The sequence below is a fragment of the Candidatus Bathyarchaeota archaeon genome (genome assembly GCA_026014805.1).
GTDB lineage: Archaea > Thermoproteota > Bathyarchaeia > Bathyarchaeales > SOJC01 > JAGLZW01.
Genome location: JAOZHR010000008.1, coordinates 1 through 57,671 on the forward strand (window position 1 = coordinate 1; position 57,671 = coordinate 57,671).

The 57,671-nt window shown below is 40.5% G+C and carries 65 protein-coding genes and 2 tRNA genes (1 of these 67 running past the window's edge); 28 read left to right on the top strand and 39 right to left on the bottom strand.

The window, feature by feature from the left end:
- From NWE91_01870 to NWE91_01880, 3 genes are all read left to right on the top strand, one after another.
- Positions 1-1,274 (top strand): PAS domain S-box protein (locus NWE91_01870; protein MCW3985143.1); only part of this gene is annotated, 1,274 nt, incomplete at its 5' end.
- A 436-nt stretch (positions 1,275-1,710) separates the two neighbouring features.
- The gene (locus NWE91_01875) at positions 1,711-2,223 is read left to right on the top strand and encodes a restriction endonuclease (protein MCW3985144.1); all 513 of its coding nucleotides are present in this window, start codon (positions 1,711-1,713) and stop codon (positions 2,221-2,223) included.
- 40 nt (positions 2,224-2,263) lie between these two features.
- On the top strand, positions 2,264-2,746 hold the full coding sequence (locus NWE91_01880) for a hypothetical protein (protein ID MCW3985145.1): 483 nt from the start codon (positions 2,264-2,266) through the stop codon (positions 2,744-2,746).
- A gap of 84 nt (positions 2,747-2,830) precedes the next feature.
- On the opposite strand, the gene NWE91_01885 is transcribed toward NWE91_01880, so the two are convergent.
- Positions 2,831-3,241, bottom strand: coding sequence for an NUDIX hydrolase (locus NWE91_01885; GenBank protein MCW3985146.1), 411 nt, complete (start codon positions 3,239-3,241; stop codon positions 2,831-2,833).
- A 201-nt stretch (positions 3,242-3,442) separates the two neighbouring features.
- Here NWE91_01885 and NWE91_01890 point away from each other — a divergent pair, with 201 nt between their 5' ends.
- Genes NWE91_01890 through NWE91_01905 form a run of 4 tightly spaced genes read left to right on the top strand, consistent with a single transcriptional unit; the run spans position 3,443 to position 7,125 of the window.
- On the top strand, positions 3,443-4,621 hold the full coding sequence (locus NWE91_01890; protein MCW3985147.1) for a hypothetical protein: 1,179 nt from the start codon (positions 3,443-3,445) through the stop codon (positions 4,619-4,621).
- Positions 4,618-5,568: a radical SAM protein gene (locus tag NWE91_01895; protein MCW3985148.1), complete on the top strand. Its 951-nt coding sequence runs from the start codon at positions 4,618-4,620 to the stop codon at positions 5,566-5,568. Before NWE91_01890 ends, NWE91_01895 begins: the two co-directional genes overlap by 4 nt.
- Before the next feature lie 35 nt (positions 5,569-5,603).
- The gene (locus tag NWE91_01900; protein MCW3985149.1) at positions 5,604-6,593 is read left to right on the top strand and encodes a hypothetical protein; all 990 of its coding nucleotides are present in this window, start codon (positions 5,604-5,606) and stop codon (positions 6,591-6,593) included.
- A 4-nt stretch (positions 6,594-6,597) separates the two neighbouring features.
- Positions 6,598-7,125 (top strand): dCMP deaminase family protein, encoded by a 528-nt coding sequence (locus NWE91_01905; GenBank protein MCW3985150.1) that lies wholly within the window; start codon positions 6,598-6,600, stop codon positions 7,123-7,125.
- 188 nt (positions 7,126-7,313) lie between these two features.
- On the opposite strand, the gene NWE91_01910 is transcribed toward NWE91_01905, so the two are convergent.
- From NWE91_01910 to NWE91_01930, 5 genes are all read right to left on the bottom strand, one after another.
- Positions 7,314-7,523, bottom strand: a complete 210-nt coding sequence (locus NWE91_01910) for a hypothetical protein (protein MCW3985151.1) — start codon at positions 7,521-7,523, stop codon at positions 7,314-7,316.
- A gap of 46 nt (positions 7,524-7,569) precedes the next feature.
- Positions 7,570-8,016: a hypothetical protein gene (locus tag NWE91_01915; GenBank protein MCW3985152.1), complete on the bottom strand. Its 447-nt coding sequence runs from the start codon at positions 8,014-8,016 to the stop codon at positions 7,570-7,572.
- Positions 8,013-8,195: a hypothetical protein gene (locus NWE91_01920; protein ID MCW3985153.1), complete on the bottom strand. Its 183-nt coding sequence runs from the start codon at positions 8,193-8,195 to the stop codon at positions 8,013-8,015. Before NWE91_01920 ends, NWE91_01915 begins: the two co-directional genes overlap by 4 nt.
- Positions 8,196-8,543: 348 nt before the next feature.
- The gene (locus NWE91_01925) at positions 8,544-8,837 is read right to left on the bottom strand and encodes a hypothetical protein (protein MCW3985154.1); all 294 of its coding nucleotides are present in this window, start codon (positions 8,835-8,837) and stop codon (positions 8,544-8,546) included.
- Between the two features lie 94 nt (positions 8,838-8,931).
- Positions 8,932-10,077 carry a hypothetical protein gene (locus tag NWE91_01930; protein MCW3985155.1) on the bottom strand — a complete coding sequence of 382 codons (1,146 nt, stop codon included), beginning with the start codon at positions 10,075-10,077 and terminating at the stop codon, positions 8,932-8,934.
- A 103-nt stretch (positions 10,078-10,180) separates the two neighbouring features.
- Between NWE91_01930 and NWE91_01935 the strand changes: the two genes are divergently transcribed.
- Positions 10,181-11,038 (top strand): hypothetical protein, encoded by an 858-nt coding sequence (locus NWE91_01935; GenBank protein ID MCW3985156.1) that lies wholly within the window; start codon positions 10,181-10,183, stop codon positions 11,036-11,038.
- Positions 11,039-11,058: 20 nt separating this feature from the next.
- Here NWE91_01935 and NWE91_01940 read toward each other — a convergent pair whose 3' ends face one another.
- The 9 genes from NWE91_01940 to NWE91_01980 all read right to left on the bottom strand — a co-directional run bounded on the left by NWE91_01940 (position 11,059) and on the right by NWE91_01980 (position 20,457).
- Entirely contained in the window at positions 11,059-11,706 is a 648-nt protein-coding gene (locus NWE91_01940) for a type IV secretory system conjugative DNA transfer family protein (protein ID MCW3985157.1), read from the bottom strand.
- A 545-nt stretch (positions 11,707-12,251) separates the two neighbouring features.
- Positions 12,252-13,523, bottom strand: coding sequence for an McrC family protein (locus tag NWE91_01945; protein ID MCW3985158.1), 1,272 nt, complete (start codon positions 13,521-13,523; stop codon positions 12,252-12,254).
- 2 nt (positions 13,524-13,525) lie between these two features.
- Positions 13,526-15,208 carry an AAA family ATPase gene (locus tag NWE91_01950; GenBank protein ID MCW3985159.1) on the bottom strand — a complete coding sequence of 561 codons (1,683 nt, stop codon included), beginning with the start codon at positions 15,206-15,208 and terminating at the stop codon, positions 13,526-13,528.
- A 2-nt stretch (positions 15,209-15,210) separates the two neighbouring features.
- Positions 15,211-16,344 carry a hypothetical protein gene (locus tag NWE91_01955; GenBank protein ID MCW3985160.1) on the bottom strand — a complete coding sequence of 378 codons (1,134 nt, stop codon included), beginning with the start codon at positions 16,342-16,344 and terminating at the stop codon, positions 15,211-15,213.
- A 173-nt stretch (positions 16,345-16,517) separates the two neighbouring features.
- The gene (locus tag NWE91_01960) at positions 16,518-17,909 is read right to left on the bottom strand and encodes a site-specific DNA-methyltransferase (protein MCW3985161.1); all 1,392 of its coding nucleotides are present in this window, start codon (positions 17,907-17,909) and stop codon (positions 16,518-16,520) included.
- A 36-nt stretch (positions 17,910-17,945) separates the two neighbouring features.
- Positions 17,946-18,092 carry a hypothetical protein gene (locus tag NWE91_01965; GenBank protein MCW3985162.1) on the bottom strand — a complete coding sequence of 49 codons (147 nt, stop codon included), beginning with the start codon at positions 18,090-18,092 and terminating at the stop codon, positions 17,946-17,948.
- Between the two features lie 33 nt (positions 18,093-18,125).
- Complete coding sequence (locus NWE91_01970; protein ID MCW3985163.1) at positions 18,126-19,295, bottom strand: type I restriction endonuclease; 1,170 nt, start codon at positions 19,293-19,295, stop codon at positions 18,126-18,128.
- Positions 19,296-19,470: 175 nt separating this feature from the next.
- Positions 19,471-19,641: a hypothetical protein gene (locus NWE91_01975; protein MCW3985164.1), complete on the bottom strand. Its 171-nt coding sequence runs from the start codon at positions 19,639-19,641 to the stop codon at positions 19,471-19,473.
- Positions 19,642-19,815: 174 nt separating this feature from the next.
- Complete coding sequence (locus NWE91_01980) at positions 19,816-20,457, bottom strand: hypothetical protein (GenBank protein ID MCW3985165.1); 642 nt, start codon at positions 20,455-20,457, stop codon at positions 19,816-19,818.
- A 502-nt stretch (positions 20,458-20,959) separates the two neighbouring features.
- Here NWE91_01980 and NWE91_01985 point away from each other — a divergent pair.
- Together NWE91_01985 and NWE91_01990 are read left to right on the top strand one after the other, a co-directional pair.
- Positions 20,960-22,492 carry a hypothetical protein gene (locus NWE91_01985; GenBank protein MCW3985166.1) on the top strand — a complete coding sequence of 511 codons (1,533 nt, stop codon included), beginning with the start codon at positions 20,960-20,962 and terminating at the stop codon, positions 22,490-22,492.
- Position 22,493: 1 nt separating this feature from the next.
- Positions 22,494-22,988, top strand: a complete 495-nt coding sequence (locus NWE91_01990; GenBank protein ID MCW3985167.1) for a restriction endonuclease — start codon at positions 22,494-22,496, stop codon at positions 22,986-22,988.
- A 360-nt stretch (positions 22,989-23,348) separates the two neighbouring features.
- Here NWE91_01990 and NWE91_01995 read toward each other — a convergent pair whose 3' ends face one another.
- The 4 genes from NWE91_01995 to NWE91_02010 form a co-directional block, all read right to left on the bottom strand.
- A complete protein-coding gene (locus NWE91_01995; protein ID MCW3985168.1) occupies positions 23,349-24,083 on the bottom strand; it encodes a hypothetical protein in 735 nt (244 codons plus the stop codon).
- Between the two features lie 14 nt (positions 24,084-24,097).
- Positions 24,098-24,607, bottom strand: a complete 510-nt coding sequence (locus NWE91_02000; GenBank protein MCW3985169.1) for a hypothetical protein — start codon at positions 24,605-24,607, stop codon at positions 24,098-24,100.
- Positions 24,608-24,731: 124 nt separating this feature from the next.
- On the bottom strand, positions 24,732-24,971 hold the full coding sequence (locus NWE91_02005) for a M48 family metallopeptidase (protein MCW3985170.1): 240 nt from the start codon (positions 24,969-24,971) through the stop codon (positions 24,732-24,734).
- Positions 24,961-25,374: a hypothetical protein gene (locus tag NWE91_02010; protein MCW3985171.1), complete on the bottom strand. Its 414-nt coding sequence runs from the start codon at positions 25,372-25,374 to the stop codon at positions 24,961-24,963. Before NWE91_02010 ends, NWE91_02005 begins: the two co-directional genes overlap by 11 nt.
- A 230-nt stretch (positions 25,375-25,604) precedes the next feature.
- Between NWE91_02010 and NWE91_02015 the strand changes: the two genes are divergently transcribed.
- Positions 25,605-26,114 (top strand): complement resistance protein TraT, encoded by a 510-nt coding sequence (locus NWE91_02015; protein ID MCW3985172.1) that lies wholly within the window; start codon positions 25,605-25,607, stop codon positions 26,112-26,114.
- 914 nt (positions 26,115-27,028) lie between these two features.
- Here the strand turns inward: NWE91_02015 and NWE91_02020 are convergent.
- A complete protein-coding gene (locus NWE91_02020) occupies positions 27,029-28,441 on the bottom strand; it encodes a tyrosine-type recombinase/integrase (protein ID MCW3985173.1) in 1,413 nt (470 codons plus the stop codon).
- 100 nt (positions 28,442-28,541) lie between these two features.
- On the opposite strand from NWE91_02020, the gene NWE91_02025 reads away from it, so the two are divergent.
- A complete protein-coding gene (locus NWE91_02025; protein MCW3985174.1) occupies positions 28,542-29,072 on the top strand; it encodes a GNAT family N-acetyltransferase in 531 nt (176 codons plus the stop codon).
- Positions 29,073-29,197: 125 nt separating this feature from the next.
- Positions 29,198-29,845, top strand: a complete 648-nt coding sequence (locus tag NWE91_02030; GenBank protein MCW3985175.1) for an MBL fold metallo-hydrolase — start codon at positions 29,198-29,200, stop codon at positions 29,843-29,845.
- A gap of 127 nt (positions 29,846-29,972) precedes the next feature.
- On the opposite strand, the gene NWE91_02035 is transcribed toward NWE91_02030, so the two are convergent.
- Positions 29,973-31,400, bottom strand: a complete 1,428-nt coding sequence (locus NWE91_02035; GenBank protein ID MCW3985176.1) for a M20 family metallopeptidase — start codon at positions 31,398-31,400, stop codon at positions 29,973-29,975.
- 241 nt (positions 31,401-31,641) lie between these two features.
- On the opposite strand from NWE91_02035, the gene NWE91_02040 reads away from it, so the two are divergent.
- Both NWE91_02040 and NWE91_02045 read left to right on the top strand, forming a co-directional pair.
- On the top strand, positions 31,642-32,847 hold the full coding sequence (locus NWE91_02040) for a DUF362 domain-containing protein (protein MCW3985177.1): 1,206 nt from the start codon (positions 31,642-31,644) through the stop codon (positions 32,845-32,847).
- Positions 32,848-33,030: 183 nt separating this feature from the next.
- Positions 33,031-33,462 (top strand): zinc-ribbon domain-containing protein, encoded by a 432-nt coding sequence (locus NWE91_02045; protein MCW3985178.1) that lies wholly within the window; start codon positions 33,031-33,033, stop codon positions 33,460-33,462.
- Positions 33,463-33,695: 233 nt separating this feature from the next.
- Here NWE91_02045 and NWE91_02050 read toward each other — a convergent pair whose 3' ends face one another.
- The 4 genes from NWE91_02050 to NWE91_02065 form a co-directional block, all read right to left on the bottom strand.
- Positions 33,696-34,019, bottom strand: a complete 324-nt coding sequence (locus NWE91_02050; GenBank protein MCW3985179.1) for a hypothetical protein — start codon at positions 34,017-34,019, stop codon at positions 33,696-33,698.
- Between the two features lie 302 nt (positions 34,020-34,321).
- Complete coding sequence (locus NWE91_02055; protein ID MCW3985180.1) at positions 34,322-36,796, bottom strand: heavy metal translocating P-type ATPase; 2,475 nt, start codon at positions 36,794-36,796, stop codon at positions 34,322-34,324.
- Between the two features lies 1 nt (position 36,797).
- The gene (locus NWE91_02060; protein ID MCW3985181.1) at positions 36,798-37,130 is read right to left on the bottom strand and encodes a heavy metal translocating P-type ATPase; all 333 of its coding nucleotides are present in this window, start codon (positions 37,128-37,130) and stop codon (positions 36,798-36,800) included.
- Positions 37,131-37,135: 5 nt separating this feature from the next.
- A complete protein-coding gene (locus tag NWE91_02065) occupies positions 37,136-37,603 on the bottom strand; it encodes a PadR family transcriptional regulator (GenBank protein MCW3985182.1) in 468 nt (155 codons plus the stop codon).
- A 217-nt stretch (positions 37,604-37,820) separates the two neighbouring features.
- Between NWE91_02065 and NWE91_02070 the strand changes: the two genes are divergently transcribed.
- Positions 37,821-38,003, top strand: a complete 183-nt coding sequence (locus tag NWE91_02070; GenBank protein MCW3985183.1) for a hypothetical protein — start codon at positions 37,821-37,823, stop codon at positions 38,001-38,003.
- A 55-nt stretch (positions 38,004-38,058) separates the two neighbouring features.
- On the opposite strand, the gene NWE91_02075 is transcribed toward NWE91_02070, so the two are convergent.
- Both NWE91_02075 and NWE91_02080 read right to left on the bottom strand, forming a co-directional pair.
- Positions 38,059-38,961, bottom strand: a complete 903-nt coding sequence (locus NWE91_02075; protein ID MCW3985184.1) for a UbiA family prenyltransferase — start codon at positions 38,959-38,961, stop codon at positions 38,059-38,061.
- Positions 38,962-39,055: 94 nt separating this feature from the next.
- On the bottom strand, positions 39,056-39,208 hold the full coding sequence (locus tag NWE91_02080; GenBank protein MCW3985185.1) for a hypothetical protein: 153 nt from the start codon (positions 39,206-39,208) through the stop codon (positions 39,056-39,058).
- A gap of 283 nt (positions 39,209-39,491) precedes the next feature.
- Here NWE91_02080 and NWE91_02085 point away from each other — a divergent pair, with 283 nt between their 5' ends.
- The gene (locus NWE91_02085; GenBank protein ID MCW3985186.1) at positions 39,492-39,866 is read left to right on the top strand and encodes a YkgJ family cysteine cluster protein; all 375 of its coding nucleotides are present in this window, start codon (positions 39,492-39,494) and stop codon (positions 39,864-39,866) included.
- 39 nt (positions 39,867-39,905) lie between these two features.
- Here NWE91_02085 and NWE91_02090 read toward each other — a convergent pair.
- Positions 39,906-40,008: transfer RNA gene (locus NWE91_02090), tRNA-Phe, on the bottom strand.
- A gap of 237 nt (positions 40,009-40,245) precedes the next feature.
- Between NWE91_02090 and NWE91_02095 the strand changes: the two genes are divergently transcribed.
- From NWE91_02095 to NWE91_02105, 3 genes are all read left to right on the top strand, one after another.
- Entirely contained in the window at positions 40,246-40,626 is a 381-nt protein-coding gene (locus tag NWE91_02095) for a hypothetical protein (protein ID MCW3985187.1), read from the top strand.
- Between the two features lie 143 nt (positions 40,627-40,769).
- A complete protein-coding gene (locus NWE91_02100) occupies positions 40,770-41,003 on the top strand; it encodes an Lrp/AsnC ligand binding domain-containing protein (GenBank protein MCW3985188.1) in 234 nt (77 codons plus the stop codon).
- A gap of 80 nt (positions 41,004-41,083) precedes the next feature.
- On the top strand, positions 41,084-41,440 hold the full coding sequence (locus NWE91_02105) for a hypothetical protein (GenBank protein ID MCW3985189.1): 357 nt from the start codon (positions 41,084-41,086) through the stop codon (positions 41,438-41,440).
- A gap of 66 nt (positions 41,441-41,506) precedes the next feature.
- On the opposite strand, the gene NWE91_02110 is transcribed toward NWE91_02105, so the two are convergent.
- From NWE91_02110 to NWE91_02120, 3 genes are all read right to left on the bottom strand, one after another.
- On the bottom strand, positions 41,507-41,854 hold the full coding sequence (locus NWE91_02110; GenBank protein ID MCW3985190.1) for a DUF3795 domain-containing protein: 348 nt from the start codon (positions 41,852-41,854) through the stop codon (positions 41,507-41,509).
- Between the two features lie 106 nt (positions 41,855-41,960).
- Positions 41,961-42,035 (bottom strand) — tRNA-Val (locus tag NWE91_02115).
- Positions 42,036-42,693: 658 nt separating this feature from the next.
- Positions 42,694-43,122, bottom strand: coding sequence for a pyridoxamine 5'-phosphate oxidase family protein (locus NWE91_02120; GenBank protein ID MCW3985191.1), 429 nt, complete (start codon positions 43,120-43,122; stop codon positions 42,694-42,696).
- Positions 43,123-43,678: 556 nt separating this feature from the next.
- On the opposite strand from NWE91_02120, the gene NWE91_02125 reads away from it, so the two are divergent.
- A complete protein-coding gene (locus NWE91_02125; GenBank protein MCW3985192.1) occupies positions 43,679-44,761 on the top strand; it encodes a DUF11 domain-containing protein in 1,083 nt (360 codons plus the stop codon).
- 110 nt (positions 44,762-44,871) lie between these two features.
- Here the strand turns inward: NWE91_02125 and NWE91_02130 are convergent, their stop codons facing one another.
- Positions 44,872-45,066 carry a DUF3096 domain-containing protein gene (locus tag NWE91_02130; protein ID MCW3985193.1) on the bottom strand — a complete coding sequence of 65 codons (195 nt, stop codon included), beginning with the start codon at positions 45,064-45,066 and terminating at the stop codon, positions 44,872-44,874.
- Positions 45,067-45,406: 340 nt separating this feature from the next.
- Between NWE91_02130 and NWE91_02135 the strand changes: the two genes are divergently transcribed.
- Positions 45,407-45,586, top strand: a complete 180-nt coding sequence (locus NWE91_02135) for a hypothetical protein (protein MCW3985194.1) — start codon at positions 45,407-45,409, stop codon at positions 45,584-45,586.
- 123 nt (positions 45,587-45,709) lie between these two features.
- Complete coding sequence (locus tag NWE91_02140) at positions 45,710-47,188, top strand: B12-binding domain-containing radical SAM protein (protein MCW3985195.1); 1,479 nt, start codon at positions 45,710-45,712, stop codon at positions 47,186-47,188.
- Here NWE91_02140 and NWE91_02145 read toward each other — a convergent pair.
- From NWE91_02145 to NWE91_02165, 5 genes are all read right to left on the bottom strand, one after another.
- Positions 47,185-47,346, bottom strand: a complete 162-nt coding sequence (locus NWE91_02145) for a 50S ribosomal protein L40e (GenBank protein MCW3985196.1) — start codon at positions 47,344-47,346, stop codon at positions 47,185-47,187. The two genes, NWE91_02140 and NWE91_02145, sit on opposite strands and share 4 nt — an antisense overlap.
- Positions 47,347-48,021: 675 nt before the next feature.
- The gene (locus NWE91_02150; protein MCW3985197.1) at positions 48,022-49,278 is read right to left on the bottom strand and encodes a DUF438 domain-containing protein; all 1,257 of its coding nucleotides are present in this window, start codon (positions 49,276-49,278) and stop codon (positions 48,022-48,024) included.
- Between the two features lie 470 nt (positions 49,279-49,748).
- Positions 49,749-50,618, bottom strand: a complete 870-nt coding sequence (gene sucD / locus NWE91_02155) for a succinate--CoA ligase subunit alpha (GenBank protein ID MCW3985198.1) — start codon at positions 50,616-50,618, stop codon at positions 49,749-49,751.
- A 7-nt stretch (positions 50,619-50,625) separates the two neighbouring features.
- A complete protein-coding gene (gene sucC / locus NWE91_02160; protein ID MCW3985199.1) occupies positions 50,626-51,771 on the bottom strand; it encodes an ADP-forming succinate--CoA ligase subunit beta in 1,146 nt (381 codons plus the stop codon).
- Between the two features lie 25 nt (positions 51,772-51,796).
- Positions 51,797-52,264 (bottom strand): Lrp/AsnC family transcriptional regulator, encoded by a 468-nt coding sequence (locus NWE91_02165; protein MCW3985200.1) that lies wholly within the window; start codon positions 52,262-52,264, stop codon positions 51,797-51,799.
- A gap of 447 nt (positions 52,265-52,711) precedes the next feature.
- Between NWE91_02165 and NWE91_02170 the strand changes: the two genes are divergently transcribed.
- The 5 genes from NWE91_02170 to NWE91_02190 all read left to right on the top strand — a co-directional run bounded on the left by NWE91_02170 (position 52,712) and on the right by NWE91_02190 (position 56,088).
- Positions 52,712-53,221 (top strand): hypothetical protein, encoded by a 510-nt coding sequence (locus NWE91_02170; protein MCW3985201.1) that lies wholly within the window; start codon positions 52,712-52,714, stop codon positions 53,219-53,221.
- A gap of 13 nt (positions 53,222-53,234) precedes the next feature.
- Positions 53,235-54,554 carry an aspartate--tRNA(Asn) ligase gene (aspS, locus tag NWE91_02175; GenBank protein MCW3985202.1) on the top strand — a complete coding sequence of 440 codons (1,320 nt, stop codon included), beginning with the start codon at positions 53,235-53,237 and terminating at the stop codon, positions 54,552-54,554.
- Positions 54,555-54,649: 95 nt separating this feature from the next.
- Positions 54,650-55,090, top strand: a complete 441-nt coding sequence (locus NWE91_02180) for a hypothetical protein (protein MCW3985203.1) — start codon at positions 54,650-54,652, stop codon at positions 55,088-55,090.
- Positions 55,091-55,215: 125 nt separating this feature from the next.
- A complete protein-coding gene (locus NWE91_02185; GenBank protein ID MCW3985204.1) occupies positions 55,216-55,860 on the top strand; it encodes a ribbon-helix-helix domain-containing protein in 645 nt (214 codons plus the stop codon).
- A 6-nt stretch (positions 55,861-55,866) separates the two neighbouring features.
- On the top strand, positions 55,867-56,088 hold the full coding sequence (locus tag NWE91_02190; protein MCW3985205.1) for a hypothetical protein: 222 nt from the start codon (positions 55,867-55,869) through the stop codon (positions 56,086-56,088).
- A gap of 24 nt (positions 56,089-56,112) precedes the next feature.
- On the opposite strand, the gene truD is transcribed toward NWE91_02190, so the two are convergent.
- Together truD and pth2 are read right to left on the bottom strand one after the other, a co-directional pair.
- Positions 56,113-57,474 carry a tRNA pseudouridine(13) synthase TruD gene (gene truD / locus NWE91_02195; protein MCW3985206.1) on the bottom strand — a complete coding sequence of 454 codons (1,362 nt, stop codon included), beginning with the start codon at positions 57,472-57,474 and terminating at the stop codon, positions 56,113-56,115.
- 12 nt (positions 57,475-57,486) lie between these two features.
- On the bottom strand, positions 57,487-57,671 hold the 3' portion of the coding sequence (gene pth2 / locus NWE91_02200; GenBank protein MCW3985207.1) for a peptidyl-tRNA hydrolase Pth2. It continues 184 nt past the right edge of the window; 185 of the gene's 369 nt are visible here — the last part of the coding sequence; the start codon falls outside the window, past its right edge; it ends in the stop codon at positions 57,487-57,489.

A 57,671-nucleotide genomic window follows, 5' to 3' on the forward strand; every position in this document is an offset into this window, starting at 1 on the left:
ACGATTATGTGCCGAAAGAGCAGCACGATGTAATGAGGGAGTCTCTGAGAAAAGTTTTCAAAACGGGAAAACCAGATAGCTTCGAGGTTTCCTCAAACATCCCAAAAATTGGCACCATATGGTTCAGTGCAAAAGTGGTTCCCATCAAACATGATAAAGAGGTTCCCAGTGTTGTAATAATTACTACAGACATCACCGAACGCAAGAAAGCACAGGTGGCACTGCACAAATCAGAGGAAAGATATAGAAACATATTTGAACTGGCTCCAGACGCCGTAGCAATTATGAACATGAAGGGGGTGGTTACATCAGTTAACCCCACCTTCTTAAGATTGACAGGCTTCTCAATGGAGGAAATAATCGGCAAACATTTCACAAGGTTAGGAACCCTGCGAGCGAGGGACATTCCAAAATACATAAAAATGATAGGCTCCATTCTCAGAGGAAAAATATCATCACCAATTGAATTTAGCTATCAACGTAAGGACGGAACTCAGCGTTGGGGTGAAGCCCATCTCAGTATGCTGGAAGAGAAGGGCAAGAAGGTAGGTCTCCAAGCAATCCTGAGAGACATCACTGAACGCAAGAAGACGCGGGAGAAGTTGAAGGTGCTTAACGAGAAGTTAGGTGTTGTTGGCAAGTTGACCAGGCATGATGCACGAAATAAGCTTTCCGCGGTTACAATGAACGTCTTCTTAGCTAAGCAGAAGCTGGCTGAAAGCCATGAAGCCCTGAAACACTTGGACGAAATTGGATTAGCTGTTAAACAGGTGGAAGTAATCTTCAATTTCGCAAGTATTTACGAGAAGTTGGGTGCCGAAGAATTAGTTTACATTGACGTGGGGAAAGCTTTTGATGAGGCAGTTTCGCTGTTTTCAGACCTGAACGGCGTAGAAGTAACGAATGATTGTCGTGGCTTGACCGTTCTGGCAGACTCGCTGCTTAGGCAGCTTGTTTACAATCTGGTCGATAACTCGTTGAAGCATGGAGAAAAGGTCAGCCGAATCAGAGTGTACTATGAACAGGCGGGAAAGGATAAGCTGAAGCTGGTTTATGAGGATGACGGCATAGGCATATCTAAGGCTGAAAAAGAGAAGATTTTCAAGGAAGGCTACGGAAAAGGCTCAGGCTACGGGTTGTATTTGATAAGGAAAATGTGTGAAGTGTACGGCTGGACCATTCGAGAAACAGGCAAGCATGGCAAGGGAGCCCAATTCACCGTAACCATGCCAAAAACGGGTAATAGTGGGAAAGAGAAGTATAGAATTCATTAATGCCCATGCGTCTCGAGTGAATCTGCAAAAATGGGGAGTTGCGGGAGATGTCTCCACTATGGTGGTAGTCCAAACTAGACTATAGCCGCAATTCGAAGCCTACTACAAGTTTATTTACTTCTCTTAAACATTTGAAAATGTAAAATTTAATCATACAACACCCCAACTTTTTTCAAATTCACCATGCATATACCTGACATAATTTTAATATAAAAACATACACACACGTACACATATATGTTTATTCATATTTGTTTTACAATGTCATAGCCTGAGTCATCGCGACATAGAAGAGTCTACGTTCTTCCTCTTTTTGCACGCGCTACATTTTAGCCTAATCTATTTTGCAAACCTAAAAGCGTTTGAATGATCTGAGCTAGCACATCAATTGCTATGCAAGTTATAAATAAAGGGAATTATCTCAAACATAATTAGCGTGAGAAAATTGTTGCGACTACGAAGATTTTCCTATCGTTTTGCTGAGCAAGTTCTTAACAGTAAGTTAACGCTCAAACAGGAGATCGAGAGCATACTCACTGATCCAAGTATTGATATTAGTTCGTTGTCAAGACCTCGCTTCAATGAGGTTCTTAAGGAAAGATTTGTCAATAAAGGATGGGAAAGCCAACCATCCGTTTTTGATGAGCCAAAAGACCCTTCTGCTAAAATGGATTTCATGAAAGAGAGAATAGGCATCGAAGTTGGCTTTGGGCACGCTTCATTCATTGGAATAGATCTGCTCAAGTTTCAGGTCGCTTCGTACTCTGGCCTAAACAAAATTGACATTGGCGTATATATTGTAACAACTCGGAGCTTCCAGAAAAAAATGACTCAAGAATATGGAAAGAATTGGGCAGGGTCTCTAAGCTTCGAAAAAGTTGCCAGATACCTTCCTCACTTTAAAAGCGCAATTCAACTGCCGATTTACGTGATTGGGGTGGACTTGTAATCACGTGCATATAAATAAATGAAAGGGTAGATGGATTGAAATGTCTTCGGCATCAAAACGGGCACAGAAAGCTTGGGAAAATAATCCAAGAATCGGTAGTCAAGCAATGCTTTCGGGAGAATTTGGTGAAAGCTTCATTGCATATTTGTTGTCGAAGGAAGATGTAGATGTTGTTAGAGCGAGTACTGTCGGGATTGATCTATTTGCCATCGATTCTCTTGGGAAAATTTTCCCAAAGAGAGAAATCGTTGGAATTTCCGTAAAGGCGCGTATATCGAAACAACATAAAAATTTCAAGCCCACCATACCTATTGGTTCAAAGAAAGTCTTAGCGGCTGAAAAAACATGGGGCATTGCAGCTTGGATTGGCATAGTTGTTGGAAGCAAGGATAAAACTCTTGCTGCATTTGTCTTTCCTTTTAAAGATCTACCAGCGCTACGTGGGAAAGCTGTAAGAGAAGATGTAGTGGCAGTTTCTGAGTTGTACAAGGACACAACTAAAAAGGTTAAAAGATTGTTCTAAATTCGTGCAATGCAGATAAACGCCCACGGTTTGTAAACTTTCAAGGTACACGTAACAAACCTAATCGTGTGCAGACCATTGTCTCTAGATAGTTTCTGGGTGATATGCCTTAACCAATTCTCGCAAGAAATCGATCATATCAACATTAGCAATATCATCGTAATCCAACCATTGATACATATCATGCTCTAAAGGATTAAGCCTAATCTCACCGTCTTTGTATTTGCTAAGATAGATTGCTTGAAAGGTCTGACGAATAGGTAATTGGTCTCGGTTTGCGTAAATATAGATCACGCGTTCAACTTGAATTGTCAAGTTGGTCTCTTCACCCACCTCTCGATAAATAGCCTCTTCTAACGTTTCGCCTTGTTTCACAATTCCTCCAGGAATATCCCATTTGAGTGGCATGTAGGTGCTTAATTTTGAACGCTTAGTGACTAAATACTTATTATTCCGTTCAATTAGGGTGTGCCCAGCTACATAGAAGTCTGTCAATACATTTCTCTCCATACATTTTTGTGTATGGCGTTTTTGGAGCATTGTCATGCATCCAGAGAAATATTGCGATATCAAAGCAATAAAGACTTTGGCTGATTCAACATCCTTTATATGTTAAAATTTTGGCTTGAATTTTTATTCCCAAAAATATTTGTTTATGTTTAGAGATAGATTATAACTATCGAGGACTCACATGCGATGAACAATTATAAGATTCTGAGTTCTGAGTATGGCTCTTTCCGCAATAGTATAGTGAAGCTTTTTAAAAAGAGAGTCCTCAAAAAACCGTCAGTTTTATTGGATCCGATGGCGGGCACGGCACCATTAATTCCATTTATTGAGATGGAGGGACATACTGCTTATCTCAATGATATTCTACCCTTACATTATTTCATCAATAAAGCAAAAACATACCGAGTTTTCATGGATTACCAAAAAAAAGGCTATGATTGGTATTTTGAACAGTTACTCGAGTGTATGGCTCTTTTAGAAGGTAAAGTGCTGGTCATGTCCGATAATTGGATAGATGACAGTATTCTCAATGGACTGGTTGAAGCATGGCACGCAACGGAAGAATATGATGATGAATCGGCAATCCTTTTGAAGGCCATAATTATATTGTGTGTACGCCCTTTCTCTTCAGTTACGAAGTCAAACAATCCCACTTGGCTAAAATTCGGTGGTATATCATCAGATAAGGATTTAGGGGATATAATCAAAGATAGCTTGACTAAGTTCGATGGATACTATCGTTATTATTACCTATCACATCGCATAAAGAAAAAGGGTGAATGTATATTCACTCACCTAAACGCCACTGAATTGCAGCTGCCACAGAAAGTAGAAATTATTCTGACTTCACCACCGTATTGTAACAGACTAGACCCTATAGTTCAGTATGGACCTGAAAACTACTTTCTCTCTGCTCTTGGACATCGTTCTCCTGATGAGAGTCTGGTCACCACTACAAAGGTTAGAAATTATGACAGACTTGAAGCGGATTTCGAATACCTCACAGCTAATTCCGAATTTGCAAATCGCTTATTGAACAAAATAAAAAAATCTAAGGCTGATGACCGAAGTTACTATCTTAAATATTATACTCGCTATTTTGCCAAGCTTTTTGAGGTTGTAATCAAAGTGCTAGACAACTTGTCTCCAAGCGGTAAAATGTATATAGTTACTCAAGACAACATCCACAGAGGTAACCTTATAGAAATCGATACAATTCTTAGAGAATTGCTTAAACAAAGGGGGTGGCGCTCTAGATTGATCAAAACATGGAATAGACATCATCTAGGTTTGAGGAATGTTTCTCGGAAACATGCGTTTGTTAAACCAAGGCATTTTGAGAAACTTGTGGTGCTATACCAATGACTTACATTGAGCGAGAAGAACCATGGGGAAAACTCAGATATGACTTATTGAAGCATAAATTCTCTTGTATTCAAACAAATGGAAAAAACGTCGTTCCTTACTCACAGAAGCCGGTTGTTCTAAATGTTGATTTAACTATGAAGTGTAATATGAATTGTATGTATTGTGTTACCAAGGACTTTAAACAGGCAGAAGATTTGGTAATATCAAAAAAACTTGTTGACTGGATTAATGAATCGCCTTTCATGGCAGTGGTTATTACTGGAGGTGAACCGCTTCTTCCCGAGTATGAAAAACAGCTAATAACGCTTCTCCAAAAAATTGAAAACAAAGGTCTGATTATTGATACAAATGGAACTATTCTTCCTAGCGATTCAGTGATGGAAGCGATTCATGAATCTCATGTTTTAGTTCGTATTTCTTGTGATGCTGCTCGTTCAGGTGATGAAATACATTATCGTCATTTAAAGCCATATTCACAACGGAATATGAAAGAAAATCTGGAGTATTACAATAAAAAAATCGATATGATGGAACACATGCGTTCAGAAGGCGTTAATGTTGCGATACAAAGTGTGGCTATTAATCAGAATCGCATATCACTCGAGAATATGCCTTCCTTATTAAAAAAATATTCTATTAACCATTGGTATATACAGAGATTCATTCCTTCATATAAAGCAATTGGAAGGAAACTTGGATTTAGCAATGTTGGATATGACCAACTTATTGAAGATTTGACAGAAAGGTGTAATAAAATGAATATTGAATTCGTGACAAAAAAAGACCGGAGACATAATTGTGTTGTTCTATTGGTTGGAGACGGGATTCTTTATACACAAGGTGAAAAACCAGGTCAAAAGCTTACAATAGGTACAATACATTCTAAAACCAGATATTTTGATTATATAAGTTCCGCGGATCATGCGGAAAGGTATTATATTTAAGTTATCTATTCACAATTCATTGCAGGTTAGAAAAAATGAAATCGCATGAAAATTGGTCGATAAAGAAATGGAGCGAAATGTTCTCAGAGTTGTATTCCCAAGCAGATTCCAAAAGAACACCAGAGCAGATGTGGATTGCAGTAATGGCTCACACTAGCTTCATAGGAGAGAATATCCGGAAGATTGCTTTTGAAAGTTTGTTAAATTCTGCTGCACATACATTCTGCTGGTTATGCAGCTTTGTAAATAAATGTAATAAATTTCAGGATGACATTTTTTCGATTGATGAAAACCTTAGTGAGATTGTTTCCCTAAAATACCCGAGGGTGTGTGGTCACTGCGGAGCTAGCACCTGCTCATGCGATCCAGAAAAAATGGATAAGGAAGAAAATAAATCCGCTCTTTACAAAGACCTTTTTAACCGCCGAAAAGAAATTTTGGCATCAGTTAAAAATTATTCAATCAAAACTTGGAAGGGAATATTCCGGCGTATTTATAGTGGAAGGATTCATATTCAAACACTTGAAAGTATTGGCTTTCATTTCTTGGAGGAAGTGGGAGAAGCAGCTTTTTGTATTAGGAAACTTGGTCAATTAAGAAAGGTTACTGAATACCCCAAAACAGAGATCGATTTGGATTTCTTGAATGAGCTATCGACCGTTAAAGGAATCGTCGAAAAATACGATGATTTAGAGAAGTTGATAAGAAAACTTGATTATTCTTCCACTGAAGCAAACATGGTCAAAGCAAGAGTAGTGGAAGCTAAAATGGGTTTGATTGTTGAAATTGGCGATTCATTCTCCTGGTTCTGTGCAATTCTGAATAAATTAAATTCCATATCAAAAGCAATATTTGACAAACCCGAGGAGCACCAAGAATTTCCAAAATTGGATCAAGTTCTGACTAACGAATATTTTGACACTGATAATAATCCTAGATGCCCTCATTGCAAAAGTAAACCTTGTGAGTGTACTTTCTATATTGACACTGATAAAAGTCGATCAGCAAACGCAAAAAGGAAGTAGTCTAATGAACTCAATTTCAAGACCTTCTCTACATGAGCATTTCTTCAACAGAGCCAAAGTTGTCGCCCAACGAAGTACATGTTTGAGAAGAAAAGTAGGTGCAATTATTGTTAATGAAAATGGTGTGCAGCTTAGCTCTGGTTATTCTGGAGCCCCAAGAAACTTAAAACATTGTGCTGCTATTGGAAAGTGTCTTAGAATTGAACTAGGAATTCCATCTGGACAGAGATATGAATTATGTAGGAGTGTACATGCAGAACAGAACGCTATAATAAACGCAGCGAGAATCGGGACCGCAATTTTAGGTGGAGAATTATACATTTCAAGCCAAAAGATGAACGAATATACTAACGGAAATGAAAAGAATAAAATTTACGGCCCGTGTATCATATGTAAGAAAGAAATAATCAACGCTGGCTTAAAAAAAGTACATATGAGAGAGATCGGAGTTGGGGATAAAACATATAATCTTGAAGATATCAAAAAATTGTTGGCGAAAGAGGAAGAAGAATGGAGAAAAAATGTTGAGTAATATACCCGCGCTCACTCTAATGAAATTTTCAAATGACTTTTTCGAAAATTCCGGGCGCGGAATTTATTGTGAAATGATTTCTTGGACAAGACTAGAGTAATAGACAGAGTTAAGTCCCAATTTTCTGCCTCTAACCGAGTTTTCTGGGTCCAGTTGTTGTTTACATCCAAGTCTTCTAACACACAATTCTACTTTTTCAAGTTGATTACGATTTTTGGCTTTAGCATCAAAGTGTGTGCCTTAGGATTCCATTTAATCTCAAGTCTACCTGCAAAAAACAAATCCGTTAGTATCATGTTACATTCTTCTTCGTCAAACTCCTCATAACCATTCACTTTGCACCCAAGGTTTTCAATAAAATCAGAAAAGAATTGCCTTATTACAGCTTCTTTAGTCATACATTTCACCTCTCAATTCACATTTTTCAATTCAATTATCAAGAAATCAACCATATTGCTCAACGTAGTTTTCCCAGTATTCTGCTAGGTTTCTAAGCCTGCTGGCAAATGTTTTACTCATGGAAATTGGGCTGTATCTGTATGGCTTTGCGGTCAGGCCGCTTTTCCACATCATCTTGAACACTTTGGCAATAGTATCTTTGCTGACTATTTTCACTCTTTCATCTTTACCAGTGCCTTTAGGACCTTTAGGGTTAGTGATTTTGGTGTGTGTTAATCTTGTTTCAGTTTGTATGAATGGGATAACGTCCCGCAGCAAGTAAGCACTTTTGTGATGTGACAAGTATTCTAGTATGTTCAACGCGATTCTTTGATGTAGCTCATTGTTTGGAAAAACTACTCTCAGAAAAGAATTGAGGTCAACAAATATGCGATTCGTGTTTTTTCTATCAATTAATGGTCTGACGTAGTGATGAACCTTTCTGCTTTTCAACTTTCATACACCTCCCTATCTTTAACGTAAACAATGTCCACACCTGCACCAACGAAAACTATGTGAATATTTCTTGATACGTAACAAACGCAGTTTTCACTCGTTTCGTTAACATCAATATCGAATTCACCGCATTTTCCATTTTCAAAATATTTGCAATTCACACACTTTTTAGTCAATTGTAAAAATCCTCCTCATGAAGGCGCGAATAGTGTAATAGTTATGTATGATTGAATGATGATGTGTGGGTGTGTACTGTCAAAAAATGACAAAATAAACATATCCAATATGCATGTACAAAAATCAAAGCTAATTGTTGTCTAACATTACCATGAACAAACTCAACGCTGTCATCCATTTGAACATCATACAATCACTAACGCAATCTACTGTAATCCCAATACAGAAAGCCCTCAACTCATGATTTCATGCATTTAATTCCCTGATGTTCACAATTACAGGTGTCTCTGAGATCTAAATAGTGAGTGTCGTCTCATTGGACATATTTAGTGAATTCAGCTAGAAGGCTAAGTGAATTCGAGTTTGTCGTTGTCTTTTTTGAGAAAAACAACAGTTTCATCATCCATTATTAGCACAAACCCAGCATCTTGCAGCTCATTAATGTATTTTCTAGTAGTTTCTGGGTCCCAACTTACATATCTATTACCTATCTTCTGGTAGGAGAAATGTCCGCAGACTTCGCAGATTTCGCATTTTTCGCGTTGTTTTATAAACATGAGTACTTTGTGCATCCTAGCTCCTCTCCCTTCCTGCCAGGGCTCAAAACCTCTTCGAACTCTGTCATCTTCTTTTCTAGGCATTAAACAACCTCCTTTACACTTGTATAAATCTTAAATATCCAAAAAAGGGGGAAAATATGTGGAACAATTTGCGAGGCGAGCAATTTTAATCAGGCTAGAACTCCTCACAAATCGGTAGGACGTATTTTTTCAATGCTTCAAGAACTCGTCTGCATTTGTTGCTTTCCAGTATGGCTTTTTTTCCTAATTCAACCAATTTGTTCTCTACGTCGTCCACATTGACTATGGCAGAACGCTGATATTCTTCGTATCCTGCTTCTTCAATCTCTTCATAAACCGCGTCGAGTCCATAGGACTCAACGAAAGGGACGATTGCTTTGAGAGCCTCAAATTCGAGTGGGAGCGCACCTTTGACAGTTATCGACCTGCTCAATCTCCGCTTTGGGCATATGATCTCCATTCGCTCTTTCAAGTATTGCCAAAACTTTTCTATCTTGACAGACGCCAACACCGCTTCAATTTCGACGCCATACATCGCAAGACGTTTTATGAACTCGGCTGAATAGTTGTCTGTTTCCCAGAGATAGGCCAAATCCGATTCCCTTGGTGTTGCTTGTTGTTCAAGCTCCTGTTTTAATAGACCCAATTCTCGAATCATCTGACTGTCAACGCCTAAACATGGCAGTTTGCCAGTCTTCTCCCACCATACTAGCCCCGCCGCGTCAAAATCCGTCAGAACAAACACGTTGGCCTTATTTTCTTTACTTCGAAGATATTTTACCAAGGATTTGACATAATCTTGTGCAAATCCACAGTTGGTGATTATGGCGACACCTAACGGTTCTGCGTAGGGTTGCAGTAGTTCCACAATTCCTTCTTTTCTGCATAATATAACATCTGTTCCTTTCTTCGCCAAGTCAACAAAGTCCCAGTATTTTATTGGCTCATCAGAACCTCTGAAGAGAAATTGAGCTGGCCCATTGTTGATTATTCCTAGAGTTTCACGCCAGCCAATTCCGCGCCCAGGCCCGATGCAATGGAGTGCCTTTATTTCTTTGGGAAGAATTTCCTTGAAAGATTGGTACAAGCTCCTAATGTTCTTGCCGATTGGGCTAATGTCCATTGCTCTGCAGAATTCATGGAAAAGGATTCTGGAGGTCGTCATTTCCCCAGGTTGAAGAATGTCGAACTTTGTGTAAATTGTGAAACGTCTTTTGAGCTCTTTTCGTAAAAACTGTCGCATTTTGCCATTAAGCTCAGGTTGAATCTTTTCGATGGGATTAACAACTGAGTGTTGCATATTTCAAACTCCTTTTTAGTCCACATTTTCTTTTTATTGTATGATATGTGCCGCGTAACACATATATATATAATGTACTTATACTATCAACAGGATGTATACTATGCCATTAACATATGAGCCACTTATTGAGGATATGGAATTTCAAAAATCACACACAAAACATCTCGGAGTTCCTGAGTGGAGAGTTTTGCTGGCTTTAGCACACGGTGGTCCTAGAAATATGTATCAAATCGCCAAGACCTACAACTTCAAGTACCCAGTGGTTCATCGTGCTACCAAAAATCTCCACGAAATTAGATGGATAAAAATCGTGAGAAGAAGACTTTCCTCAAAGAACGTTTTTGCGACAATCTATAGTTTGAAAAGTGAAGGGTTGTTGTGGCTCCTGAGTAGAATACCTAGAACACTTCATCCATCACTTGTGGATTTTTCAGAGCCTGACTCGCTAGGTCTAAGAAAGAGAATTGATGAACAGAAGACCTGCGTACTAGCTAATTTGGCAACCCAGGATGATGTGTATTTGCATCTCCTTTTTAACTTTGACTTGGATAAAATTGCGAAGAGTAACAGTGGACTTTTTCCCCTTGTCTTCGGAAACTGGGATTTGTTCAAAGAGATTGGCGTGACACAATGTCTAGGTTGTGAATTTCCTAAAGCGGCCTTTTCCACATTGGTAGAGTACTATTACGATTACGGGGGCCTCAAGAGCAAGCTTGGCACAATCGAGATGCTTTTCACTTACAAGCTATTCTATGCCTTTCTTGAAATCTTTGCTGAAGGGTATGTAGATTCCCCAGCAGAGTTCAGAGAAGAAAGTGTCCAGAAAGTGGCAACAGCATTCAAAAGCACTCCACAGCTTAGGAAATTGTATGAGCAAATTTGCAGCGACATCGAGAACAAGCTTAGTCAAAGTCAGATCTTTATTAGACGTGTTAGAGCGAGCATGAATCATCATTAGCACGCACCGAAGCTCACATATCACTTAGGAACTTGTCTAAGAACTCTGCCTATGTTTTTGAATAAGTCAGCGTCTTGAGACACTACAAGGAACTTCCGCGTGTGCTTGCGAGCTTCTGCCATGAAACTCCTCACAAAAGGGCTTTCTTGGAACCGATGAGCTTCTTCAAGGATGATTATCCAATCTTTAAGCGATTTCTGAAACATTATCAGATGACGAAAGATACTATCCACCTCTGATTTGCTCACATCAACATTTACGGATGGTAATAGTCGGTATTTTCCATTGTTATTTTTGAAACTGAGCCCAAAGAAATCACCAAGATTGAGCGTTTTTAGGTGACAATTACAGTATTCAGCATGGACATCTACAACGAAAACAGCGAAGTCTTTTGATAGTTTTGGGATTAACATCTTTTGTAAGAAATAGGTTTTTCCTGAACCTGGCAAACCAGTGAGAATTATCGGAATGGAGTCAGCCATGACTGTTTCATAGGATACTGCAGGATACTCTTTTAGTTCTTTAGATAAGATAAGGCTGATTACACTATCATAGGTTGGAAGGTTGAAGACACTTTTCAACACGCGTAATTTTTCTCGATTTCGAACTGTAACGCGGACCATAGTAACCTTACGCTTGATTGATGTATACATATTGTCAACATTCATAAATGACAACCAGTTAATCCAACATCACAATATTGAAATTTATCACAGCTTAAAACATAAATACCCAATTTTTTGACAACGAGCACTTACCTTGCTTAAATAAAATAACCTTTAAATGAACTTGAATGAACATCATATGAGCTTTATCTGTCAAGAGCTCTTTACAATAATGTTATTCAATGCAACCAAATATATAAATGTTTGGATAATAGTTATTAATATAATCATCAAATTGAATCAATCCAACAAAACAATGATTTCATAATGTGACACCACATGTTTACTTGATTATATCAATCATCAATGTCATTATTTTGTATGTATCATATGTGAAATTTCCTTAGAAAACATGGTTACCATTAATATAATGCGCACGCATTTTCTGATGATAGATAATTGTGAAATCGCTTTAGAAGTCTTAGCTTCAATCGAAACTTTGAACAAAATGTTTGTAAGCGAGAATGTTTGACTTCTATCGTTATGGAAGGATTCGTTTGAAAAAATTTCACACGAAATTGGCTAAATTATCATGGATCATCTTCAACTCATCTTTCTGCGGTAGTTGAATCGGTTAGAAATTTATCCTCAATATAGCCTAGGAGTGTTTGTTCCTCTGCCCGAATGTCTTTATTGGCCAGATTAAAGTGATAGGTGAAAATTCTGACGCCTGATATCTGCCCAATATATTCCTCTCCAGATAAAACAGATGTCTTTGGACATATTAGAACCCCGACATTTGATCTATACGAAAGACAATAAGTGATAATCTGGTTTAGGTCTTCTCGTCTTGGTTGATCCTTATACTTGGCATCAATGATTAGTGGAAATATTTTCTCTTTCTTTATCACGATATCTGGGGTTGTGGTATACATCTGATTATCAGAAAAGAGTTTTTTCATTCCCTCTGCTTTGTTCCCATTAAGAACTTTTACATTTTTTCTTTGAATTCCCTCTTTCAAAACTCTGAAAAGATACTTTTCGAAGACATCAGACATCTTAATGATAAGAGAAGGGAGATAGATGTCTTGCTCAAAACGTTGTACATCTATTGACGATTGATTTATTATAAGAAGAGAAATTCTCAAAATTGCATTGTAATAGCTCCTTATAAAAGGAACCTGACTTGTCTCAAGTATATCTTTGACATCAACAAGGAATTTTTTATCTCTATCTAGTTTCACTTGCTCGAAAAATCGATAAAAGTAAATCGCTTTTCTAACAAGATTTCTTGGTTTATAGTTTAGATCACGAAAATGGTTTAAAATAGTCCATAATGCGTATTTTATAGCTCTGTTTTCAGGAATATCTTTGTCCAGTAAGAAGAACGAATGAGCTATTATGTGATCTTGATGTCTCATAACGTTTCTCATTGTTTCTTTGAACAGGATCTTCCCTTTCAGAAGACCATCATTATGAAACATTGTTTCATATTTCCGATATACCCCGAACTTGTCGATATTTTGAAGATCTTGGAGGAAGCTTCTTATGATGAAGTCGAAAATGCCGGCAGAAGAATATAGTAGCTCACCATACATCCTTTCATAATCAATATCTATGACTCTTTCACCTGATTTATGAATAAGATGCATTAGATTACTCAAAGGTACTTTTGGGTGAACGTTTATAGCAACTTCATCATTTAGAGGGATAAGCCCAATATATTCCCCTGCGGTTAACACCAAACTACTTCTTCTAAATAATATGTTGAAATATCCCTTTTGCTGAACATCTGTATAAATATTAAACTTACCATCTTTCATAACATGTTCAATCGGTATATCTGTTGGACTCCATTCAATGGCATCAAATATCTGCAATTCTATTCAGACCACGGATACAGATTTTTTATTTCGCTAAATTTGTCAGGTTCATACTGGAAATATTTCTTGAACAAATCTCGGAGTTGATATCTCCACAGTCTTCCTAGGTCTTCTTCATTTCTAACGTTCACAAAATAAGCATGCCCAAAACCAATTTCGTAGATCTCTTGAATCCTTTCAGAGAATTCAACAACTCTCTCAATCAACTCAGGAGCCATGTTCTGTAAAGACAAAATCTCTTTAAGAATTCTAGTGCTAGGGGGCATCTTAACTTGTTTAAATCTTCTTTCCATCATTATATCCAATTCGGAGATTGATCGATCAAAAGGATTCATAGTTCCAATTATTATGAGGTTCTCAGGCACATAGAAGGAATCTTCAGTATACAGTAGGTTTATTGGCTTATGAGGATATTCCATGTAAGTCAGTATCTCGCCAAAAATCCTGCTTGCATCGCCTCTAGTGAATTCATCTATCACCAAAACATAGTATCTCTGAGGATCCAAAAGTGCCTTATCACAAATTATCTTGAAAATCTTATCCTTAAGAACAAATCCTGAACCTTTTGGATTAGGGATATAGCCTTCGATGAAATCCTCATAACTGTAGGACTGATGAAACTGAGTTTTTTCAACACGTGCTGCATCACCGCCAACAATTTTCAATGCAATCTTTTCTGCATACCAAGTTTTGCTTGTTCCAGGTGGACCTACAAGAAGAATTCGCTTGATACCTTGATCAAGTAAGTTCTCCTTTACCTCTTTCCAAATAGGATCTTCATCACTGAGTAAATCTTCTTGTGAAACGTTGAGCAATACCGATGCTCCATAATGTGCAAACCAACGGTTTACATTTATTCCCTCGGGAAGATTCTCTGGTTGATTGCTGAGCATATAATCGATAAATGCTTCGTAATTGTCATTCAAGCGGTAAATAGTAGTGCCCAGAGGACATTGCCCTTTTCTTAAAATTATTCCTGAATTAGTTTGCGAGAAATTCTCGAACCCCACTCCTGCCCGATGCATAAAATATAACGGTCTAGCTGGTGTTCCTGAGATGGGGTCACCGAATTCTCTGTCAATCTCTTCCCTAGAAGGATTACCAGATAGTTTCTTTCGATATTTATGAATCTGAGTTATAGTTTCACGAATTTCTTTCATGTAAGCAATCTTGACTAGAAACCTACGAAATTCGTCGTCTGAGATGTAGTTTGAGCATTCTCTCATAATTCTGAAAAGAGCCCAATAAGGAAAAATATCTCCTTTGCTGAGATATGATTCTCCTCTTCTTGCTGGATTCCATTGTTGATATCGAGAAACAATTTCAGTCAAGAAATAAGGAAAGAATTTCAGATAGTCTGGCGCATTCTTTATCAACATATATGCCTGTTTTCCAGCATCTGTAAATCTGAAAACTGTCTTTCCATTCTCAACTACTCTGGATGTCCATCCTTGTTCCTCGAATGCAGTTATATAGGTCTCTACTTTGCTCAATTTCGCTGATTTTCTTTTTGCGCCTTGTAAGATTCTATGTCGCCCATCTGCCTCCTCTCGGAAATCATGATCATATTCTCTTCCATCCATGTCCCAAAGAACCATCAGTAGATTAATGGCTGAGGGTGTTAACGTACAGTATTGAGCATTTATCCAGATATCGTCAGGATTAGTATATTGATCAGACATTTTTACCCCTTCTTTAAGTCGACCACCCAGTCGTACTTAATTAATCCCCCTCTACCCTTTCGTGGAAATCGCATATATCTGTTCTTTATCTTGTAATAGAACAAATCATTAAGAGAATAATCAATAGATCTAGCTATGTCAATAATTAGATTTCGCACTGGAATCTGTTCTCCAGCGACATTACAGTCTCCTACAACAACAATGTAATGTCCGTTGTCTCTAAGGATCCTGAAAACACCTTCTAGGTTAGCATGCATATCTTCGAAGAATCTGTAGGTGATATATGCGAATTTCTCGCTTTTTTTGTAGATGTTTTGAATGAAGGAGTCAATAGATGGAAAGTTGGTTAACTTTAGATCTGAATATTCATTTACATATATCATCTTTGTTCCAATGTACCGTTTCTTGTATTCATTTTGGCTCTTTTGATCAGCTAGCCCGAAAAGGTCTCCTATCCAAAAATGTTCTACCATTTGAGTATAGATATAGTCAATAGCTTTTATGTAAGGAGGAGAAGTTATTGCTAAATCAATGCAATCCAGTGTCTTTTTCTTGAATGCTTCTTCTACATATCTTGCATCTGCATCTTCAAAAATAAAGGATCTTACCATTTTCGGTTTTACCTTGGAAAAATCAACTAATCGTTTCGAGTAATCCAAAAGGTTTTTCTTGAATTTCGGTTTGACAGGTGGCGGTGTTTTCGGGTTTGTGTGTGAAACATAAGTTTTTTGTGATTCGTTGTCCGCATTGGATACTTTTCTTATGATTGAAGAAAAGGTAACAATAAGAAAGTTGTAGATATCCTCATCATCTTTGTATTTTTCAATAATATCTCTAATTATTCCTAGATCGTTTATTGCTTTTTCATTAAACCAGTGGTGAAGAGTGGGTAATGAAGGTTGAAAATTACCTTCCTTCAATTCTTCCATTTCGTTTATCACAGCTTGGCAGGTTTCATTCAGCTTTTTTTTGTCCAGTGTTGTTGTTTTGACTTTTGAAATTAACCTAGCTAAAGGGTCTATATCCATACCATAAACATTATGAGATGCAAGAATTCCCTCCACAAGCGTTGTTCCAGATCCACACATAGGGTCCAAAATAGTCTTCTCTTTTTGGTTTCTGAGATGTCTCTTTATCGCCCAACGAGGAACCTGAGGGATGAATTTGGAAGGAAATTTATGAATTTTATGAGTTAAGTAAGCTACGTTATTGTCAGATATGACGTACCCTTGTTCGAATGGAATAAGGCCATCATGGGGCAGTTCTAAAATATTTAGAAGATTTATTGTCTCTCACCCCATTTTTGTCTTCATTTCTCAAGAACGATTATGCTCTCTCTAAGATATTTTTTTAACCGTTCTAATCTTTTCTTCTGTTGAGAACTAGTAGTGAGGTGGCGAGCAATAATGAGCTTTGTCTTCTTAAAGCCTATTTCTCTCCCGATCTTCGATAACAGCAAATCTGTTGGAATAAGAACATTTGAGTAAGCGGAATTCCCCACTACGATTGCACATTTTCGGTTGGGCATCAACATCTCATAAATCTGTTTCAACACAACCTCCATTTTCGTGAAGTATCCTTCAATCATCGAAACAATCTTTTTGTCCCAAAGTTTCCTTCCCTCAAACAAGTTGAGAATTTCACTCAACTCTTCAAAATCAAACTTTTCAGAAGGAGATACCTGCCATAATGATCCGATGGACTTCTTTTTGAGCTTTCGAATGTCCTCATAGCCCTTGATGAAACCTCCCATCCATAGTTCTACTTTGAAGATTTCGAAATAGTCAAAGCAGTTTGCATAGGGAGGAGAAAAGATGGCTAAAGAAAACTTCTCTTCATCTAACATCGAGCTGATTTGAGCCGAGTCGCCGTCAAAAATTTTCGTTGAAACCACAGGGTGACTGATACAATGATTTTCGATATCTGAAAGTATTGTTTGAAGTTTATTCTGAAATTTTTTCCTAACAAAGCCAATCCTGTCTTTTCCGTAGTATTCATGTTGCCAGACTGAATCAGGAATGTGAACATAACCATTCTTTGTCCTACGAGTTGATCTATATTTTATTCCGTTTCCTTCTTTTTTAGTATTAGAAACACTCTCAAGAATAGCGAGCCATCCTAGCAATAATGTGTCTTGTATTTTCCCTTCTGCAACTGATTTGATTCTTACTCTTAATCTGAGCAAGTAATCAAGGATATCGGCAGGAAAGACTTTACCTATGATTTTTAACTTTGGTGGATCATCTGGCTTCACATTAACATTAAAAATCTCCTTTGATAGTTTTTTTAGGATTGCAAGATCTTTTAAAGTAAATTGATATGTTTTGACACGTGATATAAACGCTGATAATGGATTTATGTCCATTCCAACAGAATTCAGTCCTTTTTGTTTAGCACAGACAAGTGTAGTTCCACTACCACAAAAAGGATCCAACACTGACTTTTCAGTAGCATCAAAAAATGCGTGTACTAGATTAGGCGAATACCCCTCACGGTATTTGAACCATCTATGGATAGGAACATTCTTGGATTGTGAAGAGTTCACAAAAGAGGCGAATTCTGGTCTTGAAATGTAGTCAACATCATTGAGTCTCCTTATGATTTCTTTCTGTTTATCAATGAATTGAGCAAAAGAAGACAATGGAGGCTTCCCTTGCTTTGGAAAAAAGTGATGCAATCCCTCTTGTTCTCTAACGGTCATTCTGCTCATTCCTCACTGAATCAGAAGCAATGTTGTCTAACAAATTATTGACAGCCTCGTCAAAGTGACCTTAGGTGTTCTTCTGCGTTTCACTAGCTCAACTAGATACTGCTCTAATCGTTTGTAAGTATTGATTTTTAAGACAATTGTTCGATTTCTGACGCTTCGGCCTCTTTTTCTCAAAGTCTTTACACCGAATGTATTCAATATATTAAATCACAAAATTTTTCTTAAGACTCGCCTTACGTAGTCTTCCTTAAGGCTTGGATCTAATTCCATGATGCTTTTTACTATGGTGTTTTCTTTTTGTCTTAGCCACTCTGATGTTATTCTTTTCGCATGTTCAAACTCTCCCTCCTCATCTAACTTTCCAGAAATCACGTTGCCTTTTGAAAGTAACAGTAGCGTGCTGATCTTCTCCTTAAGGTCATCTACTAGCAGTTTGAAAAGCATCTTTCGTTCTATTCCTTTAATCTTCCAAAAAGCGTTATAGACTCTTAATTCACGTCCATTCATAAGTACGCACCAGCTTACGCCTTCAGCGTTAGCATATCTCAATGGTTGTTCTGCCAAATGATTGCGTAAAGGCGTACCTACGGATTTGGCCTCAATAAACAGCACAGGCCTACTGTTAATTTTTAAAGCAATGTCCACATACTCAGTCTTTTCACCTATACGAATCGCATATTCCCTCTGGACCTCATCTGGATCTCGTATGTTCCATCCTAAAGCTTCAAGAAGCGGCTCTATCATTGTAGAAATCGTATTTGACTCATCCATAGTAGGGTGTCTTTCAATTATTCCCTTCGCGTGCTTAACAAAATCATCTATCGGCGTTGGCGGATGGGGAATAGGTGGTCGTCCCTTCTTTTCCTCTGCAGTCACTAAATCCTTGTCCGTCAGACGGTATTTTTTATACTCTTTATCGACAAACCCCAGGCTTATTAACCAATTTAATCTATACATTGTTTGAGTAGTTGTTGCCCAATCAAGATTGCATCTCTTCAAAAGCCCCTCATGAATTTCTGTCAAGCTAAGCGGTTGACTTTCAGCCAGCATCTGGAGAACTTCCGCAAAACCCAAAACTCGCTTCTTTAAAACTCCAAGGACTAGACGGTTTTCACTTGTCCTCAAAAACTCCTCTGCCGTAGGAGTGAGCTTAACTCGACCACCGACTTCTTGCATAAAACCTAAGCATTTACTAACAACTCTGAGCATGCCATAAGGAACGGTCTTGCTTGAGACTTTGTACTCGCTCCTTAGCCACGAAACAAGCTGGACCATTGTTGGATTTTCTTGGTTAATCCTCTCTAAGATTTTCCTAAGGGTTAGAACATAGTTTCTCATGCCACCGTATAAAGGCCAGATGCCCTTAAACTTCTTCATAGACAAACCAAATGCCTCGTCTTGGATTATTATGACCTTTCTATTGTCAATACTGTATATGTACTGTATAATAATTTTAAGGAACTTGGCTGAAGGTAGAACCTGCTCAGATGTAAGTATAACTTAGATTTAAACGAGTCATAAAAAAGAAGTCTATCTATAAACTAAATGTGTTCTAAGGATTGTATTCTTCTCCATAGCTCGTACAGATCATTACTATGTCGTAAATGTCTATGATTCCATAGGGTTCAGCTATGTCACAGTGAGGATTCCAGCTAGGATCTATTGGTGTTGAACCATACGCATTGCAGGCTAACACAACATCGTAAATGTCTACTTTCTTCAACTTTTCTCCCTAGATGAAATGCACATTGGAAACTATTAGCATTTCTGGAACAATCTTCTACTCGAATCTCACATTGTTTTTCATAGAATATAACGGCTAGATTCGAGAGCAATCTACAATATAGAAGAAGAGGACGAGTTCATTTGCTGAATATAACAACCATGGAAAATTCATTCAAAGCTTTATGAAAAGGCCCGCTTGCCTTAGTTTTTTTACTTCTTCATCACAGTCTTTATGCTGAATGTGTTTTGACACTTTTTCACTTTCTGATTTAAGTAAGTTGACCAGTTCAAAAAACTCGCAAAAAGATGTAAAACTATAGATTAAACAAGAATTTTCATAGTCTTTATGCCTTACAGCATTCTGTGAATGCATAATGGTAGCTCTTAAATTATCGTTAATAGCATCTGGTACTCTGTATATTTTTTTGAAGTTCAACAGACCTATAAGATCCTTTAAATAAAACGTTTGAAAGGGTTCCAATTCTTTCCTTTTAGCTTGATTTTCTGCCTTTTTGAAATTTTTCGCTTTGTCCAAATAATACCGATCATCTTTATGCTTCAAGAAGAAATCCAACATGTCATCATTGTTCAAGCCATTAGAAACGAGTAGTTTTCTCAATTTTCTTTCAAACTCCAATAACAAAGCGTATCCGTATACAGAAACTAGGTTCCTATTATAGTCGCAAAAGTGAACTACGCCTGCAATACCAGTTTTACGATGCACAAAAAGGACTTGGTGTTCGCGAAACTTTTCTACAACTGAAGATTGAAAAACATAGTCTTTTACGTCTACTTTCTGGCTTTCCGTGATCATCTCCTTCTTGAATGTATCGTCTAATAGCTTATAACAGAAGCTCGGATCTTTTTTACAAGGAAGATATGTTATGTTTCTTTTCTTGCAGAACTTCTTGCAGTCTTCATTGAAATCGTCATCATAAAACAAAACTTCAAATGTCATGATTTTCTCAAAACATAAGCTTGCTTCGATTTCTGATAAGTTCATTTCATCGCATTCCTATATCTGAAACAATTTTTAATTGAATTTTAACCTATAAAATAAGTTTTATGAATTGCTAGTAAGGCAAACTTTCTAAGTTTCTACTTCCTATTCTATTAAAAAGGTTATAAACTTCCTTTGAATCATCTCTAAATTGACACCAGTACGATAAGGAGATTCAGAAGGTATGTCTAACAATCCTTTTTCAGAACTTACAGAGAGGGAGTTGCATGGATTGTTAACACATATTCTCTCGGGATCTTCCAAGGATCACAAATTTAGAAGAATAAAGTGTCTGGAAGAACTGCTGAGGAGAATTATGTCTGATTCTATTCAAAACGTAAATGGTTTTGTGAATGTATTATTAGAAATGGCTAAGAATCAAGGTGATGCTAAGCCAGAATCTTCACTTATTGTTGATTCTCTTTCGCTCTTCATTAAGAAAAACGATGATGTACTTAAGAGAGTTCTAGATGGATTAAAAGGACAGGAAGGTCAACTTTTCATTGTTTTCTCGAAGTTAACATTAGAGCTAAACAATAAGAATAAAAGACGATCGATTCAACCACTTCTTCATTTTATAGTTACTAGAGAAGCAGTTAACAGCATTGGAGTGGAGGAGGTCTATGATTGCTTGCTAACCCTTAACAATCAAAGACTTAGCACGGAAATTATTAAAGAGACTTCACAATTCTTGAATGCACTTGAACCTTGTGCTATAGTATTCTCTGTAAAACTATGTTCAGAATTTGCTGATCAACGTCTTCTACCTCAAATGCTAAAAGTACTTGATAAATCTATGAAAGGTTATTATGATGCTCATCATATTGAAATTGAGAGAAGATTATGTAGATATTTTGGAAGGATAAGAGATCGAAATAGCTTTCCTCATTTAATGAAGCTACTCAAACTCAGATATCAAGAAAATCCCAATGATAAGAGCGATGCCTTGAGCGAGATTCTCAATTCTCATCCCTATTTAATGGATGATTTGTTGGACATGCTTTATGACGCTCGACAGAATAAGGAATTGGTCAATGTCATTTTACGGACATTTGAAAAGATGGAAAAACCTCCAAGCGCAATGACACTCTTGTCGAAGATTCATATCAAATATTGGTGGGAAAGTCCCGCTAGATTCTATGTAAAAAACATTCTAGTTAAAGGAGGAGAATCATCAAAACCTGCTTTATTTGACATGTTGCGAGATGATGAGAAGCATAATTATGCTTTGGAATGTTTGAAAGAGATTGGGGTTTCAACTGAAGAACTCTCTCAGGTTTTCCCAAAACCACCTATGGTACAAATCTATAATTTCTTATACTCGCAAGCACGAGGTAGGAAAATGCATGAAGATTTGAATACACTATGGATGGAAAAGGAGAAACTAAGAGAAAATATCCTAGGAACTACTGATAAATTGGAACACTTAGTGTTACATCTCCTTTGTAGCTTCAATTTTGTAACGTTGAATGTTGCGCCTTTGAAACTGGAAAGTGTTGATATCGTTGGCTTCTATCCCGAGACTCTTGATCTCCTTATCATAAGCTGTACAACAGGAGTTTTGAAGGACGACCTAGCAAAACTAGATGCGATGGTCAACGAAATGGAAAGTGAAATGCCAGATCTTTTTGACAGGTGTACATTGACCCCAGTTGCTGTATGTTCAAAAGACGTCGCCATAGCTCCATCAGATTTAAAATATTCTAGGGAACAAGGAATTGCTATTCTGCAAGGTTATGACATTGATAAGTTGTTAGAAATGTTGAACACTAACAGGAAACCGAGACAGGTACTAAGATACATTGAGGAATGTAAATGGAAATATGTAGATACTTCGGGAGATTATTAGTGTGAGGTTCCAAACATTCTCTTACAGGTTCGCTGAACAAGTACTGAACAGTAAATTAAGAACCAAGAAGGAAATTGAGAATATTATAGGGTCTATAAGATCTAGAGGTTATTCCAGACCAGGACTGAATGAGGTTTTTAGGACAAAGTTTCTAGAGAGAAATTGGAAGGAGCAACCTCAAGTATTCGAAAAAATCACCGACATCGCTGCCAAGATAGACTACTTGAAAGACCGAGTAGGTGTTGAAGTTGCATTCTCACATTCTTCCTTTATAGGCATAGACCTTTTGAAGTTTCAAGCGCTCTCCTACTCTAACCTTGACAAGATCGATGTTGGTGTCTATATTACTGTAACCAGAGACCAGAGAAGAAAATTTGAGCAAGAATACAACAAGAAATGGCAAGGTAGCTTAACCTTCGAGAAAGTGTGCAAGTATCTGCCTCATTTTAGAAGTGCAATACAAGTTCCAGTGTTTGTATTTGGAATAGAAGAATGATGCGCGCCATTTTTCCTCATGTATTTGAAGTCTGCCAAACATTTCTAGGTTGTATTGAAGTGTTGATACTCCAACTGCAATTAGGGCAAATTAAGTTTACATACCAATCTCCTACTTCAAAGGTTGCGTCATCTCTAGGCTTCCATCCTTTTGCAGGAACGTGTTCATAGTAAACCTTTTTATGACATCTCGGACACTTTTTATAACTTAAAGTCTCGTTTACTTTAGGCATTATTTCACCTCCTTAGAGAGACTCGCATTCACGCTTTTTCGCTTCAATGCTGACACTCTTCTTAAGTGTTTTTTCACAGATTATTAATATTTCACTTTTAAAGCATGCGCTCGCCACTTCTCCATAATTTACTTTATGATTTTTGAAATGTATCCAATGAAAGCGACTGCAGGAAATATCTCAAAGGAGTTCAGAGATTCAATTCCAATGGGTTCAATAAGCTCTCTATCAAGGACCCAAAGCCCGTGGAAATCCGGTTCATATTTGAAATGAGCATTCTCAATCAACTCTTTAAACAATCTTTTGAAGTCGTATTTATCGAGATCATCCTCCAAATTGGCTTCGTTTTTTTGTCTTCTATAGAACGTGATGACTTCTAAAGCAATTTTACGCAATCCATCTCCAAATTTTAGTTTACGGCATTGCTCCATCCTGACATTCTGAAGTTGTTTCCAAGCATCTGCTAACTTTTTTGCTATGCGCTTACTAGGACTATGGGCTCTACTGAATGCGAAATAAGCGTGCTTCAATTCCATGATAAAGGAATAGTTCCTGTAAGATATCCAGTAGTCAGCGCTTCCGCGATATTCAATTTCGCCAGCAGGCTTTCTGTCTATTGGATGCTCCATTAGAAAAACTGATTTGGGCATTTGTGCTATAGATGGGCAAATAATGGAATGTAGCTGCCTTTCCCTATAGTAGAAAGCATATTCCCCTGTTTCATTGTAATATTTGGCTGACCTTAAAACAAACTGTTTTAGTAAGTCTCTGAGGAAGGCCTTCGCAGTTCTTGATCCAAGTCCTCTAACATCAAAGAATTCAATGCCTAAGTCACCAAAATCTTCTATTGTTTCATAATGCATTGCTTAAACTCTCTCTAGCATTTCTCATAATCATGCTTCACATGCAACAAGTAACTAAGTTTCTTTGGTCCATCTAGCTTCACATAGATTGGTTTCCATGTCTTATGTGCGATTCTCCTTCTATGTCGCCCATCCTCATCTATCATTACAAAATGAGCGCACTTTCCTCTACCTGCATACTTAGCAACCTTTTTTAGGTCACTTTCAACGCTTCCAGCTCCTTCTGCTTCTCTATTTGTGCTGAATACTACAGGTTTGCTTACTCCAGGATAGTCAGGTTCAAGTTTGAGTTCAACAAGTATTTCATCGTTTCCTAGAACTAAATCTACTTTTTCTCTTTGAAAGACTGATTTCTCCGCATATAATTTTAAAGGAAGAGGAAAACCTCTTTCTTCCATCAGTTTTCGACATTCGTAGAACAAATGACCCTGTAAATCTCTCTCAGAGTAGAATTGAATCTTACTGTGCGAATAAGCCTCCAGAACATTGTTGAGAGCATCATCAAACAACTCATCATAATCCATAAGCAACACTCCTAAATCGTTTCTACTTTTCTATTTCTAATTTAATGCTAAACTTAGAGATTTCTATAAATCTTCCTTAACTTGCGCGCGCTTTTGATCAGCAAAAATTGAAAACAGTTCTTCGTCAGATACTCCATTTCGAATAACCCAATTTGCTATTATTTAGTTCATCTTTTATTTGATTCCACTGAGGCATGAAGGATGTCATTAACATCTTGAATTTCTCAGGGTGATTCTTTTCGATAAAATGAGTCATCTCATGAACTAACACATACTCTAGGGAGTGAAGCGTTTTTTTTGCTAGTTCAAGATTAAGCCACACTCTTTGATGTTCTGGGTTGCAGCTTCCCCACTTAGTTTTCATTTTTTTGATTCTGAACAACACTGGGACCCTCTGTTCTACATAGGTCAAATCCATATTCATAACCGTCTACAGTCACCACACCGATTGCATAGTGGTTGTTATATGTAAAACAACCCATTCCGCCAAGCTGGTCAAGTGGAACTACCGACCTTGAATAATCCTCTTGCTGTATGAAAATCAAGTTGATGTTGGTGAACACTAACAACCCTTTTTTAAGCGTTGTCGTTTTACTTGAATCAATGGAGCCGTTTATGAACCCCTGAAAAAGATATTTCAGTTGACTTCCATCACCACGTCCAATTACGACCTTCTCAATGAGGTATTCCAGTTCTTTCTTTTCTCCTTCAAGTAATCCAAGATTGTCCATGGAAGCTCTATATTCAGTATCTTTCAGTCCTTTCATTAATGTCACTAAGAAAAGTCACGTTTAGCAATTAAAAAAAGCTTATGAATTCTCCTTTTAGTTTCTAAGTATGGTTTGGGTTTTGGGGTTGGCTTGGGTTGGGGTTCAAATCCCACTACAAATGCGCATGTGTGTAAATGTATAGAAAGACTTAAAAAATAGAATAATTAGTATTATTTGTTAAAAGTAGTTCTTCCTTGAGGATTAATATCTAACTTAGGGGATTTAATATGACTATTAAGTTGAAGCTGACTTTTAGCGATAAAAAGAGGCCATACCTTTTAGATGTCTCTTCACTTCTATACGACTTCGAGCTACTTCATGATCTTGCCTTGATGCTTTATGCAGAGGGTTATTCGAACTATAAATTCTCACGATTCTTCTGGTACAGAAAAGGAAGACCCATCAGACCAAACCACAAAATTCGTGCAATTAAAATAATCAAAGAATCACCACTCATAATTGTAATTAGTGTTACTGAGATCTTAATTCTTACAGGTGCATTCTGGGCAATGGTTCAAACTATAGAGAAAATTAGCAATTGGAAAATCAACAGGCAAAAATTAGAAGCTGAAGCCAAAAAAGTGCAATTAGAAGTTATCGAGAAAAAAATGGAACTTGAAAGGAAACTTGCGGAAAGACAAGCGTCTTTCATCCATGATGCATTGATTAAAAGACTAGAAGATTGTGAAATAACTCTTGAAGACATTGAAATGCAAATCGAAAGGAGCGAAGATTAATCAGATATTTTCAGATAATTTGATGAGCAAAACACATGGAAAATCTCTCTATCGCTGACAGCCGACCCCAAATATAATGATCTTTTCTCGCTTTTTAACAGAAAAGCGCAATATGTCCAGAGGATATTTAACCATTTTTCTGGCTTATTTCAAAAAATAAGGATTCTCCAAAGAGATTTACGCATTTCATTCTAAGACTCTTTTTTCATCAGTTTCTTCCTCTTGTTGTGCCATCCATTATCTTATTCACCTAGTTTTTCTATGTGTTGTCTGTTACTTTTTAATTTACTTTGTTGCTTTTGACTGGTTGGGTGGTCATGTGAAGAAATGTGGTTGGTTGGGATTTGAACCCTCCCCCACAAGGGAGATATCACCCAATCTCCTCCCCCTTTTAATGGCTTGTGGAAGAAAATAAGGTAACTCTATGGTTGCCTAAATTTTAGAAAGGTAATAGATAGTATATTAGACATCCTATCAATATCAAGAATGTTATTGTCACCACAAATCCCATTTTCCTGTTTTTGTCGAAGGAAACACCTATCATACTGAACATAGCAGCATAGAAGACTACATTGTAGGGGCCATGAATTGCCAGTATTTCTCTGAATGGAATTTTAAGGATGTAATCTAATAATAATTCCAGAAAGAGATAGAAGAGAATAAACACATGAGATACTATCGTCCTTTTTTCCGCCTTCTCCTTCATATATCCTAACAATGTGATAGTGAAAGGAATTATTCTAAGAATCTATTAGACCTAAAAATTTAGTTGCACGCGCATATACCAAAAAACTTATTCAAACTCATTTAAACATCAAACACGTTCCTATTAAACCCGAAAAATCAGTGTATTATCAGTTAAAGCACTGATAAATTTTGATAAATTAATACTGGGTCGGGATTTTATATTTCATTTATTTGATGCCTTTCCTTCGTTCAGTAAGTTTCCTTAACTGTTCCTTTGCCATCTGTCGTATCCTCTTCAGCTCTGGGTCACTTACTCCCCTTTCAAACATTTTTGCACGACACTGTTGAGCTTCAGATGTAAAACCATAATTATCATATTCAGGCACATACACTAAATAACCATCAACATCAACAAGGCATGCCATATACTCATGTTCCAAAATATCTCCTTCAATATTCCTACTGTTCATAAACATATCCAAATTTTGAGTATTTGGAGAAGTCCCCAAAACATAATCCACAATGTCACGCATCTTCCTAATTTCCAGTTCCCTTTTCAACATCATTACAGTATCTTGAAGTTCATACACATCCTTTTCCAATTCCATTTCCTGTGATATCGCTTGTTCAGGAGTTAATGGCAATCCACATTGACCACAAAACTTCACTTCACCTGAGTTTTTGAAATCGCACCTTGGACAATTTTTAGATTTCAATGGACTTGCTACCTTTTCTTCAGATATTTCTACACCAGCAGCACGCAATAAATCATCATCTAAATCTGCACCACTGAGATGAACATATATACCTCCCATACTACTGCCTCCTACCCAACCTGCAAAAACCTTCAGTTTAGCATCTGACAAGAATTTTGCCAATTCAGTTAATCTACTATGCCTAAATGCATGAGGATTACATGGTTTGTCAATCCCAGCTCTTTTAAAAACCCTATGTAACAATCTGCTAAGATATACATAACCAACTTTTCCCCTATTTGTGCACCATATATATGCATCCTTGTCATGTTTGCTGGAATGTGTTTGTAACCATTGCTGAAGGTGCGAAACACTCTCTATTAGTCTAATCCTCCTTTCACCTGTTTTACCTTTAACACTTATAACAGCACCTTTCTTGTCAAAAATCATATCTCTAACTTTCCAATCTAAAAATTCTGAAACTCTACAACCACTTTCATATAAGCTTGAAATCATTGCTTTTTCTCTAAAATTGCCACAATTCCCCAGCAACACAACAATATCTTGTTTATTAATTATCTCAGATGGTTTAATAGGTTGAGTCTTTTTAGGTTTAAAATTTAGATGTGCAACTTGCTCAGGATAATGATGTTTTGGAAGTTTGTAAAACCATCTATAGAAAATTTTCAAGACAGAAATATACATAGCATATGTAGAATCACTTAATTTTTCATTGTTAGGATATTTCCCTTTTCTCACTTTATTATTTCTCTTCCATTTTAAAAACGCTTCAATTTCCTCTTTAGAAAGCTCTGTGAATGATTTTTTATTCACAAAATCCGATAACTCAAACATCACTGTCTTATACAAGCTTACAATTGAGTCACTTCTTCCATTTGTTTTAAGCTGATTCGCATATTTTTCTAAGATTTCTTCATTTTCCAACTGAACCACAAGATAAATTATACTTGATAGATGTATTTAAATATTACATTTGCCTTTATTTACTTCTCTTAAAATCTTTCTGAAAGGCTGGAATGCAGCAATGGCTTACAAGACATTCAAGCTGAAGGATGGACGAACAGCTACGCTTGACTGGTTAAGAGAAGAGGATCTGCCTGAAGTTGTAGAGGCGATTAACAGTGTAATCAGCGAAGGAAAATACCTCTTCATGAATAATGAAATAACGGACATGGAAGAGGAGCGAAGATGGTTTGAACGTGGCATAAAGGCGGGAATGCTTTACCTGGTTGCAAGAGTTGACAACAAGCTGGTTGGAGGCGCAAGCATCCACCCCCACACAGATAAACGGGCACACGTTGCAGAGTTCGGCATTTTCATTCGCGATGGCTATCGCAACTCAGGATTAGGAACAACTATGACAAAGACGTTTATCGAAATCGCCAAGAAACGCGGATTTGAGGTTCTTCAACTCTCTGTCTACGCCACAAATAAGAGAGCTTTCCACGTTTACAAGATATGCGGGTATAAAGAATGCGGCAAACTAACTCGAGACATAAAGTTTCTTGATGGAACATACATTGATAGAATATTATTGGAATTACTTTTGAAGTAGTAGAGTCGAAAGCAGAGCATAGAATAAGTCAGATAGCAACATCTACACTCGCACCCTTTCCTTTCTCTCTTTAGCACATTTAAGACTAATATACGTTAACAGACCACATTGAAAAGCGAAGTAAAATGGCTGTCTTCATAAAATGGTTGGCTCACGCCAGCTTTCAAATAAAAGCTGAAGGAATAGTCATCTATATTGACTTGGAGAAATATGGTGAAGTTGCTGAAAAGGCAGATTTGATTTTGGTGACGCATTCGCATAGTGACCATTGTGATCCATCTAAGGTCAAAAAGGCTCGTAGGGATGACACTGTGATAATTTCTCCCAGAGATTGTGTTTCAAGAATCGGTGGAACCGTTAAGACTCTTGAATCTGGGGAAGAGACAACGGTGAAGGGTGTGAAAGTTAGGGCTGTGGACGCCTACAATACTAAGCGTTTCAGATCTCCCGGAAAGCCTTATCATCCCAAGCAGTTTGGGGTCGGCTACTTGATAACTGTTGAGAACAAGACGATTTATCATGCTGGAGACACAGATTTTATCCCCGAAATGCGGCAGCTCGGACCTGTAGATGTGGCGTTGCTCCCTAGCGGAGACACATACACCATGGATAACGCTGAGGCTGCTGAAGCAGCGATAGCAATCAACCCTAAAACAGCATTACCGATGCACCGTTGGAGCACGAATCCCGAAGAGTTCAGAAAGGAAGTGGAGGCCAATTCAAACATCAAGGTTATGCTGTTGCGAGAAGGAGAAGAATATCAAGTAGCTTGAGAGCAATAGAAGCTTGAGAAAACAGAGTATTCCATAGGCGGGCGTGACCTGTTTTAGGCAGCATGCGCAAACGCTTGAAGGGCGACTTGTGATGCCTGAGTCATCCTACGTATGGACTTGTACGCGGTTATTTCTCCCAAACATCGAGAGGAGGCTTTTTATCAGTAGGGATTGGAGACACGTATTTTGCATTACTTATTCTTCGGTTATGCTCCTTCTTTGCCTTGTTCAATTCGTCCTCATTAGTCAAGAGATCTATTACTGTAGTAGCCATCACCTTCGCTGCGAAAATCAGCGACTTGTGTCCAAGGCCAACTCCGCTTTGCGCAACCGCTTGCCATGAATGAGCAGGGGTACCTAAAATCCAAGTGGCAGTGCTGAATTCTACAGTAGGTGTCTGCCAACTCACGTCAGCTACGTCGGTGCTGCCGTGGCTAGTTTCTCCTTCGCCCCAAGGATCAGGAAGTTCAGGGTCTATCAATTCGTCAACAAGTCGTTCCCATCCAGGTCGTTTGGATTTTCGTAGTTGAGCATTCTTCATCTCTGGAGTAATCGTCTCGGCAATTTGATTTGCAAACTTCAAATCATCATCGGCGTATTTTGGCAGTCCAATTTCACGCATATTCTTAACAATCAACTCTGAGATGGTTTTATTAGGAATGTAGTTATGATCGCCTTCGATGAACTCTACCTTCAGCTCAGTTCTGGTCATAAGCGCTGCCCCCCGCGCTATGTCAAGTACCCAATCATATATGAACATCATTTGATCTCTCTCTGGAGCTCTCACATAGTACCAACTTCGGGAGTATGGAGGCACAATATTCGGCTGGTCTCCTCCTTTTTCAATTATGTAATGAATTCTCGCGTCTTGGACTACATGTTCCCTAAGATAGTTCACGCCAGTATTCATCAATTCAACTGCGTCCAACGCACTTCTACCTTGCTCCGGGGAACCACCAGCATGAGAAGCTTTACCATAAAAATGAAACTTGACCGAGTTGACAGCTAAACTGCTTAGCAACGAAGCTTCGTTCATAGTGCTCGGATGATGGCTAATTACAGCGTCGACATCCCCGAAGTATCCATCTCTAATCATGTACACCTTGCCTGAGAAGTTCTCCTCGGCTGGGCATCCAAAGAATTTGATCGTACCCATTATTTGATGCTTCTTCATTGCGTTCTTCACAGAGATCGCCGCTGCCATCCCGCTTATCCCATGAATGTTGTGTCCACATCCATGTCCAGGTCTCCCCGGTTCTAATGATTCTTTCCACGGAACCTTTTTCTGTGATATTCCTGGCAGTGCATCATATTCACCCATTATTCCTATAACGGGTTTTCCTTCACCAAAAGTAGCTACGAAAGCTGTTGGCATACATGCAACTCCACGTTCAATCCTAAACCCGTGTTTCTCCAACTCATCTGTAAGGAGCGCTGAAGACTTGAACTCAATTAAGCCTAACTCAGCAAACTCCCACACTGTATCACTTATTTGAACGAGTCGGGCCTTGTTTTCATCAATCCAGCAAGTAGCAGTTTCCTTCGCAACAGACATAAACAACACCAAGAATATAGTGATAAAGGCGACGAATTTTTATGGTTTTCCAAACATACTCGCCGCGTAAATAAGAGAGTACACATGCACCATCTATCTACGATGTGAGAGCTAAATTTAGACCAAACCTGAATGGACATGCCTTATTTTTCTATGTTTGTGTTGCCACGCGCATAAAATGAGGGCAAACCGACAAGGTTTTATTAGACCAGAGTCTTCACCAGATTGAAAGGGGATCAACATGAGTGAAAAAGCAAAGGTCTATTTTGGCTCCATACAGCAGGGCCAAGATGCAATTTTCGCGGCCTTAGCGGCGAAAGTTGACAAGATAATCGAGTTGCTAGACTTCTCAACAATCAAGAAGCGTGACAAAGTCGCCATCAAAATGCACCTAGGCTTCCAAGACGGATACCAAACGGTGCCAGTATTCTTCGTCCGGCGGATCGTCAAAGCCGTTAAACGGGTTGGCGGGTGGCCCTTCATCACCGACAATCCCACAGCGGTTTACAATGCGGTTGATCGCGGCTACACGCAAGAAACGTGCGGCTGCCCAATCATTCCAGCTGCCGGAGTCAAGGACGGGTATACCCACTCAGTTAACGTGGGCTACAAGAATGTAGACACGCTAGAGATGAGCGGCGTAATTCACGACGCCGACGCGCTCATAGATTTAACCCATGCAAAGGGACATGCTTGCAGTGGGTACGGCGGCGCCATCAAGAACCTCGCTCTGGGCGGCTACTCGCTTCCATCAAGGTGGAATAAGATCCATGGTGTTGAGCATTCCATTCCTTACTGGGATGCAAAGAAGTGCACGCCAGAGCATGCCCAAGCGCTTGTTAAAGCCTGCCCCTACGGTGCCCTCAAGTATGATGCCAAAAAACACAAACTGTCGCTGCTTCTTTATGCATGTAGAAACCAGCTCTGCTTAGAATGCCTCGAAGCAGACAAAGAGATCGGGTGTCTGCAAATCAAGCCTGAGTTCTTCGCAGCTTTTCAAGAGTTGATGGCAATTACCGCCAAAAAGGTTCTTGACACCTTTGATGAAAACAAGCGGTTCTTCCTAAACTTCATCCTTCAAGTAACGCCTCACTGCGACTGCATGGGAATGATTCAACCAAGCGTCGTAGCAGACATTGGGGTTCTGGGCAGCCGCGATATCGTAGCGATTGAGATTGCTACATTGGATCTTATCGCAAAGGCTGGGCTGATCGAACAGACCATCCCGCCCTACTTCAAACATGTCAACCTCGACCCCAACATAGACCTACATCCCTTTGAACGTCTCTGGGGGGCAATGAAGAATCCCTACCTCGTCGCCAAATTCGCGGAGCAATATGGTTTAGGCACTAGAAAGTACGAATTAGTTGAATTGTTGTCGCCTAAAGAGACCAGCAAGATGGAACCACCCAAACAAGTGTACGAACGCCAACCCTCCTTCTACTAACAAACCATCAGTACAAAGGCACGCACATAGTTATGATAAGAGCCGGGTTCAAACCCAAGTCAAATGGAAATATCACCCGCAAACTCCTCATTCTTGTTTACTCTATAACTGCGCCCATAGACAAGATTCGGAATTCATAACGCTTTTTTCTTATAGCCTTGCATATAACAACTGGTGAACCCTTTGAGAACAGCTGCGATGCCTTATGTTCTAATCACATTTGGCATCTTCGGCTCGGTGTTTCTAGGCCTTGTTGCTGGTTTAGGAAATATCATGACTAATGAATACATAGATTACAATCTTCCAGGGAATCCCATCATACGAGAATACGATTTCAGAATAGGAGGAAAATATGGCCTAGTAACCTTATCCCTTCTTTTCGGGGGCGCAGCTTCAGCTATTGGCGGATATGGCACAGGATTCCACATTCTTTGCAAGCAGTCTCCTACGATCCATCACTCCAACAGTGAGAAGTGCATGGTGCTTCAGAAAACTAATGTTGCATTACCGGTGACATGCCCACAATGCAAGAAAAAGCTTCCAACATATTCCAAGTTCTGTCCCAAATGCGGGACTGATCTCATACCTAATGCTGCAACATTACGAACCTCTTGAAATTCAAACCCGCTCGTGCACTAATGCATCTCTGGCTTAATATTTTTAAGAAATCTTGAATATGAAGGTACCAAGCAAGACCTTGGATTTGATACCATAATACATGAGAATGCACGCGCACTCCAAAAAATGCTTTGGCTAAACACTATACTCCCCATGGAATTAAGATGTTAAAGGTTGTCTACGATAAGGCAAATTTGAGAGTATTTGGAGGCTGGTCCTTCTTACCTTCTTCAGGTATATAGGCTTGCAACACTAATATTGTGCAACCCCGCTAGCAAATTCATAGCTCCAAATCCCAACGCCATTATTGTTATTAGAACTGCAGCCCAACCAGAATACCTGTTTTGAATTCTGAACAAAAGTAAGTAGGTGAACAAAAGAGTAGGGATATAGAATATCAAAGCCCCCCAAGCTCCTAAAGGCCAGCCTAGAGGGTTCATTTCTCCCGCCACGCCTAGATAATCTATAACATATAGAGTCGTAATTAAATCGAACGCCCAACAACAAAGAGGAATAATATGTAAATACAAAAGCTTTCTTTTTGTACCATCCATCAAGCTTTTTTCCCTCAGGAAATATCTTTAAAGACTGATATGGTGACTGATTGAGGTAAGGATTATGAAATATAGATAAAGATGGAACATTCAGCTTAAAGGGGAAGTCGACTCCTATATTTTAAAAAGGGAAGCTATTGAGCTTGTTAGGAATACTAGTAAGTCTTTGCCTTCCAAAAAACGTTGTCAAAAGGGTGAGAACCCATAGATTAAATCTTTCAAGAATCACAGAACAAGACCCAAACAGCATTTTGGATTATCTGGAGACTCAAAATCTACAGGCAAGCTCAAAGTTTCTTGGTTTAGCTTCCTATTTTGGCTTTAAACCTCTTCAGGAGCGAGGCGTTCGAAACCACAGACACTGAACTAGTTGCCATTGCCGCAGCCGCGAAGATGGGATCCAACAAAATGGCGAAGAATGGGTATAAGATGCCAGCGGCTACAGGTATAAGAGCGGTATTGTAAGCGAATGCCCAAAACAGGCCTTGCTTGATCTTTCTCATCGTGGCTCTGCTCAGCTGGATGCTGATGACTACATCTCTCAAATCATCTTTGACTAACACGATGTCCCCCGTCTCCATCGCTACGTCTGTTCCACTCCCAAGGGCTATTCCGATGTCTGCCTGCGCTAGGGCTGGAGCGTCGTTTATTCCATCGCCGACCATGGCCACTATTTTGCCTTCCTCTTGCAGGCTCTTTATTTCGTTAGCTTTTTCTCCGGGGAGCACATCCGCCAGCACTCTGTTCATGCCTACTTGTCTTGCAATAGCCTTCGCTGTCCTCTCATTGTCTCCTGTTATCATGATAACCTCTAGACCCATGTTCTGGAGTGTCTTCACTGCCTCGGTGGAATACTCCATTAAGGTGTCAGCCACAGCAATAATGCCAGCCGCCTTCTTGTCTACAGCCATGAGCATCGCAGTCTTTCCATCTTCCTCCAACTCCTTCATCTTCTCCTCGAGGAACTCTATGTCTATGCCTTTTTTCTTCATCAACTTTCGGTTGCCGAGCAAGATCTCCATGCCGTTATGCTTCACTTCTATACCGTGTCCAGGTATTGCGTTGAAGAATTCTGGATCTACGACTTTGATTTCTCTTTCCATTGCTCTTCTTACTATAGCTTCTCCAAGAGGGTGCTCAGAGTTCTTCTCAGCGACCGCGGCGAGCTGCAACAGTTGCTCCTCACTTAAGGTCTTAACCTTTTGCTTAGTTGGTGAAGGATTGCCAATAGGAGTCGTAACGGTCACAATGTCTGTGACTTCTGGTTCCCCTTTTGTCAGTGTTCCAGTTTTGTCGAATACGATGGCCTGAAGTTTGTGAGCTGTTTCTAGGGCTTCTCCGCTCTTGATTAAGATTCCATTCTCTGCCCCTTTTCCGACACCAACCATGATGGCGGTTGGTGTGGCGAGGCCCATAGCACATGGACATGCAATTATTAACACGGCAATGAATACAGTGAGGGCGAATATGAAGCCCATTCCTACGAAATACCACACAAGAAACGAAAGCGTTGCGGTTACTATGACGGCTGGGACGAAATATCTACTAACCACATCCACTAACGCTTGAATGGGCGCTTTGGAACCCAACGCGTCCTCAACCAACTTTATGATCTGTGACAGAACCGTGTCAGCCCCTACTTTGGTTGCTCTGAACTTTAGCATGCCTGTTTTGTTCATAGTGGCGCCGACAACCTCGTCGCCCACCTTCTTCTCGACTGGTATACTTTCACCGGTGATCACCTTTTCATCCACTCCTGAATAACCTTGGATCACCACTCCATCTACTGGTATCTTCTCTCCAGGCCTAACTACCACGACGTCTCCAACTTGGACATCTTCCACTGGAACCTCCATCTCCTCGCCGTCTCTAACAACCCTCGCCGTCTTGGCCCGTAGCCCCATAAGTTTCCTGATAGCCGCTGATGTCCTACCCTTGGCTATGGCTTCCAACAGTTTGCCCAAAATGAGGAACGTCATAAGCGACACAGCTGTTGTATAATACAGAAGCCCCACACCAGTAAAGGTGACAGCAACGCTGTAAAAGTACGCCGCTGAGGTACCTATTGCGACTAGTACATCCATGTTTGGGTTTTTGTTTCTCAGCGCTTTATATGCACCTACAAAGAACCCATGTCCAACTATGAAGTGAACCGGGGTGGCTAAAAAGAATAAAAGGAGGGGTACGAAATTCTCTATAGGAAGAGTGGGGAGAGTAAAGGGAAGAAGGGGCATGTAATTGTAAAACACTACCGGTATGGTGAGCGTTGCAGAAAACGCAAATTTATACTTCAGTATGCGAACATTTCTTTCTCTTTCACTTTTCTCTCTGTCTTCCAAGCCTTCCTCAGGTACAATGACATCGTATCCCACATCTTGTATGACTTTTCTGATTCCCGCTACGCTTATTTGTTCCGGATTGTACTCAACCGTCGCCTTTTCTATTGCGAAGTTGACGCTGGCCTTGTATATGCCCTCTTTTTCGTTTAGGGCCTTCTCAATGGTCTGTGCGCACGTGACACAACTCATGCCAGTTATCTTGAGAAAAATGCTTTCATGCACTACTTTGTAGCCTACTTCAACAATAGCATCCTCGATAGTTTTCTGATCCACAGTGTCGGGATCGTATTCTACGATGGCTTTTTCTGCTGCAAAATTTACTGTTGCTTGATTTACACCCTTAAGTTTGGACAATTTTTTCTCTATTGTCTGTGAACAAGTAACGCAGCTCATTCCACCAATGTCAAGAACAGCTTTTTTGCTCTTTTCTTTAGCCATTCTAACTTCCCCTCCACGTCTTTGCATGCATGCCTTCCGTTTTCCTTAGAGCGTTCTCGATGGTTTGGGCGCAAGAAGCACATGTCATACCTCCAATCCTTAGCGTAATCCTCTGAGTTCCCCCATCTACATCATAGCCTGTGTCCTTGATGATCTCTGTCAGTCTCTTTTCATTTGTTATCTTGTCATCATATTCTATGTGTGCAGTCTCTGTTGCGAAGTTAACTAGGGCTTTATCTACTCCTTCAGTTTTCAGCAATGCCTTCTCTATTGTTTGAGCACAGGCAGCACAGGCCATTCCAGAGATTTTAAGACGACTTTTTTGTTTGGTCATTCAAATCATCTCCTTCTTGGTTTTTCAGCTGATTGAGTTACTGAGTGTAATTCGTTTTTGTAGGCTTGGGCGCAGTGAACGCAACAGAAGATTCTTTCTTTGTCTCCTTCAGCCTCTCGGTATCCCCCTTCGTAAATTTTGCAGCCACAGTGAAAACATACGCTTAGGTTCGGCTCGATAGCCATAGAGACCATTGACGCTATTCGCTTGTAGATACGGGCAGCTAATACCTTTCCTGCAGCCGTCAACTCATACACTTTCTTTGGCTTCTGGCCCACTGGTTTTCTAGTCGACGTCACCAAACCGTTCTTTTCAAGCTTTTTCAGGAACGGATAAAGCAGACTTGGGTTGACTGGTTTGCCTATTCGGTCCTCAACCTCTTTCATGATTCTATATCCATGAAGAGGTTTCTCGCTGAGAAGTAGAACTATAGATGATCTTATCATGTCTAAAGCGATGTCTTCGCTCAACATTATATATTACCCAAAAATATATTATTATCAAATATATTTAAATATTACTCATTTCACAATCATTAAGAATTGGAATTAGGCTCTCGCCGTTAGTGTGTCCCTAAAAAACGTTTAATAGCTATAGTGGTTATTAAAAAGGAGAAAAGTATACGCCACGAATGGATGTGATTGGTGTTTTCAAGACAATAATCACATGTTTAGGGAGGATGTGCTGAAAATGGAGATTAAAATTGGGGATAAGATAAAAATTCCAGCAGATGAGAAGTTTCATCCAGAGAGGGGACACTTTGGCAAATGTGTGTGGATAAGTGAAGACGGAAAAACTGCAGCGCTAATGTGTGAAAGGCGCCACGAAGGCAAAAAAACTGCTTTCATGGTGAAAATCAATTCTGAGAAGTGAGCTGCTAGAAAGAGCGCGAGCCTTCAACTATCTATAGACGGCTTCGTCAAATCCTTCAAAAGATGGCTATTTCCACTAGGATTATATAACCCAACATTAGTGTTGCCCCGATAATTCCATACTTTGTTGCAGTTTTTTGCATATTAATGACGTTTTCTACTGATGGCTTCTTTAACAAGGCAGCATAGCGCTTGAGGATCGGTATGGAAGGGGGGAGGATTATGAAAAACATGAATAAATGTTTGTAAGCGAGTAAGCCAAAAACCGAATAGACAAATGGCAAGAAACATGCCGATAGAAACAGGAATCCAGCGACAATGGCACCATTCTTCCTGCCATACTTGACAACAAAAGTGTGAATCCCCATTTTGCGATCTACCTCATAGTCTCCAACCGCTTGAATGATATGGCCACCACAGTGAATTAGCATTAACGGAACGACACCTAAAATAATTAATGAAATATTGGAGCCTAGCTTGCCAGTTAACTCCAACCCCATCAAGAATGGCATGAAGCCAGCACCTATACCTGAAACAATGAAGTCCACAACTGGCACAGTTTTCAGTCTGAAAGGGGGAGCAGAATACGCGATTCCGAATGCAAGATAGATGAGAAACAGCCATACAAGATTTGGCTCAACAAAAACTACTGAGACTAAACACGAGATTGCTAAAAGAAAGGAAAAGATTAGTGCTGTCCACGGCGTTATCTTCCCAGAGGCCACAGGCAAACTAGACTTGAACTCGTTCACCTGATCTTCTTTTCGGTCGAAGTATTGGTTCAAGATGAAGATGCTGGCTGTGGCAAGTGAGAATGCAAACAAGACAACAACGAAACGATCAAGAGGAGGCAAACTTAGGAAGATGCTTCCGAAGCCAAAACTAAAAATCCACCCAAGCCAACTTCCAACTCTCGTAACCCTAAGGTATTCCATACTCGTTGAGAACAATTGGACCACCTGAAAAGTTTTCACCAGCCTTCACAATTTCAATCTTATACTCTAGTTATCGAATACACTTAAACTATTTTTGCTGAAAGCTTCACGTGCGTGGCTAAGCAGTCTTTCTCAGCCTTCCCGACAAGTGGCTCTTTCGATAGCGCAACTTCTCTTTTTCTTCCTTAGGGAGCAGGAAAACTGGAAGTCCCTTCACCTTCTTTGGGCATCCCCATCTGCTAGGTTGAAAAACCTCAATATCCTTCGTCAAAGAAAAACCTCACAGCACGCAAGTTTGCATGTTGACAATATTTAAACTTTAGCACCCACGACCTCCACAAACGGGATTTCCAAGTTTCCGTCATTGGCTGCCCTACCACTTTTCATAGTGGCAACACTACTAGCAGTCATAATTTAAGGAGAAAATGCTTTATGCGCACAATGAAAAATGTTAAAGGCTGTGAGAAGACTTTCACAATCAATTCCTGTGGCGCACGTGCGCAGAGTGGACCGGCCTTAAAAGAGGGGAATGCGATGAAAGGAGGTTTGAAGAGGTGAGACACTCGTTGGCAAGCGGTATCCCCTGTGTAAAACGTAAATGTGTAAAGTGCTGCTTGGAAACGAGAATGCCTCTTTCCAATCTTGATTTAAGGAGAATTCTAAAGCTCAATTATGAACTCGAGTACTTCGCAGTGAAAACAAATGGGGGATGGCGTTTAAAGAACAACCGTGGAAGGTGTGTTTTTCTCCAAGAAAAGGGTTGTCGAATATATCCCCATCGACCTGACGGATGCAAGCTATACCCGCTAGTCTACGATGAAACCCTAAAAAAAGCAGTTATTGATCCGCTCTGTCCCTACGGTTACTTATTTGAGGTCCAAAAGAACGATGTCGAAAGACTGAAAACGCTCCTCGAAAACTCGCATTAAAAGACCTAAAAGCATCAATTCGCAAAACCACGCGCACGATGCCGAGGGCCGGGTTTGAACCGGCGACAACCCGGTCTTCAGCTTCACCCTCACATGAAAACCATAATGAGTCGGGTGCTCTCCCAGGCTGAGCTACCTCGGCAACATGCCCAAATCATGCATATGACATCTTTAAGTTTTTCTAGACCACCCTAATAAAAACTCGTTTCTACTAAAGCTTAACTACAACGTCAACTCATCTCAAATTCGGAAAGCCACGAAACTGTTGAGGAGAACAGATCCCCTCACAATAGGGCATCCAGCAACCCCTCCAATCTTCCTACTGACTGAGTAGCCTCAACAGCGGGACAGACATCACACTAATGGAATCCTCATCAATATGAAAAAGAAACACATTTTCTTTAACGTTGCAGGGATTGCGGGCGTCTCCTCGTTAATTATGGTTATAGTCTATTTCGTTAACGTTTTATTGTTATCTTCAAATGAGGTAATTTCTCCAACAGACACATTATTCATTGAAGGAGTTGGATTTTTGCTGATTGGTTCGCTGCTTTTGCTGGGTAGAGGGGGGATAAATCTTTGGAGCAAGAAAGCGGCAATTTTGTCTGCAACTGCCGAGGCCGTGTATGGTGCTGATACTGTTGGTCCCGCTGAGACCATGAGAAAAGACGCTTGGAAGTCGAAAGGGTTTGTTCGTGCAGGGCTTATCTTGGTGCTAACTGGAGTATTCATGTTTGCTGTATACTTTCTAACTCTCTAGCCGATCACGTGAAAAGTGGCCTCCTGCACGTTTGAGGGTTAGCTGAGAGCCGCAAGGCTAAAGCACACATGCGAGTCTAGCATCGCAGCAGAATGTAATAGGTGTTATATGTCTCTTCCGCAAACTTAAGATAGGTGACATTCGTGGAAGCGTATGTCTTAGTTAACTGCGAAGCCGGTGAATCCTGGGAAATTGCCAAAGCTGCGCTCAAGATGGAGAACGTGAAGATGGCGCATGCTGTTACTGGTCAGTATGATGTAGTTGCCTTTGTTGAGTTTGCTGACATGGACGTGTTGACGAACATTCTTGGCAGGTTTCAAACTATGAATGGAATTGAGCGAACTCATACAGCGGTCGTAATACCTCCAACAAAATAACCACGCACCTTTTTTTTGCGTACATTGCTGAAGCACAAGACGTAATAGCTGGTTTGTGTAACGATCAAGTGGGAGAAACAATGAGGAGAAAAGTCAAATTTTGGCTTCTCTTTTTGCTAGGAGTCTGCATATTCATTCCGTTTTTCCTTTTCTCTATAATAATTCAAGTGTTTATGGCTGGATTTTCGATTTTCGGAGTTCTATACGCTGCACCGTTCCTCGGAGGTTTCATCATATATTGCTATCTTCTTTACCATTCAGTTTACAAAGGAGCAAAAACGAAGTATCCCATAGTGCCTCCCGAAGGGCGAACGGATATTTATTTCCCTCGAACCGACATTCCAAGACCGATCCATGAAGACGTGCGACGACATCCTAAATTCTTTAAGCGGAAGAAGAAGGTCCAAAGATGGGAGAAAAGGAAAAGGAAGAAATAAGCTGCAAATGAAAAAAGACTTTATGAACTACCTCAAATGCAATAAGGCACGTGTTCTGTTGCGGGTCTACTTCTTTAACTGTTGTCTTGTCTTCTCAAGCGTCTTTCCTGCCTCAGGCGCATTTTCAAAGAATTTGGTGAGCGTCTCACATTTATAGTCAGCACAGTAAGCACAGTTTTCAACTTCTTTTTCCATTCCACATTTTCTAATCTCACAGAGATGCAGTTGTTGATGAATACCTAGTCCTGGCAAGCAACCGTTGCAGTTTATTTGTTCGGGTCTTATTTCGTTGTTGTAGGCTCTCGACCATTCTTCAGCTACTTGTCTTCTTTTAGCATCATCATCTTCCTGTGTGGCTATAAAGGCTTTACAAGCTGTACAAGTTATTCCACAAAAAGCAACCATCTTCTCCATACAATAACATCCTACAAACCAGCAACTAGTCGCTCCATAATAAAAAGTTAATTGTCCAAGCGCGCTATAAGGACACAACCGTCTTGTTACTCGAAGAAAAGCGAGGTGGGCCGGGCCGGATTTGAACCGGCGATCTTCGCCGCGTGAGGGCGACGTCTTAGCCGAGCTGGACTACCGGCCCCAACACAAGTCTAAACGGTTAACTAGTTCCCTTATATCTTTTGCAGCCCCACCGCCAACATTCATATTTGGAGCCCTTCTGGAAGGGTTTAAACCAATCCCCTTTTTTCAAAAGAGTCGTCGTCTAGCTTGGACACCTACCCCAGTGGAGCTATCACCCGATTCACTCCCCACAAATCCCTTTTTTGAAATCAGCCATGATTGGTTTGAAGTGCAAGCTTTATCTATAGTCTGGAATTCACATGTTTCTCTATCTCTCAGCTGGCAGGATATCTTTATGACGAGGTTTCCGTCCTTAATGTTGACAGGAGAGCTTAGGCAAATGTGCACAATGGTTACCATGGCCAAAGATGGTGCCGTACTAGCTGGAAATAATGAAGATTATACCGAACCAAGAACCAAGATTTGGTTTATTCCTGCTTCGAAAGAGGCATATGGGCGGGTCTATGTTGGGTTTGATCATGCGTCTATACATGATCGCGTGCGCATATAGCTTATGGAGAAAACTTCTATTATTATATGTTATTTGTGTAGTGAATGTTTCTTTCTATGAAGTCCAGAGAATGTTTGTGAAGCTTGCTCTGTAAGGTACTTAGTTCGTTTTCTATTTGTATCTTGATACTTTCTTTTTTTTTTGGATGTGGATGAATTGATAATGTCTAGACTTCTATCTTTACTGCTTCAATAGTTTCAGGTTTCATGTATTCAAAACTGATGGGCTTTAGTTTTATGACAATATAGTTAGGATCGTCTGGGCTTTTCCAGAATTCTTTTGCAAAGGAAATGTTGTTGAAGACATCTGCTTTGACATCCTTGTCTTCAACTATTTGTGCAATGCATTCAGCTCTCACTGTCCCTTTTCTCTCATCTTTTTCAAGCAATAGGCAAAACTCCGTTTTAAAATTTCGTTTTATCTGCTTCACTTTAGCATCGTTGGAACCAGTAGTGACATAAAGTTTTTCCTTCAAATGTATAAGTGTCACAGGTCTCACTCTCGGTTGATCAACATCAACAGTAGCAAGGAAAACATGTGGCTCTCCATCAAAGTATTTCCAAATTTCCTGTAATTCAACACTCTTATGGTTCAAGGGCTATTCCTCATAAAGTCTCTTCAACACACAATCTCTATTTATAGATTTCCAGACTTGCATGCATGCATTTGAACCAGCGACAAATGGAGATATCATCCGAATTAGTCCCGCACACTCCCTTTTTTATAGTGAGTCTCAGCATTTGAAAAGCTGCGGGGTCAGGTAAAAACAGGACGGGGTTGCCCTAGCCTCGTAATAAATGGAGATATCTCCCGAATTATCCGCAGACTCCCATTTTTATAGGCGATTTGACAGCGATGCGTTTTGTCATCTTATTCTATGCACAAAAAGCTTTGGAAAAGGATTTGTTGATACACTTGAGAAGGCGGAAGGACAGAAAGAGTCTAAGCCTCTCACGTGTCCATATTGCTGTGCCTCAGTGCCGCCCCATTCCAATTTTTGTGCCAGTTGTGGAAAGAAACTCTAGATTTCTAATATTTTTATTGCACGTGCCTTTCGCCTATCCTTCCGTGGATATGATATAGAGAATTCTTCTATAACAAAAGTAAGTAAATGTTGAAATAATCCATCTTAGAACTAAGAGACGGTAAACATGATTAGTTTAAGAAAATCTACAGTATTGATAGTCACATGTGTGCTACTCGGGGCTTCGCTTGCTTATGTATTTGCGACCCAACTACAACCATCTTCGCATGGTATTGGATTGCTCAAGAGTGCTGACAGCTTTGCCTACATAGGCGACTTTGTCGAGTATCAGATAAAAGTCTATAATCCCTCCGACTATGACTTGTACAACATCAACGTAACTGATCCTATGCTTGGACTTAACGACACCATTCCCTTCCTAGAGGCAAGAAACATGACAGGCAAAACCTATACATTCCACAGGGAAGTCCTTGAAACCGATCTTAATCCCTTAGTCAATGAGGTTTTCGTTGAAGCTGTTGATTCTTCAGGGGCATACTCCTCTAGTTCCACTCAAGCAATTACAATAATAGCTGAGCGCTACCTCACAATTGTAAAGGTTGGACCCGAAAGCGCCCACAAAGGTGAAGCAATAGAATATACGATTACAGTGAACAACACTGGAGAACATGACCTCCTTGATGTCGTTGTGGAAGATGAAACGCTCGGGTTCGCTTGGAAAGGAGATCTGAACACAGGAGAAACCAACATCTTCAACCTAACTTACACGATCCCCTGCAGCATTGAAGGCAACCTAACAAACACAGCTGCTGTCTGGGCACAGCTAAACGAAACAACATTTTATGCCGAAGCATCCTGGACCACCAAGATTGTCCACCCTTGTCTTTACCCGCACAGTATGGGGTATTGGAAGAATCATCCTGATGAATGGCTTGTGGACTGGATAGAGATGGGAGACACGAATTACACGAAAGAAGAGGCCATCGATATACTGGAAGGAGCTAATGCCAAGGATGCAACCCGAATGCTCGCTGCCCAGCTTATCGCGGCAAAATTAAACAGACTGTCTGGAGCTTGCTCAGATTTCTGTTACTGTGATGAATCAGTGGATATTGACGAAGTAATCGAAGACGCTGATGAATTCCTAGCAGAATACCCACTCGGCTCTGACCCCAAAGATGAGAACAGGCAAAATGCTCTTCAGCTAAAGGATTTGCTAGATGCGTACAACAACTCCAAATGTGACTAACTAGTTACGCGCGCGCTGATGTAAGAAAAAACAGTTGCTGCAAAGAAGAATAGTGCTTGTGCAAGGGCTAGAAAAAGAGAAAGGGTTGTGAAGGCTTACAGTTTTTTTCGCTATCCTTTTCTCAGCTCGAGGTAGTCGACGAAGAATAGCAAACCTTGTATTATGAAGTACAATCCGACGATCCATTGAAGGAGATCTGGAAAGACTATTACTAGAATGCCGAAGATTATGGCAATCAGAGCGAGGATAGGCTTTGAGACGGTGACGCCGAATTTCTTAAGTCCTCTTTCAATCGTTTCACCCATTAGGATTCCTCAAAACTGTAGTTACAGTTGGAGGGTATATAAAGTATGACGAGTCTCCAATTCTTAGAACCATAAGTCGCCAAGTAAAACCAATGACAGATGTCAACATTGGACGCAAAATAGCTACAGCACTTCTGAAGTCTGGCTTTCACGAAAGGACCAAAGAGATGAGAACTAACACCTTACAGTCTCCGTAAATACTTTCATACAAACCTTGCAAGCGCTGGCGTTCACCGCGATTACATCGACTATTTCATGGGACATGTTACACCTACTTATAATAGCATCAAGTCAAAGTATGGAATTCCTACGGCGGATATACATTGCAAGTGGGCTATCAATGAAGCCAAAGACCCATGTCACAAGGATGGAGATACTCAAGGAAATGGTTAGAAGCCTTGGCTACGACCCAGACAAAGTCTTAGTGAAAGAAGCCTTCACTCACCCGCATAGAACTGTTGTAAATAATGAAAATGTGCTTAGAACGCTGCTTAGGGAAGTCTTAACTAAAAGTGTTTAAACCCTTCTGGAGTGAATACAATCATATTTGGAACCTATAGAATAGTCTTTCAACTGCACCACACACCAACAAAAATTTCTTATGCTGAACCCAAACAGTAAAACAGTTGGAAACACGCAAAAAATGAAGTTCGCCTTCATAAGCCCAGGAGCAAACGAGGAACTCTCCCTAACCGAAAAAAGCAAAGTTATAGGCTCCTGGCCACCCTTAGGTATACTCTACGTCGCAACCATACTGAGAAACGAAGGAGTAGAAGTTGCTGTCCTAGACCAAGCGGCAGTAGGCTATTCCATAGAACAAACAGCAAGATGGGTAGAAAAACAAGACCCGGATATACTAGGTTTCTCAGCCCTCGCAAGTTCAGGCAAAACAGCCGCGAGAATCGCCCAAAAAGCAAAACAATACAACCCTGACATCAAAACAGTTTTCGGAAACTACTATGCCACCTTCAACCACAAAAGAATACTCACCACATACCCTCAAGCAGACATAATCGTCCGCGGCGAAGGAGAAGAAACAACCAAGGAACTCGTAAAAACCATAGAGAAAAAACGCAGCCTAAAAAAAGTCAGAGGAATAACCTTCAGACAAAAAAACAAAATCATCACCACACCAGACAGACCCCTAATCAAAAACATCGACGAGCTACCAATCCCCGACCGCACACTACTAAACGTGGAATACCACTCAACTCTCGTAGGCGCCATTGGGGCACCAAAAAAATTCACAACACTACTCTCCTCACGAGGCTGCCCCTACCACTGCAGATTCTGCGGCTGCCAGAAAATTGCCCACGGCACATGGCGCCCAAGGTCAGCTGAAAAAACCTTTGAAGAACTCCAACTGCTAGCAAGCGAAGGATACCGACAATTTCTCTTCGTAGACGACAGCTTCACCATAAACCAGAAAAGAACCACTAAACTCTGCAAAAGAATCATCAAAGAAAAGCTAGATGTTGAGTGGATTTGTGAAGGGAGAGTAAACCACGCATCTTACGAGTCAATGCGGTCGATGGTGAAAGCAGGCTGCAAGATTATTTACTTTGGCGTAGAGAGCGCAACTCAGAGAATCTTAGACTACTACCAGAAACAAATAACCCCACAACAATCTAGAAAAGCCGTGAAAACGGCTAGAAAAGCTGGAATGGACATAATTGTCGGCTCCTTCATTGTAGGTGCCCCAACAGAAACAAGACAAGAGATAGAAAGCACCCTTAAATTCGCACAAGAAGTCCCCCTCGACATCCCCCAATACAACGTTTTAGGCGTATTCCCAGGCATGGCCCTCTGGGACGAATTCAATGCAAAAGGATACCTAACCAAAGAACAGGAAGAGCAACACTGGGAGATGGGCGTCGCCGTCGCCAACGTTCATCCAGATACCGTGCCCTACGAGGAAATAAAGTACTTAATCCGCCACTACTACCGCCAATTCTTCATACAACGCCCAGACTTTCTCTTGGCACAATTGGCGCGAACAATGAGAAGTCCCTTCAGGTTTGGTATCATAAAAGCAAATGTAACCCGAATCGGCAGCATCACAAGAGGGTGGAAAGACCTTGTCGCCTTCGAAGGCGAAGAACAGTGTACGATAGAAGCTTAGCGGACCAGTTCCCGCCTCTTCCAGCGTAAATTTTTACTTCTACATTTTCTGCATTTAACAGCTGTAGGTGCGTTACGCGCGCCGCATTTTCGACAAATCTTCATGTGAAGCCTATGACGTTGAGCAATAGCTTTCTTCTGTAAATCAGTTACAGGCAATGGTTAATTCTCCTCGTCTATTTCACGTCTCAAGCACGGTAGCCATAAATATACTTTGCTGTAGTCTTTTGAAGATTTCCAGCTACTTTCGTTTTCTAAAGATTTTGCAGTTATCAATGCGCGCTAGTCTCTTTCCTAAGTTTTATGCTCGTAAAACCTTCACTCATTTCCATGCTCCCCAAATCTGCGACGTACATTATAGGATTTCATGGAGCATAAGCATTACGCTTTTTCTGAGTTTATCGTGGCCTTATTAAACTAGTTACGAAAATCTATGGACATTACCAGAAACACCTAGAAAAAACAGAGTTCTGCATGTACTCCGCAAGTTTATCTAATCGTGTGAATTATTCCCTTTGGTGTCTAGATTACCGGTTTATTGCATTGTCTCATTGTGGCGCGCGCGCGCGATAGAAGTAGGGCAGAGCCTTAGTTCGGAATTATTAATGGGCTGCTACATGCTCCAATCTTTGCAGTTAAGTTGGCACTGAAATATAGGCATGCTCGTTGATACCTTTCATGATTATTCGGCAACCACATTCTCCAAAGGATTCCTGAAGTCGCATACAGTAGTTACTCAAAAAGTTGGGACCATTTCGTCCTCACGTAACAAGTGAACTTTTTCATACGCAGGAGCAACATGCGCGTGCACGTGAACAAAAATTGTGTGACATTTTATTTAGACTGTGTTTCGTTCAACAGCCTTCTTTCACCTTTAATGTTTTGAATATCTGTAATGTCCTGAGTTACTTCGACGCATCCCACATATTCGCCATTTTGGTTTCGCACAGGAAAATATCGTATGTAGATTTTTCTCTGATTCAATTCTATCCAGAAGTCCGCCGATTTCCTTCTACTTTTCTTTAGGTCGTCCAGTACTTGGCTGACTATGTGGACGCTTTTTGGAGGGTGGCATTGTTGAACCTTGCGGCCAATTACTGCTTTTGTTCGGGGGAAAACTCGCCCTTCAGCTTTATTGAAGTAACGAACAGTGTCCTCTGCATCTACAAAACTTATGTCTACAGGTAAGGCGTTAAGCACCGCTTCTATCTCCTCTTTTGTCAAGCTTCCAGTTTCAAAATTAATAGCTCCTTTTTCTAGTGTCGACTTTAGCTCTTCTTTTTTCACTTCTTCTTCACCAACTTTCTCATATTTAGGCGTAAAACAACAATAACCAAGTTCATCACATTGCTCTCTTATATCTTTCCACTCTTCAGCTTTTATTGTTCGCTGAGCAACGGGGTAAAGAATATGGTTTTCCTTGTAGATGTGATTTGACAGTTCGTCGGTGATGTAGCTTCCAGTGTCTGCTAACTGCTTTTTGAAATCCTGAAAACTGAGTGTGCCAAGTACTCTCATTAATTCAAGAAGTTGCTTCTTCTTCTCCTTCAACTCGTTGTGTTCAGCCCACATTATTGCCGGTGGCTCAGTTATGCCATGTTTTTGAAGGTAAGGAAAGAGAACGTTCTCTTCTCTTACGTTGTGTTTTTCCACCTCCATGAGGTGTTCAGCAATGTGTTTCAACTTGTGCATTTCTCGGTCAACTTCCTCAAAACTCTCCGCATCGCTGACTTTTTGAATGATGTTCTTAAGTTCTTCTAGGTGCTGGAGAATTATTTTGTGCTCTTCCATAAAAACGTGGATCGGATGATCCGTTGGAACCTCAACTGTTTGTTTGTTGAGGGATTCTCTGAAAATCGCTAGGTGTACGCTGCAAAGTTTGCGTATTTCTTCTCTAGGCATTCCTTCATTTACAAGTTCTTGCTCTAGCTTTGCTATTTCTGTTGGGCCAACGTTTCTTAGGATACTCCTGAATTTTGTCTTAACTTCTTCAGGGTTCTTTCCTTCACGTATCTGTTTGATTAAATCTCTGATCAGTTCTTTGGAGGTTGTTTTTGCTTTGGGATTATTTAACTCTTCTTTGTCTACCATTTTAACTCACTCTCTCTTTAATGGCGACTCAAATACAGCGAGCTTGCCGTCTCCCTTTTATTACGTTCCTTTAAGTGCCTTGTTGTTAGACATTCCCCTCTTGTGGGGCAATATTTCTTTGCGTGATGAGAGAATATTTTGAATATCGGCTCCATTGTTTCTTTGTTTAAGGCGTAGATTCGTTCCTTTTTTCGTTTTTCTGAGAAGACAAACTTGCATCTCTCTAAGGGTCGGAGGTTGTGCGAAATCATGCTTTGTTCCTGGTTGAGAGCTTCAGCAATTTCAGTTACGTTTCTTGGTCTTTTTTTTAGAAGTTCGAGAATTGCCAGTCGTGTCGGATTGGATAGTGTAGAAAAGAATAGGTGGCATGTCTCGCTTAAGTCTTGTTTCATCTTCTTCTCACTCAGAGCTTATAGATGACATATTTTTCATATGAAATAAACGTCATTCTTATATTTAAGCTTTCCCGCTCACACCGTCCCAGCTAAAAACTCCGCAATGTCACTCGGTCTTGCAGCAACCTTTACTCCAGCAGCCCTAAACGCTTCAATCTTGCCTGCCGCAGTCCCCGCCTTACCCATAACAATGGCGCCCGCATGTCCCATACGTTTCCCCGAAGGTGCCGTACGTCCAGCAACAAACGCCACTACACGCTTCGGATACTTCATCGTAGCAACATACTCTGCCGCTTGCTCCTCAGCATTACCACCAATCTCACCTATTAAAACTACAGCCTTTGTCTGACGGTCTCCCTCAAACATTTTTAACGCATCCACAAAACTCAAACCCACAATTGGGTCGCCTCCTAACCCGAAGCAAGTGGACTGCCCCAAACTATGCTTTGTCAGTTCAGCCGCAATCTCGTAGGTCAAGGTTCCACTTCGAGAAGCAATACCCACAACACCATGCTTGAAAATGTGGGCAGGCATTATTCCCAGTTTACATTCACCGGGGGTGATAACGCCAGGAGTGTTAGGGCCAATAACGGTTACGCCTTGTTGTTTTGCGTAAGCCATGATCTGGATGGAGTCTCTTATGGGAATGTGCTCCGTGATTATTATTACAGCCTTTATGTTAGCATCCATAGCTTCTAGTGCCGCTTCTGCCGCAAAGGGTGCGGGAACAAAAATTATGGATGCATTTGCGTCATGCCGCAGAACAGCTTCCTTAACGGTGTCGTAAACTGGAACGCCGAGGACTTTTACTCCACCTTTGCCGGGGGTTACTCCTGCAACAATCTTGGTTCCATAGTCTAGCATTAAGCGGGTGTGAAAACTGCCTTGCGTACCAGTAATGCCCTGCACAACAGCTCTCGTATCTTTCCCAACAATAATTCCCATCCTGTTTTCACGCTCCCTTGGACATTTCCACTGCTTTTTTCGCGGCTTCCTCCATACTATCTAGAACATGAATTCCAGCTTCTACTAGTATGCGGCGACCTTCTTCCTCATTTGTGCCCACCAACCGTATCACTATAGGTTTTATGAAGTCGGCTTTCTTCTTTGCCCCCAAGATTCCTCTAGCAACGTCGTCGCAACGGGTGATGCCCCCCAAAATGTTAATGAAAACTATAGATGCTTGGGGATCTACTAAGAGAATGTTGAGAGCCTTCACTATTTGCTCTTCAGAAGCACCTCCGCCAACATCAAGGAAGTTAGCGGGTTTGCCGCCGTAAAGCTGCACGGCGTCTAGGGTAGCCATCACTAAGCCTGCTCCATTTCCCATTATGCCAATATTGCCATTCAGCTTCACATAAGCCAAACCTGCTTTTCGAGCATCTATTTCTTCAGGCGTCAGTTCAGTCTTGTCTTCTGAAAGCAACCGAGCCTTATATTGAGGATGACGGAAAAGAGCGTTATCGTCGATTATAATTCGAGCGTCCGCTGCAACAAACTGTCCATCAATGGCTTCAACTATGGGGTTCATTTCAATTAGTTCAGCGTCATACTCCATGGTAACCTTGTAAAGTTTTTGAAATATCGTTGCAAGCTTTAACATTGATTTTCCCGAGTACCCCATCTTGCCTGCCATCTGCCGGGCATGATAACTTCGAAAGCCTAGAACTGGGTCAATAAACATTTTGATTATCTTTTCAGGTGTCTTGGCTGCGACCTCTTCTATGTCCACCCCCCCTGCAGTAGATGCGACGGCCACATAGCAGCATCGAGAGCGGTCGATTGTGATACCGAAGTAAACCTCCTTTTTCACTTTTACTTTTTCCTCTATCCAGACGCTTCTAACATTTAGACCATTTATTTCCATGCTTAAAATTCTCGCAGCAATCCCCTCAAGTTCTTCCAACGTGTTGGCAAACTGGATTCCGCCGGCTTTGCCTCTCCCAGCAACAAGCACTTGAGCTTTGACAGCATAAGGAGCATTTAGCTGAGAAGCAGCTTCCTTTGCTTGGGTTGGAGAGGTGGCTAATTCACCACGCGGGATAGGAATTTCATATTTTGCTAGAATTGTTTTTGCTTCATGCTCAAAGAGTTTCATGAAGGAGCACTTCCATGGAAGAGAGTTATTTTAACGTTTGAATAGTGATATATGTTCTTGTGTCTAAAACCCCGTCCACATTTGCCAGTTTCTTCAAGGCTATATCTAGATTTTCTTGTTGAATAACCAGAAGGGCGTCCACGTCACCTGCCACACGAAAGACACGTTGAATTGGGAATTGGAAAATTTCCTCATAAGCTTCCTTTCGTTTCAAAGGAGAGATTTTAAGAAAGACAAAAGCAGGATTTGCTGAGATTCCTAGAAGGGTTAAGCCTTTTTCGGTAACATCTATGAAACCTCTACCTGTACGAATGTAGCCTTGATCTCGAAGTTTGCGCAAGTGCACATTTAGGGCTTGGCGGCTTATCCCGAGCTGTGCCGCCAAATCGTTTTGCTTAATTCGCAAAGTGTAAGTCGTTATTATTTTACCCTTTTCGTAGAGCATACGAAGCAGCCGCACAGGACGCCCAGTGAGAACAACCTCCTCGGTCAAATAACTTCCACCTTGATTTTAGACAAGACAAAGCTTTACGATAGTAATGATTATTAAACTTATGCACAATGAAAATTAAGGCTTTATGTGTCCAAAAGATGCCGCTTGAATGCTGCCTTAAATACCGTAATGTATTTATCTACTCCACTGCACCTTAAAAAGCCCAGAATATAAACGTCAAGGAGCGAGGCGATATAATCGCTGAAACTAACACGGTGATAATTAGAGGAAGACCTCTAATGAACTGTATGCTCATCTGCACAACACTCTCTCGTGAGAGCAAAAAGAGTTGTCGTCAGAACCCCATACAGAGCAGTAAGCAGCACCCTAGATGTTGCAGAAGCCGATTCATAGCACGCCTTTAGAACAAGTACAACTAGAATAGCAACACAGTTCAGTACATGAAACATGTGTCGCCCCTCCTCAGCTTCGGAGGACACCAAAAAGGTGAAAACACAGCTATGCAATTTCTGCTTAAAAAGCGGAATACTATGTTCAAATTGTCAGGCAAAGGTCAAATCAGGTCAGATCAGCGATACATATCTTGAAATCGCTAACTTGCTCCTGAGTCTAGAAGAGAAATACCCTCCTCTGCAGGATGTTTATTTTCATAAAGCCGTCGAAGCAGACGGCGTTCTCGCGTTGATTGTTGAGCGCGGTGATGTTGCTCGTCTTTTAGGGTATGGTGGAAAAATTTTAAGGGCGATAGGTGAAAAAACTGGCAAAAGGATTCGCATCTTAGAACAAGGTGTAGATGACAGAAAATTTCTTGAAGACCTATTTGCTCCTCTACCTGTTATGACAATAAACACAATCTGGCTTCCAGATGGAACCACTGAAACTCGAGTTATTCTAAGAAAAAGAGGGAGAAGACCACCGCCTATCAATGTTGAAGCAATGAAGCAAATTACTAAGAAAGTTCGAAACATGGTTCTCAGAGTAGAGTTTTCACGTTGAGGCGAACAGCAATATGGAACTTGACCCGCTAGAGGACTGGCGAAAAACACAATACACTACAGACATAAAGCCAGAACTTGATGGGACAGAAGTCATTGTTTTAGGTTGGGTTCAAGAAATCCGAGATCTAGGCGCCATAAAATTCATAATCCTTCAAGATCGAAAAGGAACTGTGCAAATAACTATCCAAAAGAAAAAAGCAGGAAAGGAAATCTTAGAGAAAGCAAACTCTCTGCAAACGCAATACTGCATCGGCGTAAAAGGCATAGTGAAGAAGACGAAAATGGCCCAGCGAGGCTTCGAAATAATTCCAACCAAAATGAGAATTCTAGGAATAGCACAGCATCCGCTACCCCTCGATGTAACTGGCAAAACTCCAGCGTCTATAGACACGCGATTGAACGCCCGAGTCCTAGACCTTTCTCAAGAGGAAAATAGGGCAATTTGGAACATCCAGCACACAATGTTGACCGCCCTTCGCAGGTTTCTTTCAGAAAAAGATTTCATAGAAGTCTACACACCGAGAATCATTGCAACCGCAACTGAAGGTGGAGCCGCCCTTTTCTCCGTAAACTATTTTGACCAAGAAGCCTATTTGGCGCAGAGCCCACAACTATACAAAGAAGAGCTAACTTTGTGTTTCGAGAAGATTTTTGAAGTTGGACCCTTTTTTAGGGCTGAAGAGTCTCACACCCGGAGACATTTGAGCGAGTTTATTTCAATAGATATAGAACAGGCTTTCGTTACCGCAGACGATGTAATGATACTGCTTGAACAAACTTTGCATTACATCTGTGAAGCCGTGAAGAGGAATTGCCAAAAGGAGCTTGAAATCCTGAAACACGAAGTAGATGTCCCCGAATTACCCTCAAAACGCTTTACTTACACTCAAATTCTAAATGAACTGAAGAAAGAAGGGATAGAAATCCCATGGGGTGAAGATATCCCAACGCCTGCATACCGAACTCTAGGCAAACTTCATCCCTACTTCTACTTCATAACTGAGTGGCCCACGAAATCCAAACCGTTCTACATCAAACCACATGATGATAACCCTGAGGTCAGTGAAGGATTCGACTTCATGTGGAAATGGATGGAGCTGGCCTCCGGAGGAACACGCGTTCACTCAAAAACCCTCTTAATGAAACGCCTGAAAGAACAAGGATTAAACCCAAAATCCTTCAAGCACCATTTACAAGTTTTTGACTATGGACTGCCTCCTCACGCAGGATGGGCAGCTGGCCTAGAAAGGGTGCTGATGATGTTGACAGGCAAACGGAACATTCGGGAAGTTGTTTTATTCCCCAGAGACCGCGCCAGACTCACCCCATGAAAATGACAAGCTATCGTTCTCGTCTAGAAGATAAGTCCACATACATATAAGAAAGGGCGAAACGCCAATTTATTGTAGGAAGGAGAAGAGTAAAAATGCAGAAAAAAGCTAGCGCTATAGTAGCTATCATATTATTGACGCTTGGAACATTAGGTGTGGTTTCCCTTTTTATGCCGACCCAAGCCGTCCCATTAGACTTTGAAACCATGTGCGAAGGAACGGTTGATAAGAAGCCGGGTGAATCCTTCACCGTCAAGATAACCTTCAAGAACAAAGGCACAACAGAAGGCACGTGGAAAATCACCGTGACTTTTGAAGGAGAGGATTGGACATGGAAAGGCGAGGAGAAACAACTTACGCTGAAGTCGTGTAAAACGAAAACTCTGACTTGGGAAGGAAACGTGTCAGAAGACGCTGCCGTAGACGCTGTTGCACGATTAGTCGTATACTACGACAGCGAGTTTGCGGCTTTGAATTGGTGGATTCACGTGATACCTGACGCGGAACTCTACATAATTGACAGCAAAGTAAGCTAGAACCAGCTTTCATAATAAAGTGGAGATATCTCCCGCATTTCTCCGCCTTTTTTATGCGTTAGGAATTGAATGCACAAAATATATTTTACTGTTTCACAATAGGACGTGTCAGGGGGAGGTAGAGATTGGCTATCCGCGTTTTTTGGACGGTTCTCTATGGATTGCTAATGGCATGTTTCTTTTTAGTGGGAATCTATCTCCCGTATTTAGGCTGGGCTGGCTTTATTGTGTTACCTCTGATGACAAGTGCTATTGTTGGTTACTTCTCAAAAGAAATCAGAGAAGCCTTCTCGGTTATTGTAGTGGGACTCGTTGTCTATGGAGTCATAGCATTAATACTCATAGGGGTGCTTTCCAGTTCTATAGCAAATGCTCTATATTGGGTACATGAAGCGAGTTGGCCTCAACTCTCAGAAGCTGAGCTTCATGCAACAATGTATAACGAGACAGTCTACGCTCTTGGCATAATGTGTATCGGCTTTTTTATGATTCAGATTTCGTTGACAGTTGGTGGAGTATCCGTCGGAATATTTGTCAAGAAGTTGCAGAGGATGTTGCAACCAGCCAAAGATCGGATAATCAGTTATGGAGATTTCACAACTGAAGGCATAACGAGAACAGGTGTAGTTAAAGTGAGAGTGATCGGAACTATTCCAGAGGAACTGTATGAATGGATGAAAAAAGAAGTAGAAGCCAGCAACTACGTTAACCAAAGCCACATTATCGAAGCTGCTCTAAGAAAGCTCAAAGAAGAGAGAGAAGAACCATAGTATACATTGATTTTATTCAATGCGCGCGTAAAGGAGTTCCTAGGCCACAAAAGAATCGAAGACACTATGCGTTATATCCGAGTTGTTGAAGCCATTTTCAAAGAAATTACAGATGAATTCACCGTTAGAATAGCTAGAACACCAAAGGAAATTCAAGGATTGCTAGAAGTAGGCTTCGAATACATCTGCGAGAAAGACGGTTTACTATATTTCCGCAAACGAAAATAGCTATATAAAAACCGTACAGATCAGCTAAAACCCAGCTTTTATCATGTTGCGTGGCTTCATAAATTCACGTAAGACCACAGTCGCGTAACAGCCACGATGCAGAGTAAAACTAATTCTCAGTTCCTTCTTGCGCAAATTTGACTCGTCTTTGACTGGTTTATCTGCATTAAGATTTATTATAGGTGTCATAGTAGCTCGAAGCTCGCCAGCTGCACTCATCTCTGGCGCAGAAGAGACGTAGAAATTCGCTTGAGTTATTTTTTCACTTTCAAGTATGGAGTGCTCTATTTCGCCTTGCAGGCCCTCTGATGAGGTTTGCTTGAAACCTATTAAGGGAATTGCGACGTACATCTCACCTTTTTTTACTTTTTTTCGTAAATCTTCAAGCTTCTCATGTGTGGCCTTTATGTAGCTTCTGATTGGCAAGCCATGGCTGTCGGTTTTCACAACGTAATCGCCGAGTTGTGGTTCGTTAATTGGAATCTTACGTAGTAGGCGTTGGCTGAGAAATCGGTTGAAGATGTATGACTGGTATGCTTGAAGAAAGAGCCTGCACAAACGCCGGGGCAGCCTTCTGAAAGCGCCCACAAAGTTTTTCGGATGCTTAACCAAGTGAGCCAACATTAATCGTTCATACAATAACCATCGTGGAAAAACGTTGATTACCTCCTTAAAGTCTCTAGTCTCTTGCAATCTCTGTCTCGCTTCTCTCGATTGGGGATGCTCGTAGGGGCTTGACTTGGCGAGAAACAGTAGCGCTGCCCTTTCTAAATCATCACGCGCTAACGCTTTGCCAACCAAATGGGTAATAGGGCGAATAGTGCCAAAGCGTTGGTGTCCAAAGAAATTCGGAATACCGCCTAAGACGCGTAACTCGTTTACCATGTCAGACATTCTTTCTTGAAGGACTGCGTTACTATGGCTGATGTTTCTTACTGATATATGGAATGTGTTGCCGAATGACATGTGGGGAAAAATCATGTTTGGCGAATAACGGAGAGGATACACATGAATATCGTCTACTCGTATGCGTCTTAGCTGTCTCAAATTTATATTTTCGATGCTGATGTGCTGAGCGGTTAAGGCTTTTTTATCTTTTATTCCTGCAATTCTCACACGCCGCTCACTGATACCTAATTGCTTAGCGATTTTTCTTGCCGCCAGCAACGTATCCCAGTCTCGTTTGACGAGCAAACAAATCAGGTAACGTCCTTCCCCTGTTACTTGACCCCGCAGCTTTGGCTTTAGCTCTGCCTTTGAACCGTCGACAAGCACCTCTTCAACCATAAAGTCTTCAGGCATCTGCCGTATTACGCCACCTATGCCACGAGTCTTTGTGACGAAAGTTTCAATGCCCAACTGTTTTTCAATTGTTGGAACTTTCAAGATTAACCCTGCTCATAGAAGCGGTAGTTTCCCCGTTATTTCGTCAATTTGTATAGAGGGTGCTGGCCCAATGCCTAGACATGTCACTGTGCTTGGGGGGAGTTGTGTTAATCCTCGATCTGTAATGAGGCTGTGGGGAAGCTTCATCCCTACTGCTTCTTTTTGAAGCTCTAACAGTTCGGCTAGATTTTTCACTT

Bases quoted from the DNA above. Each gene is read 5' to 3' on its own strand.
- NWE91_01880 (MCW3985145.1), top strand. From the start codon at position 2,264: ATGTCTTCGGCATCAAAACGGGCACAGAAAGCTTGGGAAAATAATCCA.
- NWE91_01890 (MCW3985147.1), top strand. From the start codon at position 3,443: ATGAACAATTATAAGATTCTGAGTTCTGAGTATGGCTCTTTCCGCAAT.
- NWE91_01895 (MCW3985148.1), top strand. From the start codon at position 4,618: ATGACTTACATTGAGCGAGAAGAACCATGGGGAAAACTCAGATATGAC.
- NWE91_01900 (MCW3985149.1), top strand. From the start codon at position 5,604: ATGAAATCGCATGAAAATTGGTCGATAAAGAAATGGAGCGAAATGTTC.
- NWE91_01905 (MCW3985150.1), top strand. From the start codon at position 6,598: ATGAACTCAATTTCAAGACCTTCTCTACATGAGCATTTCTTCAACAGA.
- NWE91_01910 (MCW3985151.1), bottom strand. From the start codon at position 7,523: ATGACTAAAGAAGCTGTAATAAGGCAATTCTTTTCTGATTTTATTGAA.
- NWE91_01925 (MCW3985154.1), bottom strand. From the start codon at position 8,837: ATGCCTAGAAAAGAAGATGACAGAGTTCGAAGAGGTTTTGAGCCCTGG.
- NWE91_01930 (MCW3985155.1), bottom strand. From the start codon at position 10,077: ATGCAACACTCAGTTGTTAATCCCATCGAAAAGATTCAACCTGAGCTT.
- NWE91_01935 (MCW3985156.1), top strand. From the start codon at position 10,181: ATGCCATTAACATATGAGCCACTTATTGAGGATATGGAATTTCAAAAA.
- NWE91_01940 (MCW3985157.1), bottom strand. From the start codon at position 11,706: ATGAATGTTGACAATATGTATACATCAATCAAGCGTAAGGTTACTATG.
- NWE91_01950 (MCW3985159.1), bottom strand. From the start codon at position 15,208: ATGTCTGATCAATATACTAATCCTGACGATATCTGGATAAATGCTCAA.
- NWE91_01960 (MCW3985161.1), bottom strand. From the start codon at position 17,909: ATGACCGTTAGAGAACAAGAGGGATTGCATCACTTTTTTCCAAAGCAA.
- NWE91_01970 (MCW3985163.1), bottom strand. From the start codon at position 19,295: ATGAAGAAGTTTAAGGGCATCTGGCCTTTATACGGTGGCATGAGAAAC.
- NWE91_01980 (MCW3985165.1), bottom strand. From the start codon at position 20,457: ATGATCACGGAAAGCCAGAAAGTAGACGTAAAAGACTATGTTTTTCAA.
- NWE91_01985 (MCW3985166.1), top strand. From the start codon at position 20,960: ATGTCTGATTCTATTCAAAACGTAAATGGTTTTGTGAATGTATTATTA.
- NWE91_01995 (MCW3985168.1), bottom strand. From the start codon at position 24,083: ATGCATTATGAAACAATAGAAGATTTTGGTGACTTAGGCATTGAATTC.
- NWE91_02000 (MCW3985169.1), bottom strand. From the start codon at position 24,607: ATGGATTATGATGAGTTGTTTGATGATGCTCTCAACAATGTTCTGGAG.
- NWE91_02005 (MCW3985170.1), bottom strand. From the start codon at position 24,971: ATGAAAACTAAGTGGGGAAGCTGCAACCCAGAACATCAAAGAGTGTGG.
- NWE91_02010 (MCW3985171.1), bottom strand. From the start codon at position 25,374: ATGAAAGGACTGAAAGATACTGAATATAGAGCTTCCATGGACAATCTT.
- NWE91_02015 (MCW3985172.1), top strand. From the start codon at position 25,605: ATGACTATTAAGTTGAAGCTGACTTTTAGCGATAAAAAGAGGCCATAC.
- NWE91_02025 (MCW3985174.1), top strand. From the start codon at position 28,542: ATGGCTTACAAGACATTCAAGCTGAAGGATGGACGAACAGCTACGCTT.
- NWE91_02030 (MCW3985175.1), top strand. From the start codon at position 29,198: ATGGCTGTCTTCATAAAATGGTTGGCTCACGCCAGCTTTCAAATAAAA.
- NWE91_02035 (MCW3985176.1), bottom strand. From the start codon at position 31,400: ATGTCTGTTGCGAAGGAAACTGCTACTTGCTGGATTGATGAAAACAAG.
- NWE91_02040 (MCW3985177.1), top strand. From the start codon at position 31,642: ATGAGTGAAAAAGCAAAGGTCTATTTTGGCTCCATACAGCAGGGCCAA.
- NWE91_02050 (MCW3985179.1), bottom strand. From the start codon at position 34,019: ATGGATGGTACAAAAAGAAAGCTTTTGTATTTACATATTATTCCTCTT.
- NWE91_02055 (MCW3985180.1), bottom strand. From the start codon at position 36,796: ATGGCTAAAGAAAAGAGCAAAAAAGCTGTTCTTGACATTGGTGGAATG.
- NWE91_02060 (MCW3985181.1), bottom strand. From the start codon at position 37,130: ATGACCAAACAAAAAAGTCGTCTTAAAATCTCTGGAATGGCCTGTGCT.
- NWE91_02065 (MCW3985182.1), bottom strand. From the start codon at position 37,603: ATGTTGAGCGAAGACATCGCTTTAGACATGATAAGATCATCTATAGTT.
- NWE91_02070 (MCW3985183.1), top strand. From the start codon at position 37,821: ATGGAGATTAAAATTGGGGATAAGATAAAAATTCCAGCAGATGAGAAG.
- NWE91_02095 (MCW3985187.1), top strand. From the start codon at position 40,246: ATGAAAAAGAAACACATTTTCTTTAACGTTGCAGGGATTGCGGGCGTC.
- NWE91_02105 (MCW3985189.1), top strand. From the start codon at position 41,084: ATGAGGAGAAAAGTCAAATTTTGGCTTCTCTTTTTGCTAGGAGTCTGC.
- NWE91_02110 (MCW3985190.1), bottom strand. From the start codon at position 41,854: ATGGAGAAGATGGTTGCTTTTTGTGGAATAACTTGTACAGCTTGTAAA.
- NWE91_02125 (MCW3985192.1), top strand. From the start codon at position 43,679: ATGATTAGTTTAAGAAAATCTACAGTATTGATAGTCACATGTGTGCTA.
- NWE91_02130 (MCW3985193.1), bottom strand. From the start codon at position 45,066: ATGGGTGAAACGATTGAAAGAGGACTTAAGAAATTCGGCGTCACCGTC.
- NWE91_02135 (MCW3985194.1), top strand. From the start codon at position 45,407: ATGAAGCCAAAGACCCATGTCACAAGGATGGAGATACTCAAGGAAATG.
- NWE91_02140 (MCW3985195.1), top strand. From the start codon at position 45,710: ATGAAGTTCGCCTTCATAAGCCCAGGAGCAAACGAGGAACTCTCCCTA.
- NWE91_02150 (MCW3985197.1), bottom strand. From the start codon at position 49,278: ATGGTAGACAAAGAAGAGTTAAATAATCCCAAAGCAAAAACAACCTCC.
- sucD (MCW3985198.1), bottom strand. From the start codon at position 50,618: ATGGGAATTATTGTTGGGAAAGATACGAGAGCTGTTGTGCAGGGCATT.
- sucC (MCW3985199.1), bottom strand. From the start codon at position 51,771: ATGAAACTCTTTGAGCATGAAGCAAAAACAATTCTAGCAAAATATGAA.
- aspS (MCW3985202.1), top strand. From the start codon at position 53,235: ATGGAACTTGACCCGCTAGAGGACTGGCGAAAAACACAATACACTACA.
- NWE91_02180 (MCW3985203.1), top strand. From the start codon at position 54,650: ATGCAGAAAAAAGCTAGCGCTATAGTAGCTATCATATTATTGACGCTT.